The following is a 56635-nucleotide window of genomic DNA, read 5'->3' as shown; positions in this document are numbered from 1 at the left end:
CTATCGCGGCACCGACGAATCCGGCAAGCAGGCCGCCATCGAGGGCAGCGTCGAGCAGTTGTTCCATTGGAACCAGTTCGTGGTGTTCTCCAATGGCCACATCGCCAAGTACGGCAGCATCACGGCCACGCCCGAGCATCACTATCAGTGGAAGCGGCTGGACGAGGACGATCCGGAGCCGGGAAAGAGCACGATGCAGCTTCCGCTGCTGCTGCGCGGAATGATGGACAGGGCGCAGCTGCTGGACATCGTCGAGAACTTCATCCTGTTCGACACCAGCGAAGGCGGTGCCGCGAAGATCGTGGCCCGCAATCACCAGTATCTGGGCGTGAACCGCGTCATTGCGCGCCTGCAGTCGGACGATGACAAGGTGAAAGCCGAGCTGGCGAAGGGCCAGCTCGGCGTGTTCTGGCATACCCAGGGTTCGGGCAAGTCGTACTCCATCGTGTTCCTGAGCGAGAAGATCCGGCGCAGGGTGTCGGCGGGCTACACCTTTGTTGTCGTCACCGATCGCAGCGAGCTGGATGACCAGATCGCCGGCACCTACACCCATTGCGGGCGCGCAAATGCCAAGGATGACCAGGCCCAGAGCGGCGCCAGCCTGCGGGCCATGCTCCGCGACAGCAACCGCAGCCATGTGTTCACCCTGATCCAGAAGTACCGCGAGCGCGTGACGGAGCCCTATTCGGAGCGCGGCGACATCATCGTCATCAGCGACGAGGCGCATCGCAGCCAGTACGGACGCCTGGCCCTGAACATGCGCAAGGGATTGCCCAATGCCAAGTTCATCGGCTTCACCGGCACGCCGCTGATCGAAGCGGCGGAGAAGCAGCTGACCCGCGAAGTGTTTGGCGACTACGTCTCTGTCTACGACTTCCAGCGTGCGGTCGCTGATGGCGCGACCCTGCCGCTGAAGTATGAGAACCACGGTGAGAAGCTGAAGATCGTTGATGATGATCTGAACGAAAAGATCACCCGCTACATCGAGGAAGCCAGGCTCGACTCCACGGCGGAAGACCCGTGGACGGACGAGAAGGAAGACAAGCTCTACAGGAAGCTGGCCAGGGAATACACCATCTTCACCTCGCCCACGCGCCTGGACGCGGTGGCGGAGGATTTCGTCAAGCACTACTCGCAGCGCCGCAATGCCGTTTCCGGTGGCAACAGCAAGGCGCTGATGGTCTGCATCGACAAGATCACCTGCGTGAAGATGTACGACCTGATCGCCGACAAGTGGAAGGCGCTGGGCGACATGCTGAAAGTGGAGCTGCTCGCCGACGAGGCGATCTTCAATGCCAAGTATCCCCAGCGCCCCTTGCCCAGGATCATGCAGCAAAAGCGCGAACGCCTGGAGTGGATGCGCGAAACCGAATTCTGCGTGGTGGTGTCCAGCGAGCAGGGCGAGGTGGAGGAGTTCACGAAGTGGACCAATCACCGTGGTGAGCCGCTCGACATCGCGCCGCATCGGGCCAAGATGACCTCGCGCAACCTGGAGCAGGAGTTCAAGAAGGCCGAGAACCCGTTCCGAGTCGCCATCGTCTGCGCGATGTGGCTGACCGGCTTCGACGTGAAGTCACTGGCCACCCTGTACCTGGACAAGCCAATGCGGGGCCACACCCTGATGCAGGCCATTGCCCGGGTGAACCGCGTTGGGGGAGGTAAGGCCAACGGCCTGATCATTGACTACAACGGCATGATCAAGAGCCTGCGCAAGGCGTTGGCGACGTTCGCCCAGGGCGACCGGGACGGCAAGCTGGAAGTTGGCGAAGGCGAGGACCCCGGCTATCTGGAAGACGACGCCGAAGGGATTGCCGAGTATGCCGCGAGCATCGAGCATGCGGCCGAGTTCCTGGCGGACCTTGGCTTCGAGCTGCAGGACGTGATCGACGCCCAGGGCATGGACAAGGGCGAGAAAATCCTGGAGGCCTGCGATCTGCTGGCGGCCAGCCATGAGCGGCGCAAGACCTTCATGGTGATCGTGGAGGACGTTGCGGCCAAGTATCGCGGCCTGTTCCCGAATCCCGGCCTGTTCGCCTATGACGAGCAGGAGAGCGCCCTCAACGCCATCTACAACAAGCTGCAGGCGGCACGCACGTCGCCGGATATCACCAGGCTGCTGCAGGGTTTCTATGACGTGGTGGACCTTGGCATTGGCCTGGAGCAGGGGGCCAGCAAGGCGCCTGCGCAGTTCGACCTGAGCACCATCGACTTCGACCGGTTGCGGGCGGAGTTCCAGAACATCAAGCAGAAGAATCTGGTCGCGCTGAACCTCATGGAGAAGATCGAGGAAGGGCTGAAGGCTATGGTGCTTGAGAACCCGACGCGGATCGACCTGTACGAGAAGTTCCAGCGCATCGTTGCCGAGTACAACACCGACAAGGACGAGGCTGAGATCCAGAAAGTGATGGGAGAGCTGTTCGCTACCCATGACGAGATGGACGAGGAAGCCAGGCGCTTCCAGCGGGAAGGCCTGGAGACCGAGCAGCAGCTCGCCGTGTTCGACCTGTTGCGGAAGAAGTCACTCAGCCGGAAGGACCGGGAGGCGGTCAAGAAGGCGGCCGTCGAGCTGCTGGCGAGGCTGGAGGAGCGCAATCTGCTGATGGGCCACCTGCGCGACATGGCAGCGAAGCAGGCGCAGTTGCGTCACGAGATCGAGAACCATCTGTGGGACAGCGGAATGGCCGACATGGGCTATTCCGAAGACGAGGTGGTGAGCAAGGGCGATGCCGTGTTCGCCTATCTGTTTGCCGGTGCTGCCAGCGGCAGTGCGCGGATGCTTCATTGACGCGTGTCGGTAGGCATCTCAGGCCTGGACCGCCGAAGGTCTGGCTGTGTTGCTCAAGCGAGCCGCTTTCGCCATCCAACTTCAGTGTCATGAAGAACCAGTAAAAGTAATTTTATACCTGCGTAACACTACCCTATGAGCAAGGGTGGGTTCGATGATTGGTAGTTCGCAGTAATCAGTGCTGGCTTGTCCCATATTGATAGGGGGGGCAAAGCCTTCGCGCACTTACCGTTTCCCCACGAATCACTTCAATTGCTCAAAGACCGGCCAAGGCAACCTGGCCGGTCTTTTCATTTCTACAACCAAGAAAAGGGTAGTGCGCTGATGGCAACGTTTCATGTTCAAATCAAGAGTGGAGGCAAAGGAACCGCAGGTGACCATGCGGATTACATCGCCAGAAATGGCTTTCACCGCAAACGCGACGATCTGGTTCATGCGAGCCATGGAAACCTGCCGCGGTGGGCGGACAACAATCCGAAGGTCATGTGGAGGGCCGCGGACAAGTACGAACGCAAGAACGGTGCCGCATACCGGGAGGCGATCATTGCGCTGCCTGCTGAGCTGACAGCAGAGCAGAACGCGGCTTTGGTGGACGATATCGTTGCGAAGCTGACGCCTGGAAAGCCATACCAGTTTGCAATCCATGCGCCATCATCCTCGCTGGAGGGTGAGGCCAATCCACATCTCCACCTGATGACGTGTGATCGCATGGATGATGGAGTCGAGCGATCTTCAGATCGCTTCTTCACTCGGTACAACAGTAAGCGACCGGAGGATGGCGGTCGCAGGAAAGCCAGTGGAGGACGCAATCGCATGCAGCTCAGGGACGAGGTCATCGCGATGCGAAAGTCGGTGGCGGACACCATCAATCAGCATCTTGAGATCAACGGGCATGCTGCGAGGGTCGATCACCGGACGCTCAAGGAGCAGGGCGCTGATAGAAGGGCTGAACGCCATCTCGGACCGGCGAGGATTCGAGGAATGTCACCGCAGGAGAAGGCTCAATACGTTTCGGTACGTCGAAATGGCGAGAGCGATTCGGCCTGACCTGCCGTGGGGGCTACGATGGGTTGGTGGGTCAGTGCCATGACCCTAGCGGCGTGCCGGTAGGCCTGCGCTGGGGGCGATTTGCGGCACTTGTAGCAGAATCGCACGTCGTGCAATCGGTTGTTCCCTCAAATCGGCCTTTCGGCAGGGGGATAAGGAGCGAGGCCGCCCCGTTAACGGGGCGGCCTCGGTCGCTGTAGTTGGCAGGGTCTCCTACTGGGTCGTGATCTGGCTGAAGACTGCCCCGTTCAAGTGGATCCAGAGCCTGCCTTTCCCTCGGGCGGCGTCTTGATGCATCACGCGGACAGAGTCCTCCATCTGCAGTTGATGGAGTGCCGCTTCGAAGCGTCCCTGGTTCCGGATCGGGCCGCTCTTTCGTACTTCGTTGCGCACAGCCGCCCCATATCCAGCACACCAGTAGCGCCTCCACAGGTACATGGCCAGAGTGCGGACATCCTTGGCCTGCTCAGGCTCGTGATTCCTGTCTCCAAATACATCGAGGAACTCTTGGAAGTGCCAGCCCACGACTTCCAGCGCTCGGCCCAGAGTTTCCTTAGTGATCAGGTTGCCCTCCTGTGCGCTGAAATGGTGCAGGATTGCGGCAACCCGTCCCGTGATCTCCATCGATTTTGATGCGAAGTCCCGAACACTGGACAGATCGCCATCCTGGCGCAGGCGCGGTTCGATCGCGTTCTGAGTGTTCACCCAAAGCTCTTTCGCCTCTTGCGTGAACGTGAGCGTCTTACGGGTGTTATCACCGGCGATACGACGTGCCTGTGCGGCCGTGAGAAGTTCGCTCACACGCTGATGGAATCGGGGCAGCTGCTCCCAGACAGGTTCCTCAAGCGACATGAAGCGGAAGCCCTGCGTGGACGCGGGCCACGCGACGAGGTATCGCGCGAGGTGACCGGACCCGCGAGCCACCTCACCCCGCTTGTTCATGAACTCCCTGAACACCCTTTCCTGCACCATCATGCTGATGGTCAGGCGAGGATTGTTGACCACGATGCTGTCGTCTGCGCGATCCAGCGTCAGTGTTTTGGCGCCGTCCCAAGCCTTGTTGAGCGTGCCAAACTTGTTCATGGCACCTCCCTTGAGCACGATTTCGCCTTCATCACTCAGGATTGCGATCGACTTGCCATCGCCCTGCATGCTTTCCATCAGGGGGCGTTCGGTGATGTTCTGGTGCACGATGCGACTGAGGACAGGCTTGGCGGGCTCGCACGCGCCATGGCTGATGAGTTCTTCGCGCAGTTGTTCGATGTCGTCGTCTGTGCCGCTGTCCAGTGCCTTGGCTACCCTGCGTTGCAGGGACGCCTCCTTGGCATCCCAAAGGCGCCGGTCTGCCTTGTAGGCGAGCAGGGCCAGGGCGTGATCTCTTGCCACCTTCTCGTCGTGCTCGTAGATGGGCGCGCCAACAATACTGTCGGTGGCCGACTTGCGTTCGCCGGAATCGGCAATGACCAAGACATCCAACGAAACCGGGCGGAGCTGGCCAGTGGGGAGTTCGACATCCACATCTCCCTGCGACGCGATGGACATCGCCGTGAGGAACGAACCGGCGATCAGCGCGTCGGGCGCTTTCAGGTTGTGCTGGACTTCCAGGATCGCGTCCCGGATGGCGCTGTACATAGCGTGGATGGGGTAGGCGCGAGGCAGATAGGGAGTGTTCATTCCTTACCCTCCTCTTCAACGCGGGAGCCCGAAATGCTGGGGATCTTCTGGGCCTCCATCGCCATCATCTCCTTGAAGCGGGCAGGATGGAGCTTCAGCCCCTTTTCCGCGAGGGTGGCCAGGATCGCTTTTTGTGTGACGTTCTTTTCCAGCATCTCGACGATCGCCGGATAGAGCAGCGAGAAGAGCTGGCCCTTCCGGTGCTGAGGGTTGGATTGCAATTCCCGAAGCGCTCCCATGATGTCGTCGGCTTCGAACTGAAGGTCATCGTTGATGTTGTGCTGCATTTTGTTTACCCAGAGTCTTGTGAGGTGGTCCGCCACGTTGTGTGGCGGGGTGTGGCAGGTAGCGTTTAAAACAACTCCCCGCAGGACAGTCGCGAACCAGTCGCGCATCTACTGTCAGTCCACACCCCCTCTGGCCTGCATCAGGCCAAGGATGTAGTCGTCAATTTCGTGCTCGATGAAGCCGACGCTTGAGCCGTAGCGCACGGGCTTCGGCAGGTCAGGGTCGAAGTAGGGTGATTTCCGATCGAGACGCGTGTAGAGCGTGGAGCGCGCAAGGTTCAGGCGCTTCGTAGTCTCGAGCAGGGAAATGATTTGGAGTGGCTGCGAATTCATGAGTGTGTCGGCAAGCTGATGCTTGGGACACACGCTAAAAATTCGGAGAGAAAGTGCCGATCCCTACTGGATGCAATCCGCTTTTATAGCGGCTATCGGGTTGAATAATAGCGGCAATTCAACGTCGTTGTGATGCACTCGGACGAGCGTGCCGCACGCTCGCCAGGAGTCCGCGATGTATCAGGAGCGCATTGGCCGGTACTGCAGATGCAATCAGCGGGTTCGCCTGCTCGTCGGAGGCAAGATTCTCTTGATGTCCTGGCGCTTGAGCAACGCGCGCCACTGATAGTCAGTTGCATTGAATCCGGAGACCTCGTCGGCCAGTTCGAAAAACTGCCGATGGACCTCTGGGCGGCTCTTCCATCCGTTCTTGGGTGTCGCGGCAATGAGTTTGCGGGCGACAGCGTCTTGAAGCTGCTTGGCGTTCTCGCCCTTCTTCAATCCGCCTTTGCGGCCATATTGCTCTAGCTTCGCATTGATGGCCTGTTCTGGCGTAGTCAGGGACTCGGCTTCATTGATGCCAATGAGGTACCCCAAGTGTTCCGATGCTTGGACGAGATAGGACCAGGCAGCAGGTTCTTGGTTCTCTTGGATGGCGCCGGCGGCTGCCTTCAGCAGATCGACTACCGATTCGCGCTTCAGCCCGTTGAAAAAGATGACGTCGCTGCGGCTGGACTTTTCGGGTGTACTGTCGAACATGGCTGCGAGTGCTGCCAAGGTTTCTTGAACGCTCTTCTGTTTCACCTGTACGACCATCCGCAACGATTCGTGTACTTGAGAAGCTTAACTCGACGGTCTGTGCGCTGGTTCGCTCGATGGAACACAGACACTTTGAGCAGCTCAAACAGTCGCATGGGTTCATGCTCTCGGATGGCCAGCTTGGCACCGCGCAGCGTGATGGGCGAGGTGAGCCGGGTTGGGGTGGTGAACCGATGCTGCAGGCAGGACCAGTGCCTTGTTCTGCAGGACAGCGTAGTCGGTGATCAGCAGCGATGGTGCCAAAGCCACCGTATGCTCGGGAGTGATCCAGAGCAGGTGGCAATCGAAGAGCGTGTGGAGGTCGGCGCGCAGCAACAGGCCGTTGTCCACCCGGTTCGTATGCGCGCCCTTGTAAGGCAGCACGTGCGCGGCTTCCAGCACCTCCAGCGCGGAGCACCCGGTGACAGCGCAGCGGCCGCCGTAGGCGTCCAGCAGCTTGGCGCGGAACAAAGGCTGGCCGCGGCGCTGGGCCACAGCGCGCATCGCCGAGACGCGGGCGTCGTGGTCGCTATCCACTTGAGCGGCGAACGCCCCTGCCTGCGCTTCGGCCTCCACCCGCGCTTGGTCGACCATGACCAGAGGCATGACCTTCCACTTTCCGTCGCCGCCCTTTAGCAGGTCCACGTGTCCGTGGTCCGCTGGGTTGAACAACACGTAGCGGGTGCGCCGCGGCGGGCCGGGATCGACCAGCTTGAACAGGCGGTCATGCGGGTGATCCTGGTCACTTCGCCAGTTGGTGCGCGAGTAGTTGTAATGGATTCGGCTGGGCGAGTTGACAGTGAACAGCTCCAGGTCGGCGCGGGCGTTGCCCAGCGGGTCGTGAGGGTGGTGCGACAGGTCCCACTCCTTGACCTCGGCCAGCGACGCGCTGCCCAACGCCTCAATGGCGTCGACGGCTCGCCAATACTTGACGCCATCGCGTCCCGGCTTCTGTGTGGCGGCCATCGGCTACGTCCCCTGCCCAATTGTCCCCACGGCCCATGGAGGTCGCCCCAAGCGCGGCGCCATGAAGAAGACTGGATAGTACTTTCCTGTACAGCGTGGGACTATTGCTCTACTGCTCACAGCGATCGTCAGGCTTCGAATCCCGTCCCCTTTTGGGGAATGTGAGTAACGGTGCGAGTAACCGCAGCTGGCCTTCTGAAGAAAAGGTCTTCCCTCACAATCTCTTGGGGGATGAATGTGATTGCTGGTGGGCCACCAACCCAGCATGCATGAACAGCTGCTGTGTTCCCGCAGGCATAAGTTGGCCGTTTTGGACAACTTATGATGGTAAAACGACCATAAGACGCCCCTTTCGCGGGATGATCGCGGAGTTCGGACTCACTGAGCCGGGATGAGGTTGTGATAAGACTCAGGCCAAATGCTGGTTGGGCATGGCCGAGACAGCCCGAGAAGCCGGTGATCGGCCCAACGCAGCAAGATCAAGATGGGGCGTTTAAGGCCCCGCCGTCCCTATGAGGTCGCGGATGTCGACATTGACGCCAGCTCGGCGCGGACGCGAGCCAATACGGCATCGCGCAACTCCCCAACGCGCCGTCCATCAACGGCCGCTGCATAAAGATCGTCATCCCGGCATGAAATAGGCAGGCCTTCCAGGCGGAGCGAAGCTGTGGCCTCAATCAGTGCCTGTTGGCGCTGAGCCTTGCTGATCATGGGTACCTCCTGCCGACGTCCAATTGTACCGCAGACCATCTGATAGCCTTGCGCTGTGGTCGTTGTAGGGTGTTTTCGACAGCGCCCTAAGCGGGGGCGTGACTTTAGCTGAACGGCCGAGGTATAGAGACGAGATGAGTAAAGCTGAGGCGTTCGTTCAACGATTGAGCGAAGAAGAGGAACCCGGGCGGCAGGATTATGAGGAGGCTCTTGGATGTTTAGATGAGGCCGTGTGCGAGGCGGTAGCTGTCGGACAGGCCCAAGCCGGGAGGATGGCGGGACCCTGCATGGGATACGCGACCTATGTCTTCGCCCGCATGTGTGCCCACGGTACGGCCGCTGTACGTGCCGCGCCGCTGTCCCGGTGGGTTGAAAGTGACCATGCTCAATGGGGATTTCATACGATTGCATGCCATGCTCGTGCGATCTTGGAAGGAAACCTCTTCTTCCACTACCTCATATCTCCGACCAATGAGGATCTTGAAGAAGGCCGTGCGCGGATCACGCTGCTACAACTCAACGACTGCTGCAGTCGCGTCAAGATGTTCGCGGACGATCCGGAGCAACTACAAGCGTTTGAGCGGCAGAGGGATGAACTAATCGCGCGCTTGAAAACCATTCCCTTCTTTCAACATCTGGCCCAACAAGTTCAGTCACAGTGTCTGTCTGGTAAGAAGGCTTGGTTCTTGGACCGGGCCCAGCTGGTGGAAATGGTTGGAATGAAGAAGGCGCAGTTCGACGTAATCTGGGATCTGTGGTCACAGCACTCCCACATCCACCCTATGTCGTTCTACCGAATGGAGGCCAACGGTCGTGGCTCAGGCTTAGACAATGCCGCGGATCGCAGCTACTTGATTACCGCGATGCTCATCTGCGCTGAAATACTAAAGGTGGCCACTGACAGGATGGTGGAAGCCTTTCCCGATGTAGCAAACGTGCGCCAGGGCTTAGATTCCAAGTTCAGCCCTGGTCCTAAGAGCAATAGGCCGAAGTAGGCCAGTGCGGAGCGCGAGGCCTCCAGCCATGAAGCGACCGAGATAGTGTGCGCGGGTGAACTGAACGTGGGAGATGTCAATGGGGCTGAGGGACCTATGGCCGCGTTCGCGCGTTTGATGTTCTTGCTCTGGTTGATGAGTTGAACTAAAAGCTGATCTTTGAAGCCAACTAAGAGGCGATAGGAACAACTGCAGATATGGCCGGTAGACGGAGCAAGACACAGCGAATTAGGCATGGTTACTGCAAGCTGACCGGAAAGCTTGGGCGTTTCGTCAAGTCGCACATCATTCCACAGGCGTTGACGAAGATCAGCGCACGAGGGGTCCCTTTCTTTCAGTACGGGGAGGGCACGAGGCCTACTCAGCGCTGCAGTAGCTGGTATGACCAAGGTCTTGTCATACGCGAGGGAGAGGACATCTTGTCCGAAATTGACACCCGGGCGATTGAGGCATTGAGGGAGCATCGCCTTGTATGGAGTGGTTGGGGCGAGGCAACGACGCTCGGCAGCTTACATGACGTGATCCAGGGTCCCTTTGGGTTCAGGCAGGTCTACACGGATACGAAGATGTTGCGTATCTTCTTCTTGAGTCTGCTCTGGCGAGCTGCGGAGAGCCAGCTCAGCGAGTTCAAAGAGATTGAACTTCCCGCTGCAGATTCTGAGGTGATCCGTAAAGCCCTGGTGGACGGACTGGAGCCACCAATGAGTTTCTATCCAATACAGCTGACTCAGTTATCTACGCTGGGGCCGATGCACAATCATGCTCCAAGACGGGATGTCAAATACCTGCCTTGTGCTGATGGTGTTGAGCGTCCGATAGACATGTACCGATTCTACTTCGACGGGCTAATCGCTCATATCATGCTTCCTACACTTAATAGCGTCGAGATTGGGGATCTAGGCGCACTTGTTCTGGGAGGAGAATCTTCTGTAGTTCTCTCCACCGTAACGTTTGAGAAATCAGCACAACGGAGAGATATGGCCGCCATCCTCAGAGAGTACGATCTTCACGAGGGCTTCTTACGACAGTGAGACTTCTCGCTCCTGCCCTGCTGAGGGGCCTAGCCAGTAGGCCCGATCATTCTTGCCGGGTGCTTATCTGCATTGAGCGGTGTTGAGTGCAGCATCACGAGGCAGATGAAACGGCCTAGTTGACGCGAGCGGCCACGTCATCGCTTTTCCGCTGATAGTACCTTTCGCACGACGTGCAACGGCGCACCTGATAGTTCGGCAGCCACGCGGGTGAGAGCCCTGATAGACGGCTGTTCTGTGCCTGATAGCAGGGATCTAATTGCCATTGCTGCCGCCAATGCCTGTCGCTCCTTCTCGGCGTTCTTCCACTCACGATGCAGGGCACTGAGCTGTCTGGTAAGCCATGGGAAGCTATTGCTGGCGGCAGTGACGCTGTAGTCCCGGCTGCGGCAGAACTGAGCTGTAGAAGGGTAGGGCGGATCGGATGCGATAACAGCCTCCAGTTCCTTCCGAAACCATGCGGTACGATCTGCTCGCAAGTGGGAACTCGGTCTGCGTACCTTCCGCGGTGACGCCTTGCCAATTTCCAATCCAGATTGGGCTGCTGCCGAAGCTGGCGAGGTCATCAGTTGCACGATGTCCACACCAAAGTGAGTAGCTACTGCAATCAGGGACGTCAGCTGCGGAAGAATCGGGCAGTGCCTCGTGTGGAAGATGTCGCCAAGATGCTTTCCCCAATCCTTGGCAGGACTGCTGACGTTGTTAAGAAATACCTGCAGCGAACCCGAGGCCGCTCCACGAACCTCTCCCAATCGGAGGATCAGTTGCTCTGTCTGCTCCTCACCGAATAGCGGTCGGGGCGAATAGTCTCCGATTGACGTCGGGTTGGATAGGCTTTGACCGCAGGTACCGCATTGGTCTAGCTCGACCTTGCTGCTGTCTTTGGTTTGCCCTGAATTACAGTGAGGGCATTTGCGTCGAAGCCGCAGATTATGAAGACTGCAGCGTTCGACGCCTTGTACTCGCCACAGCAAGCGATCATAGGGTGGCCTGCCGGCTTCACGATCACCCTTAAGACAGGCAGGGCACCAGCATCTTTCATGCTTTATGGACCCGATGCTGTTTCCTGCGCAGATGCCTTGTAGGGCGATGAGGGTCGTTCCCTCCAAGTCATAGCCAAATGCATAATTGAGCGCAGATAGCGCAATAGATACATTCGGACTGTAGCCGTCCCATCTCAGCTCTTCACATCGAGGGAGATGATTACCAGTTTCGGCCCTCCAGCGAGACTGCAGGTGTGAGATGAACTGAAATCGCGAAACGCCGTGGGCGTATGAAATTCGGTGGAGCAGCGAGGAAAGACACTCAACCTCCACTGTGCCAAGGGCGATAGGTGGGACATGAAAGTATGCGTTCATCGCTGACGCTCAGCATTACCAACTGGATCCCGCTTTGGAAGCCGCTTGCCTGGTCTGCGAACTACCTTCCTTCCTGAGACGTCCGTAATGGGGGCGATCTCCAAAGCGCCTATGTGATCCTTCTCAATAGGTCGGAGAGCGGACTCGCCAAACGAGATGTCCTCTGCGATCTCCGCCAGCTGCTGCTTATACCTGGCTGACTTGAAGTGCTCCATGCGAAGCCGCTGCGATCGCAGCGAGGTCATCCGCGCTAGCGCAAGAAGAATCCAGTTGCCAACGAGTCCACACGACCCCAGTGAACCTTCGTATAGGAGATCTCTCATCTCGAGGAGTGAGTGCCCCTTTGCCCAAGGGAGTAGAACATCATAGGATGCGAGAATCCTATCGAAGCATCCTGCATCAGAGGTGCTAGTTCCGTAGCGCGGAAAGTGAAGGATAGACAGCCTCCCGTTCATGTGAGCAGAGCAGAAACATTCCCTGAGAAGTTCGTACCCGCCGATGAGGAATATCAAGGCACCCGTTTCATTCCCAAGGCACTTCAGTGATTCCAATGCGGCTTCGCGTCCGGACCGGTCCTTAACGCGTAGAAGATGATGGGCCTCGTCGATGATCAGTAGCTTGGTGCGCCTGTACTCAATCGCGCGACGAAGCTGTAGGCGCGCATTGGTCTCCGTAAGCTTCAGCCTTAGGGAGTGCTCGAGATCGCCATAGAACGGATGGCCGAGTTGGGCTAGGAGGTCTAGGGTTAGGTAGCGCATGGACATGTAGCCGGCGTCGGTTCGACTGCAATCCACAACTACGTAAGGAATGGAATCCGGGTTGGAGTGCGGGTACACCTCTCTCGCGGCGGCCCTTCCGGCAGTGCTTTTTCCCGCTCTGGGTGGGCCCACCATCGCAACCACAGATCCTTCGCCGCTGAATGTGATCAATGCTGCCGCAGACCTCACCGCCTCAACGTAGCGAGGATGCGGAAATCGAGCGCCGTTCACCGCCTCTCGGAGATGCTCGTTCATGACGCGTCACCGTGACCATAAGGCAGTACCAGGGCACGTCGCGCGGGTAGCTTCTTGCGAGGCATTGCTGGCTTCTGCGCCTTGGATGCGCTAATCGCCCTTTGCCTGGCCTTGGCAGCCTCAGCGAATCGCCTTGTCAGCTTAGCTGTCTCAATCGACGCGGCCTTAGCGAGAAGCGCACGGCCTCTGGTGCTACCGAGGAACCGGATCGAGTCCAGAGCGGGCGTAAAGTCCGTAGTAAGGTCAATCGCATGCTGAGAACCATGCCTGCAGGCGATACGTTGCCCGTCTATCAGCACATAGAGTGTGTTGGCGTCCCAAGGCTCGACATAGGCTTCGAGAAGCCCGCGACCGCCGCTTGACTCGAACAACTTGGGATGCCTGTACCATCTCGCGCAATGACGAACTCCCCGAGCTCGATCAAGCTTTAGTGGTCTCCGAAGCGGAATTGCTGTTCTGGCAAGCAGCTCACGGGTGAAGGGCGTCCGTACTCCACTTTCGGGGAATGCGGCTAGAAGTGACTCCGAGGCATTTGATCGACTGCGAAGGCAGCCATCAGCGATGCTGTTGTTGTAGATGCCGAAGATGAACTCATCCATGGTTTGATAAGCCGTTGCAAGTGTCCAGCTTGTTTGGCTTCGCCCCTTGAATTTTGCTGTAGCTGATCGTCCCCTAGCGTCGTTTGTCGTGTTCCCTGACTGCTGGCTGAGGTACGACTTCAGCGAACGGAACCACCCTTCGATCTGTCCGCCAGAGCGCGGCTCACCCGGAGGCCTGCTCTGCTTTGAAACGCCTAAGCTGGCCAGGGTGGTTTCAAAGTATGTGGAGTTGAACTCGGCGCCGTTGTCCACGACGATTGATTCTGGGAGCCGTCCCCACCGCCGCGCACAGTCGCGAAGAACTCCCAGCACGCTGTAATTGCTTGGACTGCTGAAGCTTAAGGACGTGGCTAAAACTTGACCGGTGGCATGGTCACGCAGCGCAGTTATCCAAGGCTTGCTGGTGATTGGCGGCTTGGCCTCAATCACGACCACGTGCAGATCGCACTGGTAGTGGTCAGTATGCGCGCGCTCAAATGCCCGTGCCGGAGATAGGTGTGTCAGCGCGGGGTCTACCGGGGGTGCGGAAGCTGCAGCAGCTCTTGCCCCGCTCCGGGCCCCTTCGGCGATTTCCTTTGGCAGTCGTTTGCACCGAAGGCGGAAGGTCTCCTTAGATACGGCGACTGAGTTCCGTAGCAGCTTGCCCTCGGCAATAGAAATCTGATGATCAAGTAGGTACTGTGAGTATGCCGCCTGAACGCTTAGGGCATCTGCGTTGAGGAAGTGAGTGCTGATCGAGCGATCCACCACTGCGAGTTCTTCAGGTGTCTGCCTGGGCGTTCTATTGCCCTTGGATCGATGTCTTGGTCGGAGGGCCGAAGGGTCTCCCTCTGCTTGTAGAAGCCGCGCGCGCCAGCGCCTCGTTGTTCGATCAGACTTCACTGGAGGCATCAGCCCACGTATGACGAGCAGTCGGCCGTGGACCTCTATTGCCTCCGCTTGTGTCAGCTGCGATGGATGGTCGGCCGCAATGCCTAGCATGTCTAGGCGATGAAGATGACTAGTCACGATGTCAGGTTCAAAGGAGGCCAGGCACTCATCAGGAACCGACAGGCGGCATCGATTGAGATCCGTGAAGAGAGCACCTAGGTCTATTAGCCGCACGACTTCATTCGCCGAGGAGGTATTCGCTGCACGCATTAACTGGCCCAGGGTGAAGACCTTTCGCTGTCTGAGCGTGGAGCAGGCTTTGGCAAGCTGGCGAGCATCGATGCTTCGCGTAAATGCTTGCCGAAGTCGTAGCAGAAGCAAGCAGTTCTCAGCGAAGATCTTTCGTGAGCATCCATCAGAAATCACGCGATGCACCAAGCCGATTTCCTGGAAGTGCGCGTCAGCTGCGAGGTCAGTTGCCTTGGTCCCGTCCCACGTCCATCTGTTGGGGTTGGAACTGGCCAAGCGTTCGCATTCGGAGGCAGTCTTTACCTGAACCACCTCGACGCTGGATTCCTTCAATGTGAGGAAGTCAGCAACGTAATTCGCTTTTCTCCTCTTTCCCTGGGCATCCAACACTTCCAGACTTACAGAGGGGGGCTGGTCCCAGTACTCGATGACGGTTGCGTCGTACTCGAGCTGAGCGGCGCATGTGTGCTCCTCCGTGCTCTCAAGTGCCACTGAAAACCCCATCTTCGCGCTTGGGTAGCGCCAGACCGTGTTGTGGCATCCAACAGACCTGACGGATCGCGCCGGCTCACTACAGCGGGCGTCGGCTATGTAGCTGATTGCAGCGGCCGAAAGAGACAATCGCTCTACGTACGACTGGAACTCTGGGGCAGATAAAGGCATGAGACCTCCTATTCCGCGCTGGTTCCAGCGCAGACGGGCAAAGGGCGGCCGCGCGGCGCTATGCCACGGGGCTTGACTTGCATGGAGGGCGAAGCTCAATATCGGGCAACGGATAGAGAAGCCGTTTGCCGTATCAAAGGCCGCACACCGCAAATGTGCGGCCTTTTCTATTGAGGGCCCGTGCTTTCGCTAGCTCATCGGGCCTCCTCCTCGCTGTTCAGGGATTGGTGTAGCCAGGCGCACACCTCCTCGCGACGAGCGAACCAGCCTCTGCGCCCAGGAATTTGGAACATCTTGATAGACAGCCGTCCGCTTCGGCGCGCTTTTGCGAGGGCCTCCCTTGTGGGGAAGCCCAGCAGCCTGGCTGTGTCCGCCGCTGAGAAGATGGGGCTGTCGGGGACGGTTACGCCAAGCAGCGGTGCTGCCCAGAAGGAGTTGGAAGGGGGCGGTGCGGGAGGGATCTGAGAGCCTGGCATGCTTAGTCGCGCTCTGTCCGGTCTGATTGAACCTGTATAGACCTATTGTTGGTTTGACGCAAGTTGTTGAAAAGTAAGATATAAATATATCTCACTCGGTTTCGGGGTTGGCTGCTGCCTCAGCAACTTGGGCTAATCCGCGTTCGCAGCTTCTGTCCCGCTATCGAGCACCTATGTCACGCCACTGTCTCTTTGCCCCAGAGTTCCTTGCCACTGGTGGCCCGGATAGCGTGCGACACCCCTCGGGTGGGATATGGCTGTTCGCGGCCCTGAACCAGGAACAGCACTATCGTATGAAAATGGGAGAGGACAACACCGAGTCCGAGGTTCAACATGCTTGACTCGCATGGGCTGACGACCTAGGCCTGACTGCAACCGTGGAGCAATGCCAGCCGTGAGAAATCACAACCTCAACCCGCCACGGAAGAAGCTTCCCGCCTTGTTCAAGGTCAAGCTGGCGGCGGTAGCACTGGCGGCCGTGCTTGCCGACCGCATGACCGACCAGGAGGCTGGCCGGTTCCTTCGTGAAGCTACCGGAACCCAATGGTCGCTGCTGACCTGCATGCAGTACTTGTCGGGCAAGGAGGCGCGGGCGGCCATCGCCGCACTACCTGAAGACTGGGCAGAGGATGGCATGACCAAGCAGGCCTTGGAGCAGGCGTCTAAGGTTGCGGCGTTTGCTGTGGCGAACGCTCATCCTAAGGGTGTGCCCTTGTGCGCCAGCGACTTGGCCAAGCAGTACAAAGGCCAGGAAACGATCTAGCGAGGGACGGGTATCCGAAACCGTAAAAAGTGATTCCTATTCAGATACCGACAGGCAGTGCGAAGCTCTCTAACGTGCTGGCCAACCCACCTGAGAGCTGCACCGCATGAGCAAGACCGCACGCGACTTCTGCGAAACCATCCTCCGGGAAGGTATCCGCTACAACCTGGAACGCGAAATCCTACCCAGCGAAAACGTCGTGGCCCGGCGCCTTCTGGATCGAAGTGAAGAGCTGACTGAGGCATACCAGGAGGTTTACGACAAGCTGCATCACCGGGCTCATGCTGTGAAGCAGTTCATGGGCATGTTGCTGTCGGTCCAGGCGTTCTGGAGCCCGGAGAAGATTGCCCAGGCCCGAGCCGACCGAGATGCGCTGGTGGACATCAATCAGAGGATCCAAGGTCACGCGAGGGCACTGGCCGATCTGTTGGAAGAACGCACCCGCCTGCACAACACGTCCGGGTTCTCCTCCCGGACGCTGTACCACATCCGCGACGTGATCGACACCGCCTACGAAGACAACTGGCACTACCGCACTTTCCTACGTGAACCCTTGGAACACTTGGCCGGGCAGTTCGACCTGAAATACTGGCCAGAGTTGAGCAAGATCATGTTGGCGATTGCCAATGACGCCGAGCACGCCGAGCTGGAAGCCACCGACCCGTTGACCGAAGCGGCCACGCTGAGCAAGCGGCCGTCCACGTCCGATCAGGTGTTGGCTTTTCTTGCGTACATTGAGGAATGCCGCGGCAACCACGACGGGGCGCTGCCCTACAGTTTCCAGTTGAGCGATAGAAGCATGGCGTCCTTGCTGAACGTCGTGTTCGACTTGCCCGTGGACAGGCTGCTTACGGCCGAATACGTCAAGGGTCGCCGGCAGCGGGCGCGCGGCTTGGCGGGTTAGGCGCCGAGTTTGCCCCCAATCATTCCTAGCCCCTCCCCGCAGCCCCCGTGGCAAGATGGCCCAAGGAGACGGGGAACGTGTGACAGGGGTAGGGGGCGATGGAGTTTCTGATACTCATTGGGCTGTTGTGGCTCATTGGGGCAATCTTCGGCAACAAGACGCCCAAGGCACCGCCCGTTGATCCCAAGCTTGAGGCCGAGGCTCGTGCCAATGCTGCGCTCTGGCAAGCGGCCTTCGATGAGGAGTACAAGCGCTGGATCGAGCAAGCCCTGGCCTTCACCGGCCAGGGGCGTTGGATCACCAAGGGGACGGCTAAGAGGTTCCTGGCGTCCCATCCGGCGCCCAAGCATCAGGGGAAGAGCAGGAGGCAGGCTGCGGGCGACACCTCCACCGAAGAGACGTTGCGGAAAAAGTTCGACAACCTGCACACCCGACACCTGGCGCGCCAGAAGATCGCGCGCAAGGACTTCTTCGCCACCGTGGAGGAGAATCCGCTCTTGGGCTGTTCTCGCTTCCGGGAAGGCTGTCGGGCAACAGGCAATAGTCGTTAGGGGAAGTCGCCTTCAGCGGCTGCGGCACCTGCACCCGTCGCGAGCTCGGCTAGGTCGTCCGGAATGTACTTCGAGTGTGCACGTCTCAGATAAGCAAGCTCACTATCGGAGTCAGCCTGATAGTCCAGTTGCTGGCTGAAAAAGTTCAGCCGCGCCCGCGCGTCGTTCAAGATCTCGGACCATGTCTTAGCCCAGACCGTTATGCTCGAATCGTCGCTTTGAAAGACGACACCCTCGGGCCTATCCTTTTGTCGGCTCTTGAGCTTGGCGTACTCATCCATCTCATTGGAGACCACCATAAACGTCCATTTGGTCCGCTTCTGGTCGAAACGTGAGTCCTTGGCTACAGCGAATGCGTAGCTCTCAATCTGGGCAAGCACTTCTGAGTTAATCTTCTGCTTCGGGCGCTTCAACTCAACTACAAGATACTCGTGGCAGCCTTGGGTTGGCTGGATAGAACGTGCCAGCATCAAGTCGATTCGCCCACCCTTGTCATCCTCACGCAGGACGGGGTCGTCCGATTCGTCAGCGTCGTCCTCGCGCTTGCACAGCTTGCCGATATGGATGGCAAGAGCGTCTTCCAGCGTCTTCTCGGATCCTGCAAGGTTGAAGTCCTCCTTGAAGATCCATGACTCCACTTCCAGCGCTTTGTGGAGCTGGTCGCGTTCCAAGAGCCGTTTCTTGCTTTCTCTGTTGAAAAGCAGATCGCTAAGTGCTTCCACGAAGTTCAAGCGGTCCGCCACGATCCTGGCCGACGTGATGATCTTGGACAGGGTCGTCTTTTGAAGAAGGGTCGCCAAGTCATCCTGTTCCTCCTTTTTGAGGTTGAGTACCTCGTCCATGATCGTGCGAACCGAATCCGGGTTCTCCCGAATGGCCTGTGCCAGCAGCCGGAACGTGAATTTCTTGGATTTGGAGGGGGCCTCATCGAAAGAGGGAAGGTGGTCCTCCACATTCACCGCGAGGATATCGAAGACCTGACGCTCGATCTGCTCGGAGGCGTTGACTTGGGCCTTGTCCTCGTAAGGGTAAATCTTCTCGTCTTTCCAGCGCTGGATCGCTTCACTGCGGTGTTGCAGGATGCGATGCCGGAAATGCTCGCGCACCTTGACTTTGACGGCGCCAAGGATGTCGGCCACATCCTGGTTGAGATCGGACAGGACAAGGGCTCCTTCCTTGTCCAAGTCGCGGAAGTGGTCCGACTTCACGTACACCGTGAAGTTGTATCCAGGCGCCTTGATCTGGGGGCCGATCGTGACCTCATGGAGGGAAACGCCCGCCTTGTCGCAAAGCTCGAACACTCGATCTGTCTGGACCGACCATTCGACGATCGTGATAGACACTGGAACCCGCTTTCCGCTTTGGAGTTCGACTTCGCCTAGGTGGAAGTCTTCCCTGTAGTTCTGGACGGAGGCCGGATCGATCTTTTCGCTGTTGTAGTACAGCGTCAGGCCCGGGCATTCCATCAAATAGGCGGCGAACTGCTTAGTGATCTCCAGTGTTGCCTTGTCGCTCGTCAGGGACGGGAAGCTGGATTCAAGGTTCTCGATGACGACCTCGGTACCGAGGACCGTGGTGTCGGTGTCCGTTGGTTGCGAGGCGCTGAAGCCTGTAAGTTGGCTTGCGCGGCCCGTAATCGTGTAGGTCTTAAATGCCATTCCATCGAGGTAGGTGGTCCGCCACTCGACACTCTCACCTAGGGAAAAAGCACGGAAGCGACCCTTGCCGTTCTTGCCGTGGAGCGTCCTGCCCTTGTAGCGGTGAGATTTGGCCTTCCATGAGTCGCCTAAACCGCCGAACAACGCATCGACCTTGCTTCGGTCTATGCCGTCGCCGTCGTCTGCTACACGGATGGCATGGAGCCCATTGAGTTCATTCGGTTCCAGAATTACCTTGACGTGCTGAGCGCCTGCGTCAAATCCGTTCCAGATTAGCTCCGAGACTGCTGTGATCGGGCTGACGTTGGACGCCAGCGACTTCAAGAAGTCTGGCTTGGCCTCGATCTTGATATCCATGGATTGGTTGTCGGCCATACCGTAGAACGCTCCCTAAGTGTTAGTTCGCCGTCCTGGCCCGGACAAGCCGGCTGCGGGTATTGGGGAGGTGGCCATGGGACGGTGAGTGCCTAGAGGATAGCGGAGCAGGATTGTTCGGGCTACGCCCGCTCTGCGGACTCTGGGCCGGGGCCATCTCATGGCTTGCGACCCCGGTTCGGCCTCATCGTCGACGGCGACTTCGGGGCATAATCCAGTTGTCAGGGAGATCGGAGCGGGGAATGAAGTCGGAGACTTGGACGATCCAGCAGGTGTTCCAGGATCGGAAGCAGTACAAGGTGCCGTTCTACCAGCGGGCCTACGTCTGGACCTTGGATAAGCAATGGCAGTTACTCTGGGAAGACATCAAGGACAAGGCAGAGGAGCGGCTGGCCAACACCCAGCCTGCGCCGCACTTCCTGGGCGCCATCGTGGTCGAGCCGCAGGAGAAGGTGGGCCTGCGGGGCGTAGATACCCTCCACATCATCGATGGCCAGCAACGCCTGACTACGCTGCAGTATGTCCTGGCCGGCATCCGGCTGGCCACCCGCGAATTGAAGATCACGGACTACGACTCCTACTTGGCGACCGTGCTGGACAACCCCAACCCTACCACCATGGCCAATGCCGATGTGGAGGTGTTCAAGGTTTGGCCAACGTTCTCTGACCAGGAGGCGTTTGTGTCGGCCATGACCGCCGACAAGCTGGCCACTCTGCAGGCGCGGTATCCCGCCCACTTCACCCAAGCCGGAACGTTCCGGCGTATCGGAATTTTCCACCCGCCCGCGCTCAATGCGATCTGGAACTTCGCTGAATGGGCCAAGGCTTGGATCGAGGCCAATGGCGGCGCGGACGCCGCCGAAGCCTTGGTCATGGCGGTTCTAACCGATCTGAAAGTGGTTCTGATCCAGTTGGAGAAGGGCGACGACGCTCAAGTCATCTTCGAGACGTTGAACGGGCGAGGTGCAGAACTCCATGCCACGGACCTGATCCGCAACCACCTGTTCATGACGGTGGACAGTAGCAAAGAAGATCCGGCGGCGTTGTATGAAGCGAAGTGGAAGCAGTTCGAGCAAGACACCTGGAAGGTCGCCGAACGAAGGGGGCGTATCATCAAGCCGCGCCTGGAATGGCTGATCTTCTCGGCCATCCGCGCCCAGACCGGGCAGGAGGGCGACCTGGCACGCCTGTATATCGATTTCAAGAACTTCGCCCAAGGGCTTTCCACCACCCAGCAGTTGGCCATGCTGGATACCTACGGCAAGCACTACCTGCAGCTGATCCAAGGCAAGGGCGACTTGCCGGTGGCCCGATTCGGGCGGCGGCTCCAGCCGTTCGACACCACAACCACCCACCCGTTGGCCCTGCGCATATCGACAGCCGACGTGCCCGACAGCGAAAAGACCGCGATGTTCAACGACATCGTGTCGTACATCGTTCGTCGTGCCGTCTGTGGCCTGACCCCCAAGAACTACAACAACTGGTTCATGTCGGTACTGCGGCAGTGGATCAAGGGCGAGCCCACGCGGGAAGCTTTGAAAGGCCTGCTGGCCTCATCACCGAATAGTCCGGCGGCGCGCTGGCCTGAGGATGACGAGTTTGTCCACGCCTTCCAGTCGGCACCCACGTACTACGGCAATCTGGACGCGAGCCGGTGCCGAATGCTGCTCACGGAGCTGGAGGGCTGGCTGCGCCTAACCAAGCGAACGGAAGAGCCCTCCATCCCCGATTTGTCCAATCTGGACATTGACCACATCCTGCCCAAGTCGTGGTACGAGCATTGGACGTTGCCGGACGGCAGCAAGGCCAGGTTTGCCGAGAGCCAGGCCGCCGAGCAGCAGGAACTGGTAGGAGCCGTCCTGTCGGACCACTACCAGGCTATCCGCCGCCGCGCCAAAGCCATTCCCACGTTGGGCAACCTGACGTTGCTCAACTTGTCGGTCAACCGCGAGGCGCAAAACAAGGACTTCGCCACCAAGAAGCAACTGCTGATCGCCAACACCGTATTGAGCCTCAATGGCGATTTGATGGCCTGCAAAACTTGGAATGAGGAGGCCATCTCCGCGCGCGCGAAACGATTGGCTGAGGCCGCAACGCAGTTGTATCCAGGCTAAAAATGCTCTTCAAATTCGATAAGCGCTTTGCTTTTTTCGATCCAGGGATTGCCTTCATAGAGCTAAGCGAAGCCCACCATGCCGTAAATTCCCATTCGTTGGTCTGTAGTTAAGATTGAAAGAAATTTCAAATCTATACCACTCTATGAAGCCGGGTGGTTCTGGCTTCGCGCATGACGCAGCGCCGGTCGCGTCTTTGCAGGAGACAATAAGGATGAAGAACAAGGTCGAGCTGATCTACTGCGTGATGGTCGTGGCCACTGCTTTGTTGACCGGTGTCATGAAGTGCACGGCAAGCGCGGCCTGCAGCAGATGTGCTGGCATGGTCGATCCCTACAGCTGATTCCAAACAATCTTTGGCATCTCGCGCAAGGCCCGGCATTGTTCGGGCCTTGCGCGTTTGTGCCGCCAACTAAAGAGGACACAACAATGCATTTGGTCGAAACGATGGCTTATGCCGGTGAGAAGCCTTGGCACGGCCTGGGCAACCGACTGGCGCCACGGCAATCCATCGAGGTCTGGAAGCGCCAGGCCGGCATGGAGTGGAAGGTTCTGTCCGGACAGGTTATGGTTGAAGTTGGCGGACAAGTTATGGTTTCAGGAACACTGCTGGTCTGCCTTCAAGGCAACATGATCCACACGCAAGGATCGAACATGCCCGACACCCGCGCCCCGGTGGAAGACTTCACCACTGAAATCGAAGACAGCCGGCATCTGTTCGCCTGGTGCCTGGTGCGCTACGGCCAGATTCCCGAAGCGCTGGCAATCGAACAGGCACGCGAACGCTATCCGGACCAGGCCGCCGGCCACGAATACGAGCACGAACTGCTCTTCCACGACGAGCCCTGGCATTGGGCGATGCTGCATGTGCTGGGCGAAGGGTACTGGTACCAGAACCCGGAACTGTTGCAGCCGTCGCTGGAGTACGACACCGAATCGGACGCGCTGTGCCTGGCGCGCGGCGAGCCGATTCCCTTGCTGGATGAGGATGAGTATCTCGGTGCGCTTGCGCACGCGCGCCATATGCATGCGTGGACGTTGATCCATCAGGCAGGGATTGACGAAGAGCAGGCACAGCGGCAGGCGCTTGAGTACTACGCGTACTTTCCGCCGCATCATCGCTGGCGCATGTGCGTCCACGATGCGCGCGCTGCATGGGTCGACGTGATGAGCGTACTGCACATCAATGACTACTGGAGCCGGCCCGAACTGCAGAGGCCGCCTGAGGCGTACTGGCGCGCGTCACGTGCATTCGCCCTGGCACAGGGGCTCCAGCTGCCGGAAATTCCGCCTCCCTCATGAGAGGGCGCTGCAAGGGTGGCATGATGCGGCTTCCGCCGATCCGTACGACAAGGAGCCCGCATGAAGCGCAGTGCCCGTGTGTTCGTCGCCCTGACTGCCCTTGCGGCACTGCCTGCCGCTGCCGAGCCGTCCGACTCACCCAAGCGCCCGTCGGTTGACACCCTGCAACGCCTGATCGTCGACAAGGCACCGCAGACGCGCGTAGCAACACCGGACCACGAGCGCATCACCGCACGGCGCATCGATATCGTCGATGACACGGGGGTGATCCGCATGACGCTGTCCGGAAAGACACCGGCACCGATCATCGATGGCCTGCAGTACAAGCGCGCCTTCAATGTGGCCGGCATGGTGCTGTACGACGACAAGGGCAGCGAACGCGGTGGCTTCGGCACCGCCGATGTCGACGGCGGCATGGCGGTGCTTGCGCTGGACCATCCGGCGATGGATGCGATCGGCTGGCGGGTATCGCCGGACGGCGCGGTGAGTTTTTCGATCAACCAGGCGCCGAAGCTGATCCGCGAGCCTGCGCTGGGCAACAAGCTGATTCCTGGGGTGCAAGCACCGACCCGCATCGGTCTGGTGGTCGGGCCTGACGGCACGCCGGCCATCGCCTTGAACGACAAGGCAGACCGCACGCGACTGCGCCTGACTGTCACTGCGGAAGGCTACGGTGCGATCGAGTTCCTCGATGCGCAGGGCAAGGTGATCCACACATTGGCGCCGGAGGCTGAGCTTCGGCGCTAGCGCGTGGGGGGGCGCCGATCGGCGCTTACCCGCGCCGCCCTCTGCCATCAATGCTGTACCGCCCGGCCCCGGTGCAGGCCAGCAGCAGGAAGCCACCGGCCAGCCCCAGGTTCTTCAGGAACATGATCTGTTGGGTCTGGTCGGCGAAGTTGTGATGGAAGATGAAAGCGGTGACCAGGCTGAAACCCACCAGCACGATCGACACCAGCCGGGTCTGGAAGCCGAACAGGATGCACAGTCCGCTGCCGATCTCGAAGGCGATGGTGGGCCAGAGCAGGATGCCGGGCACGCCCATCGCTTCCATGTAGCCCTGGGTGACGCTGAGATCACCGAGCTTGCCCAGGCCGGAGATGAGGAACAGCGCCATCAGCAGGATGCGTGCAAGCAGGTAAGCGAGCGAATGGGATGAGTGGCTCACGTCGGTGTCCTCGGAGATGGCCGGCGAAGGCGATCGGAGCCCACCGGCAGTGAAGCCCGTGTCTACGCCAAGGGCAAGGCGCCTTGACAGCTGGCCGTCCGCAGGAGACCTTTCTCCCATGACGATTGATATTGAATCGCTCAGCCTTCGGGAGCTGGGCGCCTTGGTGGTTGCCGCTGAACAGCGGAAACAGCTGATATCCAGCCGCCGTCCGGCCAGTGCGGTACGGCGGATGTTGAAGGCCGCAGCAGCAGAAGCGGGGTATACCCTCGAAGAGCTGTTCGGCGGAGAGGTGAACGAAGAGGCCGCTCCCCGCCGGAAACCGGCACGGCGCAGAACCGGGAAAGTGGCTGCCAAGTACCGTGACCCGGAGTACAAGCGCCTGACCTGGTCCGGCCGCGGGCGCATGCCGCGCTGGCTGGCGTCCAAGGTGCAGAAGGGCCACAAGGTGACCGACTTCCTGATTCCCGGCCTGGCCCGGCCGACGGCGCGCAAGAGCAGCCCGATCGGCAAGCGCACGGTTTTCAAGAAGGATTGAACCTGCCGCGCTGCTACCCTGCCGGGGTCTTTGAACGAAGGAGCGCGCGATGGCACACGATGGCAGCCTGACGATCTCACCCAGAGTCCTCTACATCGCGGCAGGCGCGGCGGTGCTGGTCAGCCTGCTGGCCTGGGCAGTGGAATGGAGCGGGATGGCCTATGTCTGCCCGTACTGCCGCGTGCAGCGCACGGTCATCGGCGTGCTGGGCGTGCTGATGCTGTTCGCACGACCGGGCGGCCTCATCGTGCCCTGGTTGTCGTACACCGCAGGCGGCTTCGCGTTCGTGGTCGCGGCGATGCAGCACTTCAACGGCTGGAAGCGCATTTCCGCCGGAGATTTCAGCTTCAACGCGCAGTGGTACATCGACCCGTGGCTGCTGTCAGGTTGCGCGATGCTGATCCTGGTGGCGCAGCTGATGCTGGTGCAGGCCGCATGCCGGCGCAGTCTGCACTGAGGCTTGCCCACGGGCGTAGCGTCAGGCGTTCTGGAATACCGCCAGCTGCGCAGCAAACGCACGCTGGTAGGCGGGGCGCTGCGTTGCACGGCCCACATAGGCCACCACCTGCGGGTACTCATCGAGGAGGCCGCTGCTCTTCAGGCGCAGCAGCACCGAAACCATCATCAGGTCGCCGGCGCTGAACTCGCCCTCCAGCCACAACGCCGATCCCAACCAGGCGGACAGCTGCGCCAGCCGCATACGCACACGCTCATCGAGCATCGGCAGGCGCTGCGCATACCAGGGCTGCTCGTGCTCCAGCACCCAGGCCATCGAGCGCTCGACGATGGGCGGCTCCACCGTATTCAATGCAGCGAACACCCACATGATCGCGCGCATGCGTGCATCTGGATCAGCAGGAAGCAGGCCGGCATGCTGCTCGGCCAGGTGCAGCACGATCGCGCCGGATTCGAACAGGATCTGGCCGCCGTCCTGCCAGGTGGGGATCTGCCCGAAGGGGTTGCGGGCCAGGTGCGCGGGCTGCTTCAGCTCGGCAAAGCCGAGCAGCTGCACGTTGTAGGGCACGCCCAGCTCCTCCAGCGCCCAGCGCACGCGCATGTCACGGGCCAGGCCCTGGCCGCGGTCCGGGGAAGTGGCGAAGGCGGTGAGGATCGGGCACATCGTGGCACTCCTGCAGGTCGAAGGGCCTGCCTTTCCTGTTCCGACGAACGACGGGGCGGGAAATCGACACCCTTCCCGGGACGGCGGGCGATACACTGCCCCCCACCCACCACTCCTGTGCCTCCTCATGTGGCAGCGCCGCACTTCCCTGGCCGAACTGCAGCAGCAACGCGATGTGCTGCAGGCTGAGATGGATGCGGACGCCCAGCGATGGGTCTCACAGCTTCCGCCGGATGATCTCGTGGCAGCGCTGATGCCGCAGTCGCGCCGGCTTCAGGAGCTCAATCAGCTGATCCTGCGGGCTACACCACCGCGTGAGCTGATGAAGCGCCTGAAGGCGCTTGAGCGACAGCTGCTCGAACCCGGTACACAGAACGCAGGCGTGCGGAGGGGGCTGGAAGATGAACTGCGCGATCTGCACCTCTATTTCAGCAATCCCCGCCGTCGCCCATTGACGGCAAAGGTCATTCTCATCCTGTTCGCCTGCGTTCTGGCCGCCTTGTTCCTGCCGAGGCTGCTTGCGGACCTGCTGATCGCTCTCTAGACCGCCCTCACCCCGCCCGATGCAGCTTCCGGTACTGATCCGGCGTGCACTGCGCGTGCCGCTTGAACATCTCAGCGAAGGCGCTGACGCCGGAATAGCCCAGCTCCTCGGCGATCCGGCTGATCGGCCGGCGGGTGCACAGCGCCTCGGTGGCGCGCACGAACTTCACCCGTCCACGCCAGTCGCCGAGCGACATGCCCAGCTCGCTGCGTGCCATGCGCTCCAGCTTGCGCACGCTCATGTGGTGGCGCTGCGCGATTTCGGCAACCGATTCGGCCATCGACAGGTGTTTCTCCATGTACGCCATCACCTGCTTCAGCGCATCGCTGCTGGCGATTGGCAGGAAGCTGGGCACTACGGCCGCATTGACGATCTGGTCGATCACCACGGCGGCCATGCGCCGCTGGGCCGGGGTCTGCGGATCGGTCACGCCCTGCCGTGCCAGTTCGTGCAGCAGCTCGCGCAGCAGCGGGCTGACTTCCAGTGCACGGCAGCGATCAGGCAAGCGGCGTGACAAGGCCGGCGACAGATAGGCCGAGCGGTAGGCCAGCTGCGAGCGGTTGCGCGAATAGTGGGCCATTCCCGGTGGAATCCAGATCGCGTAGTGCGGCGGGGACACCATCCATTCGCCGTCGATCTTCATCTCCATCACACCCTGCGCGACGAAGTTGAACTGGCCCCACGGATGGCTGTGCGTGCCCCAGTCCGTGGGCTCCATCGCACCCTGCCGGAAGTAGATCGGACCGGGCAGCTGGCGGAAGGTGGGGATTGGCTCCATCGGTTGCCGCAAGCCGGGGTCGGTGTGGCGCATTTTCGGGATGTCCTCGATATGCGCCAAGCGTACGCTGGCCATTCCCCTACGTACACCCGCGTTCCGTGAACTATCTTTTCCCGATCCTCGCCTGCCTGCTGTGGGGCGCGAACACCATCGTTACCAAGCTTGCTTCGGGCTCGGTCGGTCCCATCGACATCGGCTTCTTCCGCTGGCTGGTCGCGGCGCTGGTCCTGCTGCCGTTGGCGCTGCCACGTCTGCGCGAAAACCTGCCGACCGTGCGCGCCAATCTCGGGCGCTTCCTGGTGCTGGGCTGCCTGGGTGGGGTGATGTACCAGTGCCTGGCCTACTATGCGGCGCACTTCACCTCGGCCACCAACATGGGGGTGATCCAGGCGCTGATTCCGTTGATCGCGCTGGCGCTGTCGCGCGTGTTCATGGGCCATCCGGTGCGAGGCACTTCCATTCTTGGCGCGGTGATCTCCACCGTCGGCGTGGTGGCGGTGGTCTCGCAGGGCGACCTGGCACGGCTGGCGGCGCAGGGCCTGAACCGAGGAGACGCGATCATGCTGATCGGCGCATTGGCCTTCGCCGCCTACAACGTGCTGATGCAGCGCTGGAAGATTCCGCTGTCGGTGCTGGAGTCGCTGTTCCTGCAGGCCACCGCTGCATCGCTGATCCTGTTGCCGGTACAGCTGCTGGTCGGCACCGGGGTGAACAACCTCACGGCGGTCGGCTGCATCGGCTTCGCCGCCGTGTGCGCTTCGATCCTGGCGCCGCTGACCTGGATGACCGGACTGTCACGCCTGGGCGCTGCGCGCGTCTCTGGCTTCTTCAACCTGGTGCCGATCGTGACCGCCGCGCTGGCTGTACTGCTGCTGGGAGAATCGCTCAGTGGCTGGGTACTGGGCGGTGGCCTGCTGGCGGTGTCCGGCGTGGTGTTCGCTGAGTACAGCGCCAGGCGCGCCGCCGCAGTGCCGAGCGAGCAGCCCGCATAGGGCTTCGCTCATGCGGGATACGTGTCTCCGCTCAGCGCCTGTTCCACCCGCTGTTGCAGCGCGTCTGCATCATGGCCGCGTTTGCCCTGCAGGCTGAGATACAGCGAAAGCGGGTCCACCACATCGCCAATACTGGTGAATGCCGGCGGATAGGCCCAGATCTGCAGCCGTGCGCTCTGAAGGCAGTCCGGGCCGGGCATGGGAAGTGCGCCCAGCAACCGCCACGCATCGATGTGCAGTGCGCGGGTGCCACCGATCGGGGGCGGTGACGTTTCAGCAAGCGCATCGAGGCCGGCCGTCGGCGCCGGATGCCCCGCATCGCGGAGTGCCTCGGCGGTCGGGCCCCAGCAGACATCCACTTCCTTCAGGATGGGGGAACGCAGGAACGGCTGTGCCCTGGCCCAGACCTCGTCGCGGTTGCCGGCCAGCTTCAGGAAGCGCTCGCGGCCCCCGGTGGAGCGCTCGACCAGGCCGCGACCGACCAGTTCGGCAGACAGGCGCGACGCCGTCATCGAGGTGTAGCCGGCGACGGCACTGATCTCGCGCGGCGACCACCAGCGCGACTGGCCGCTCAGCAGCACGTGGATCAGTACGGCCTGCGCCGAAGGCAGCAGCGAGATGGCTTTCTTCTCATGATCGGGGTCGTCGCGGAACTCAATGGCCAGGCTCGGCGCGAACAACTGGGTGTGCGGGACCACGAAGTCGATGTGGTTCTCGACCAGGAAGCGGCGCTGGGTCGGCGTGAGATAGGGCGAGACGTACAGCACCAGTGCATTCGCTGCAGAGCGCAGGCAGCGCACATCCTGGATCACACGGGTGCTGGATTCGCCCGGCTCGCGGGCCACGGCGAGCATGGCGGGGGTTTCCCCGTACAGCATCAGCCCGGCGAGGTGGTAGCGCGATGCCATCGCGTGGGGAATGGCATGCAATGAAGCAAGTGGATGCACTGCCGAGGCGAGCCCGGGGAGAATCCTGCGCAGGTACCGCTGCGCGTCAGCGACCAGGTCGGTCAGGCCGGTGCGAACTGCCGTCGTCATCTCGTACTTCCCTTGCGGCGGCATGTCCGGAAGATCGGAACCCGGCCACACCGTCACATTCAGTGGTGAACCTGGAGACGGGTGTGCAGTGTCGGGGCGCGTGGCGATCCATGCGGTCCTGCTCCTTAGCCGTCATGACATCAAGTGTTGCCGGGAACCTTGGAGATTCCGTCGAAAAACGATGGAGATTGGGTGGAGGCGGTGTGCATCGTGGCCGGCGGACTCCCCTTCCGCCGGCCACGAGCACGGACCTGCCCGTCAGAAGCGCTGCGAGTACTTCACGTACACGGTGCGGCCGATATCGAAGCCGCCGTAATAGGGGAAGGAGCTGGACGGCTTGGAGAACATGATCGGGCCCTGGTGGTTGAACACGTTGTTCGAACCCAGCGCCACGGTGCCGTCCCACGGCAGCTTGTAGCTGACCTGGATATCGTGGAAGGCATTGGAACCGACCTTGCGCAGGGCATCCGGCTCACCGTAGGCGTAGCGGTCGGGCAGGGTGCACGGACGGTTCGGTACGCAGTTTTCAACCATGCCGGAGTAGTAGCGCACGGTGTACTGCGTACTGAAGTTGCCGAGCTGCCAGTTCACACCCAGGTTCGAGCGCAGGCGGGAAATTCCCGGCTGGCCGATCCGGCCCATCATGATCGTATCGCCGGCGGAGTTCTGGTTCTCCTCGTCGTACTTGGAGACATAGCTGTTCTGCAGGTCGATGGTGAAGCGGCCGAACGAGAACTCGGGCAGGCGGTAGCGGATACCCAGGTCCCAGCCTTCGGTTTCCATCGAGCCCAGATTGGCCAGACCGTAGAACATGCTGGTGATGTGGCCATCGCCAGCGCGCTTGACGCTGCCACAACGCGAAGCGTTGCCGAGCACGTAGCAGTCACGCAGGATGCGGTCGACGCTGTCCTGGATGATCATGTTGGTGATCTTGTAGCTGTACCAGTCGAGGTTGATGTCCAGCCCGTCCACCCAGCGCGGGCTCCAGACCACGCCCACGGTCTTGCTCTTGGACTCTTCCGGGCGCAGCTTCGGATCGGAGCCGGTGGTGAACTCGTCAGGCGTGGCGCACGGATAGCTGGCGCAGGGCTTCAGGCTCTGGTTCAGCTGCTGGTAGCCCAGCGGGACGCCGGCGGCGTTGCAGGCGGCATTGCCGTTGACGCTGTTGGTGGCGCCGATGCCGCACGGGTCGACATAGGTTTCGAAGCTGGTGCCCAGGCCGCCATACAGATCGGAGATGCTTGGTGCGCGGAAGCCTTCGGCGAAGGTGCCACGGATCATGAGCTCTTCGATCGGACGCCAGGCGAAGCTCGCCTTGGAGTTGGTGGTGCTGCCGAAGTTGCTGTAGTCGGAGTAGCGCGTAGCCAGGTTCACGGTCAGTTCCTTGGCGAACGGCAGGTCGCGCAGGATCGGCACGTTCACTTCGGCGAAGAACTCGTTGAGGCTGTAGTCACCGGCGGTGGTGGATGCGCCCAGTGCAGTGCTCTGGCGCGACTGGGCGAAGGCATCGGGCACGAAGCGGCCTTCTTCCTTGCGGTACTGATACCCCAGGGCGACGGACAGGTCACCGGCAGGCAGTTCGATCACCGGGCCGGAGATGTTGGCGAAGTAACTGCGGGTCTTGGTGATGCCGGTATCGTTGAACGTCGGGAACAAGAAGCGCTGCAGTTCGGGATCGGAGAGAGAGCCAGCCCCCGCGACCCCGAACGGCAGCAAAGGATTCCAGGCCAGGCAACCCGAGACCGGCGATGCCGCCGTGCCACACCGGGCCACACCGTTGGCATCGAGGTAGGAGGGCCCCAATGCCTGCCGGGAAGCGATCAGGCTCATGTCGCCACGGCCTGTTTTTGTAACTTCATTGCGGTTGAACAACGCGCCGACTTCCCAGTCGTACGTCTTGGTCCCCAGCTCGAAGTAGCCGGACAGACTGGGTGCAACCCGCAGCGACTTCAGCTTGCTTTCGGTCGTGCGCGGCACTTCCCACAGGCGGCGATTGAACGCGATGCCGTGGTCGAGCGGGTTGAATACGCTGGCCGCGTCCAGCGGCGTGCCGAACTTGGTCGATTGGTACGGGTAGCCCGCGATCTGCTGGTCGGTGGTGCGCTCGTTGTAGCCGATGTCGGCAGTGAACTTGATCTGGTCGGTCAGCGCGTAGTCCGTGCTCAGGAACAGCGAGCGGCGCTCGATGCCGGTCTGCAGGTGCATCTGGTCGTTGCCGTTGGCGAACTCGGCCGGTGTGATCGGGTGGTAGTCGTTCGGGTTCTTCGGATCGCCGCCACGATTGAGGGTCTTGAATACGGCATCACCGGTATTGCACTTGTAGAGCGCCGGGTCGCACCAGGAACCGTTCTGGCTGATGTTGCTCCAGTCCGCGCCCGGGTAGTTGGGGCCGGCGCCACCGTACCGGGAGAACTCGCGGTCGCGGGCAAACACCGGGTCTGACTTCTGATATTCCAGTGCGAGCGTGTACCCGCCACGCTCCCCACGGGCGCCGGTGACCAGCGAGAACGTGCTGTCCTTGCCATCGCCCTGGCTGAACTGCCCGTGCTGCATGGACACTTCCAGGCCTTCGTAGTTCTTGCGGGTGATGATGTTGACCACGCCAGCGATTGCATCCGAGCCGTACAGCGAGGAGGCGCCGTCCTTCAGCACGTCGATGCGTTCCACCGCGCTCATCGGAATCTGGCTGAGATCCTGCAGGCCGCTGGTGGTGGCGCCGAGCCGCTTGCCGTTGACCAGAACCAGGGTGCGCGTGGCACCCAGATTGCGGATGTTGACGTAGTAGCCACCAACGTTCTCGCCGGACGCCAACGCGCGCGCACGCGAAATGGTCGGCGCGCCGGTGGATGTCAGGTTCTGCAGCAGGTCGGCGATGGTGGTGAAGCCCTGCTGCTCGATCATCGCGCGGGTGATGGCGATGATCGGCTGCTGCGTTTCGATATCCACGCTGCGGATGGCCGAACCGGTAACCTGGATGCGATCGAGGTTCTTCGGTGTTTTATCGCTGTCATCCTGCGCATGCGCGGCCGGTGACCAGGCAGCGGCCAAGGCCGTGCCCACTGCCAGGGAAAGCAGGGTGTACTTGTAGTGCATTTGGCTCTCTCCAAATCCAGTTGAATGGGTTTCCGCATCGCTGCGTGGAAACCGATCTGAAATCCCGCTGTGCGGAATCGGAAGGAACCTAACACTCCGCTTACAACTCGATTACGTTATGGACGCGTTATCGTCGCGCGCCGGATACAGCGTTCATGCACAGGCCATGCACGAAACCGCGACGCGCACCAAGGGTGCTCTGCTTCAGTCTGGCTGCGGGCTGATGACAGACTCCAGGAGACATCCGATGAATACCCCCGGCAAACCAAGACCCACGTGGAAGCAGTGGCATGTGCTGTTGCTGGTGCTTGCCATCGCACTGTTGGTGACGCTGATCATCGTCATCGCGCCATGGTGAATCGTCGGCGTTCTGCTCAGGTACCGTGAACGCGGAAATGCGACGGGATGAAGGAGTCAGGGCGCGTTGAGGGTGGTGATGCATGCATCAATTCGTACTCACCCAATCGGCACATTCAAACCTCCACAGTGGTCCCGAAGGCAACGCACTCGCGCTGTCATTCTCCATAGACCATCGAGCACACAGGAGCGATTCCATGAGCACCCAGTCCACCATCGAACACCGCCTCAACGACCTGATCGAGATTGCCCGTGATGGCAAGTCGTTCTACGAGGAAGCTGCGACCAAGGTGAAGGATGCCGAACTGTCGGCCCTGTTCACTCGTATTGCCGGCGTCAAGGGCCGCATCGTCGCCGCACTGAGTGGCTCCGTTGCTGCCAGCGGTGGCAAGCCGGCCGAGCACGGCACCGTGGTCGGTTCGATGCAGCAGTTCTATGGCAAGGTCCGCGCTGCATTCGGCGACACCAACTATGGTTACGTGGCCGAGCTGGAAGAGTCCGAAGACCGGCTGCTTGGCGCGTTCAAGGACGTGCTGAAGGATAACGAACTGCCGCCGGCCGTGCGCCAGGAAGTCACCCAGCTTCTGCCTGAAGTGCAGGAGTGCCATAACGTGATGCGCGCTCGCAAGCACGCCATGAAGGCGGCCTGACGATCATCGGCGGCCTTCTCCCCGGGGCCGCCACGGTCGGGGCAGCGTGGCTGCCCCGGCCATCTTTGCAACCAGCGCTCCAACATCATCGCCGCGTGGTGCTACGGCCCAGCAGCAACACCGCAAGGCTGGCCAGCAGCGCGGCGATGGCCGACGTCCACAGTGCACTGGCAAATCCATGGCTGTAGATCGCCTGTGCGAAGGCGGCGGTGCGCGCATCGGCGAAGGTGCCGGTAGCGATCGCATCGGCCATGGGCAGTACGTTGCGCGCGGGAACCGCCGCGGACAGTGCGCTGCGGATGCCCAGGCTCAAGGCACTGGACAGTACGGTGAATCCGAGCAGGATGCCGACAAAGCGCGTGGTCGCGCTGATGCCGGAGGCCATGCCGGCGCGCTCGCGCGGTGCCGCGCCGATGATGGCTTTGGATGTCTCGCCATTGAGGATGCCGCCGCCGGCACCGATCACCACCATTGCGACGAGTGCCAGCCACGGCAGGTGCTGCCACGCGGCCAGTCCGGCCACGGCATTGCCCGCGGCGGTGACCGACAACCCGATCGCCAGCACCGCCGGACTGGTCAGATGACGACCGAGCCGCCGGCCCACGCTGGGAAACAGCAGCATCGCCGCAGCGAACGGAAGCATGCCAGCACCGGCAGCCAGTACGCTCAGGTCGATGCCGTTCTGCAGGTACTGCGGCAGCATCGATGCCATCACCTGTGCGCTGACCGAATAGCCGACCATGGCAATGAGTGCGCCGACGAAACGCGGACTGGCCAGCAGCCCGAGATCGACCATGGGATGTGACCGTGCCCGTTCAACGATGACGAAGGCAACAGCCATGATGACGGCCAGGCCCAGCCCAATCAGCGCCGGGGCCGATGTCCATCCTTCTGCCAGTCCTTCCACCAGGAAGAACACGATGCCGAAGATGGCAGCGCTGAACGTGATGATGCCGGGTGGATCGAGCGGGCGGACCACGCTGTCTGACGACTCGGGTATCCAGCGCAGCGTGCCGTAGCCGAGCAGGCCCAGGAACGGCAGGATCGCGACGAACACCGCGCGCCAGCCCCAGAGTGCGGACAGCACGCCGCCGATCAGCGGTGAGAGCACCATCATCACGCCCATGGCTGTGCCCCAGAACGCCCATGCGGTGTCCTTGGCGGCCCCCTCGTGGTACGTGTGGCCGATGATCGACAGCGAGGGTGCCAGCAGAAAGGCTGCACCAATGCCCTGCAGAGCCCGCGCCAGGTAGAGCAGGGCAGCACCGGGCGCCAGTGCGCAGAGCAGAGAGGTGAGGGCGAACAGGCTGATGCCGATCAGCAGCACCCGGCGGCGGCCGTAGCGGTCGGCGACCGCACCGGCGGGCAGCAGAAGTGAGGTGAAGGACAGGATGTAGGCACTGATCACCCACTCGATATCCGCGAATCCGGCGTGCAGGTCACGTGCGATGCTGGGCAATGCGACCGCGACGGCATTGGTCTCCAGCACGGTCATCGTGCAGCCCAGCGAGGCCACCAGCAGGACCGAGTCAGGCAGCGTGTGCCGTGCAGGCGAAGGGGGAGGAGAGGGCGGCACCGGTCACTCGCAGGAAGGGGAGGACGGCCATTCCATCAATGATCGGTGTTTGTTTCATTCTCGGTGTTTTCTGGTTACGTTAGCTTGAACCTAACGAAATGCCGCCCATGGAACGCCGTCACCTGGAGTACTTCGTCACCCTGGCCGAGGAGCTGCACTTCGGTCGTGCGGCCCTGCGCCTGGGAATTGCCACTCCCACGCTGAGCGTGCAGATCCAGGACATCGAGCGTCGGCTTGGCACGCGCCTGTTCGACCGCGGCCGGCGCGAGGTGCTGCTGACCTCGGCAGGCGAGGTGTTCCTGGCGGAAGCCCGCGATGTGCTGCGCCGGTTCGAACAGGCTGAAACCCTGGGCCGGCGCGCGGGGCGGGGTGAGATCGGCAAGATCGAGATCGGTTACGTCGGCTCGGCGCTGTATGCCGGAGCATTGCAGGATCAGCTCAGCCGGTTCCGCAGCCGCTACCCGGGCGTGGAACTGCAGGTGAGCGAATGGCCGATGGGCGAGCTCCCGCAGCTGCTGCAGGAAGGACGGGTGGATGTGGTGTTCTGCCGGCCTCCGATGGATGTGCCCGACAGTTTCGGCGAACACACCCTGGTCGAAGACCAGTTCTGCGTGGCCCTGCCGGAAACCCATCCGCTGGCGCAGGCCCGGTCGCCGGTGCAGCCGGCGTCATTGGCCCGGGAGGGTTTCGTCATGCCGGAGCAGCCGGTGGGCGCAATGGAAGTCGGGCGCCGCGGCGGGTTCATTCCACGTATCCGTTCCCAGCCCGGGCATCTGGCGGCGGTGTTGGCCGAGGTGTCGGTCGGCGTTGGTTCGGTGGCGATCGTGCCATCGGTACTGCAACGCACGCTGGTGCTGCCCGGAATGATCTATCTGCCACTGGCGGGCCCCACCATCGTCTCGACCATCGCTGTGCAGTACCGGCGGGCAGAGACTTCGCCAGTGGTGCGGCGGCTGATCGAGCAGGTGAAGGAGACACCGTGCAGGCGCATCGACATGTTGCCCCTGGCCTGAGCGCCGCGCGGCAGGTGGACGATTGCTACACTGGTGCCACCTGCATTCGCATTCGATGGACACCATGAACAACGGGAACGGTCCGCAGACAGTTCGCTGAGCCGCAACAACGATGCAGACGTTGTTGCGGTGATCATCCCTGCGATGCACGCGAATTGGATGGATCACCGCCGGATTCACTCTGGGCGGAGACTCCCCATGTTCAATCGACAGGCCCCGCGTTGGGCCCACCCGCTGCCATCGGCCATTGTGCTGATGGCGCCGTTCGACCTCCTGGCCTCGCTGGCCATGGACATCTATCTTCCTGTGGTGCCGATGATGCCGCAGGCATTGCAGACATCACCGACGCTGGTGCAGCTCACCTTGAGCATCTACCTGCTGGTACTTGGCCTCGGCCAGTTGCTGTTCGGCCCGTTGTCCGACCGCATCGGGCGGCGGCCGGTCCTGTTGCTGGGGGCGTTGCTGTTCGCGCTTTCGTCGTTCGCGCTGGCCATGTCCAGCAGCGGCGCAGCATTCCTGGCCTGGCGAGGCGTGCAGGCGGTGGGAGCGTCGGCGGCACTGGTGGCGACCTTTGCCACGGTGCGTGATGTGTATGCTGATACAGCCGAAGGCGCGTCGCTGTACGGGCTGTTTGCCTCGATGCTGGCCTTCGTGCCGGCGCTGGGACCGATCCTCGGCGCGCTGCTGGCAGGCGCCTTCGGCTGGCGCGCGATCTTCGTTCTGCTCGGCGTACTGGGCATGATCGCCGGCATGCGCGCGGTACGGCATTGGCAGGAAACCCGCCCGCAGTGCCGGGACGCGTCGCGACCCGCGCTACGACGCATCCTCGGCAGCGGCGCGTTCTGGGTCTACACGCTGGGCTTCAGTGCGGGCATGGGCACGTTCTTCGTGTTCTTCTCGGTCGCGCCCCGGCTGCTGGTCGGGCGCATGCAGTACTCGCCGCTGTCGTTCAGCCTGGCCTTCGCCACGGTGGCGCTGGTGATGATCGTCACGGCGCGGATGGCGAACGTGTGCATTGCCCGCTGGAACGCGCGCGGTACCTTCCTGCGTGGCCTGTGGGTGATGGTGGCCGGCGTACTGCTGATGGCGTTGGCCGCAGCGTGGCCTCCCTCGTTCGTCGGAGTGGTGCTGCCCATGTGGGGCATCGCGGTGGGGCTGGTGATGGTGGTTTCGGTGGCTGCAAGCGGCGCGCTGCGTGATTTCGCCGATGCGTCAGGTACGGCGGTGGCCCTGTACTACGCCGTGCAGAGCCTGATCGTGGCAGGCATCGGCACGCTGGTTACCCTCGTGCTGCCCGGCGATACCGTGTGGCCGCTGGTGGCCTATGGGTTGCTGTTGCCACTTGCCAGCCTGGCAGGTGCCGCCGCGCTGCGGCATCGCGCATAACGCTGGGTGGCGGGCAAAAAAGGGGGCGGCCGCAAGGCCGCCCCAACCCGTCAAGAGAGCACGTGTTTAGAAGCGCACAGACCAGCGTGCGGTGGCGCCATGGTCGCGGCTTTCACTGCCGAACTGGCCGCTGTAGCCCAGCTCCAGCTGCTGCCGCGGGGTCAGCCATGCCGACAGGCCCAGCTCGGCCACCATGGCGTTGTCGGCAATTGGTGCGCCCTCGACCGCGAAGGTGCTGCTGCTGTTGGCGAAAGCCAGGTTGGCCACCTGGCTGCGGTCGCCAGAGGCGCGGCGATAGCCCACGCCACCGCGCAGGTGCAGCCAGCTGTCCTGCTGGAACGAGGCCTTCAGGCCCTTGTCGAAGCGCAGGCCAGCGGTGGCGATGGTGGTGCCGGTGTCGTCCACCTTGCCGTGCAGTGCGGCCGCGCCGCCACGCTCGTTGATCTGCTTCAGGTCCACTTCCACGCGGGCGACCTGCAGGTACGGCTCCAGTCCGCCTTCCGCATTGCCGAAGCGGTAGCCCGCTTCGATGAAGGCCTGGCGCGTACGTGCGTTGTAGCGCGCGCTGAGGCTGTCGCTGAAGCCGGCGAAGGCAACATCACGCGTGCTCTTCACTTCGTTGCGGCTCCATGCCGCGCCACCACGCAGGCCGAAGCCGCCCCAGGTGTGGCTGGCATAGGCGCCGAAGTGCGTGTTGTCGATCTTCGACTTGGCACGACGCTCCTGCTGCTTCACGTCGGTGCGGCCTGTACCGGCCAGCACGCCGATCTGCCAGCCACCGAACTCGCGGTCGATGCCGACCAGCAGGCCGTTGCTGTTGGCGTCGGTGCGCGCGGTGTTGCTGTTGCCATCCAGCTTGCTGTTGCCGCCCAGTGCCTGCACCCAGGCGCCGGTGGCATCACCCGCATCGGCACCGGGTGCGGTGGCACCGGCACGACGTGACAGTGCGGCATCGCGCACATAGCGGCTGCCCTCGAGCAGGGCCAGCGCCGTGGCCGGATGCAGCTCGCCGCTGAGGCCATCGAGCACGCCACCCACCTGTTGCGGGAACAGTTGGGTCAGCGGCTTGGGCAGGCCCTGGTTGATCGCCAGTCCATCGGCCACCGCCGCGGCCGCACGCTGGTTCGGCGTGGTGGCGGCGCTGGCGAGCGAGGCACCCCGGGTCACGTCGATGCGGGTGCCATTGGCGCCGTAGGCCAGGCTGAACTGCAGGAACGGCGAGAACGCGCTGAAGTCGGTTTTCGCGAACTGGCCGCTGACACCGCCGTCGGCGCGGATGAAATTGAACTGCTCGCCGAGGTAGTAGGTACCCGGCTCCGGCAGTGCGACCAGGGTGCCGCCGAGAGTGGCGGTGCCGGTTACGTGCAACTGGTCACTGCGGCCGCCCGGGGCAAGTTCGGCGGCATAGACGCCGGTTGCGCCCTGCACGTAGTTGCCGTTGATGGTCAGCGTGCCGATCGAATTGCCGGGCGCGATGATGCCGTCCACACGGGTGTTGCCCAGCGTGCCGATGCCCTTCAGCAGGCCGTTGGCACCGACCGTGGTGGTGCCGCCGGTCTGCGTGCCGTTGAAGGACACCACGCCACCGTTGACCGTCAGGTTGCTGTCCTTCAGCAGGCCGCTGCTGCTGACCGTGCTCACGCCTCCGGTGGTGTTCAGGGCGGTGGAGACCAGCGAACCGTTGAGCAGGAACTGGCCACCCTGGACTTCGACCGCTGACGTGAGTGTGTTGGTGCCGTTCAATTCCAGCGTGCCGTCCTGCAGTACTGCGCCGTTGAAGGTGTTGCCACCACTCAGGCGCAGCCAGCCGATGCCGGACTTGGTCAGCTTGCCGGGGCCGCCGATGTCGTTGGTCCAGTCATCCCAGGCATCGCCTTCCCACACCTTCAGGCCACCGGCCTTCTGGTTCATTACCACGTTGGTGTCCACGCGCAGCGAGCCGTAGCCTTCGATGGCCTTGCGCAGGTCGACCATGCCCCAGCCGTAGATCGGATCGATGCCTGCTGCACCCAGGTCGCGTGCGGTGGTCAGCAACACGTCGCGGACCTGGGCGTTGTCCAGATAGGGGAAGCGCTCCATCAGCAGGCCGAGCGCGCCGGTGATGTGTGGCGCCGCCATCGACGTGCCCGTCTTGGTGCCATAGACGTACTGGGTGCTCTCGCTGTCGATGATCAGGCGGACATAGGCGGAAGTGTTCTCGACGCGACCCTGGATATCACCGGACACAATGGTGCTCAGGATGTCGGTGCCCGGTGCCGAGATGCACCAGTTGGCGGCAACGCCGCAGATGCTGGAACTGCCATCGATCACGTAGTCGGTTTCGCCCGCAGCAGCGTTGGGCCGGCGGACGTTGGCCACGGCCAGCCAGTACGGTTCAAGTTCCGGCTTCCAGCGCGGCATGGCGGCCGTGATTCCGGCGACGGCGCCACTGCCGTTACCAGCCGACCACACCTGGATGAGGGTGGAGGAGGGGGCATCGCCATCGTTGGCGTAGATGCTGCCATACACGCCGTAGCCGTCACCGATCGCTGCATACTGTGCATCCAGCGCGGCAGCAGTCATGTTGCGGGTAGAGATACCCCAGCTGTGGTTGATGGCGCGCACGCCCTGCGCCTGGATCTGCGCATACATATCCAAGGTAGCGGTGTCATCGGGATCGGTGCGATATAGCGCGCGCGGACGATAGAAGTTGTCCGGATCCAGGCGCCACTCATAGTAGGTATCACCAAACACACGGGCTGCGGTCAGGTTCGAACCGAATGCTACGCCATGCATGCCTTTGCCATCGCGGTTGGCACCGATGGTACCCAGCACGTGGGTGCCGTGGTCGGCGTAGCTGAAGCCATAGGGCTGGCCTGCCGCGATCAGGCGTGCGGCCAGTGCGGCGGGAACGCCGGGGCCAAGGCCGTAGTAGTTGTAGCCTGGCTGCTCGCCACGGGTTTGTTCGCAGGCACCGGTACCGGCCACCACGCCTGGCGTGGCGCAGTCCGCGCCGATGGTGATGCTGGACGTATTGCGCCCCGCAAATTCCTGATGGGCCAGTGCCGAGCCCGAATCGAACAGGGCAAGACGTACGCCCTGGCCGGTCAGTCCACGTGCATAGGCGTAATCGGCCCCCATCGCACCCAGCCCCCAGTCAGCGTTGAATTCATCGCTGCGCCAACTGGCTGCATCGCCGGGGTTGCCGAGAACGGACGTGTTGGCCGCCGCTGGCGTGGTGGCCGTCGGTGCTGCGGACGCGCCGACGCCTGGTTGCGCCCAGGCCGCCTGCAACTGGCGCTGTTGTTGCCAGACCTCGAATGAGTCGTTGGCCATGGCGGGCAACGTGCTGGCAAGCAGCAATGTGCTGGTGACCGCCAGCGCGAGGCGGCTGTGCAGGGGAGAACGGGAGTGGGACGAACGGCCGTGCAGCGGGTGATTCATCGGACAACTTCCTTGATTGACGGACAACAAGGCCGTTAACCCCGCAGCGCGCCGATCCCCCCCAGTGGTGTGAAGGAAATTTAATGAACAGGTTAATGTTCCGTGACACGGGCGTTCACTCCATCTCCCGGAGGCCTCGCTACCGTGGCCCGGCCTGGGCTCACCAGGCTTATCAAGGAGTGATGTCGATGCGTACTTTCAGGAAAATGATCGCGGGTGCGGTGTTCGCCTTGGCCTGCAGCGGTTCGGTTGCTGTGGCTGGGCCGATTCCGCCATGCGATCTTCCCTGTTGGAAGGCTTACCAGGCGTGTCTGTCCGGTGGCGGTGATGCGATGGAATGCCAGTACGAATACGATCGTTGCATCATGGATCGCTGCGGCGCTGTGTAAGCAGTGGCAATGCAGGATTGATGACGAGCCCCGTCCCTGACGGGGCTCTTCTGTTTCAGCGCCGCCCGCTTGCAGGCCATGCACGCAGCGGCGAGGATGGGGAATCGCATCGGAGCCGCCGCACATGGCCGTCAAACGTGTCGTCGCCAACATCGCCACGCCTGACCCTGCGCGTGCTGCAGCGTTCTATGGCGAGCTGCTGGGCATGCCGGTGGTGATGGACCACGGCTGGATCGTCACCCATGGCGGCGAGGGCAGCGCGCTGGCGCAGGTCAGCTTTGCCACTGAAGGGGGATCCGGCACGGCGGTGCCGGATCTGTCGATAGAAGTCGACAATCTGCAACAGGTACTGGAGCGCATGCGCGCGGCCGGCATCCCGCTGGAATATGGCCCGGCCGATGAGCCCTGGGGCGTGCGCCGCTTCTTCGTCCGTGACCCGTTCGGGCGGTTGTTGAACATCCTTGCCCACACCTGAGCGGCAGAAAGTCTGTCAGCGCCGTTTGGCACTGGTCGGTGGCACGCCGACCATGCGCAGGCAATCATCCACCACGGCGGCGATGAAGGCATCGGCATTCTGTGCGGGTGTGGCGATCAGGTCGTCGGTGGCGCCGTGCACGCCGGCATAGATCAACGAGGCGGTGACTTTGGGCGCTGGAAGCTGCCACAGAGCTGCGGCATTGCCTGCTTCGAGGATGCCCAGCAGTTGCTGCTGGATCGCATTGCGTTCGGCATTGCCACGCTGGTGGTGATGATGGTTGGCGTACACCACGTCGTGCAGTGCATGGGTGCGCACATAAAGTTCGATGTTGGCGCGGATCCAGGCGCGCAGGCGTGCTACGCCATCGCTGGCCGGGTAGCGCTGCACGGCGTGGTCGACGCCTTCCATGAAACGCTGGGTATAGCGCTGCGCCAGCGCCTGCAGAATCTCGGTGCGCGAGGCGAAGTAGGTATAGAAGGTGCCCTTGGCAACGTCCGCTGCGGCGACGATGTCGCTGATGGTTGTGGCATCCACTCCCTTTGACAGGAACAGCGCCTGCGCGGCGTCCATCAGTTCTTCCTGGCGGGTTTCCGCAGGTTTGGTGCGAGGCCTGGCGACAGCTGGGGTCTGCATGTGGGAGGGATCCGGGTGCGACGGGAGCCATTCTAGCTGGCCTGTGGCACCGACTGACCGTCAGTCATTGACCGACGGTCAGTCAGTGGCTACGATGCGTACACATCCTTCCCCCGGGAACCGTACATGCGACGTTTCCAGCGGCCGGCCCTGGTGCTGGCGGCCTACCTCGGCACATTCCTCGCCTCGCTGGACATCAGCATCGTCAACGTCGCCCTGCCGACCCTGCAGCAGGCGTTGAATACCGACATGGCCGGCCTGCAGTGGGTGATCAATGCGTATGCAATCGCGCTGTCGGCGTTGATGCTGTCGGCGGGGCCGCTTGGGGACCGTTACGGTCATCGGCGGATGTGGCTGCTCAGCGTCGCCACCTTCACGCTGGGGTCGCTGCTGTGCGCCTGTGCCGGCAATCTTGCGACCCTGGTAGCCGGGCGTGCAGTGCAGGGCATCGCCGGCGCCTTGTTGATTCCCGCCGCAATGCCGATCCTCAGCCACGCGTTTCCCGATGCGCGCCAACGTGCGCGTGCGATCGGTGGCTGGTCGGCGTTCAGTGCGCTGGCCCTGGTGCTTGGCCCGCTGCTGGGCGGCGTGCTGGTACAGCGCGTCGGATGGCCCAGCATCTTCCTGATCAACCTGCCGTTGGGCCTGCTCGCACTGGCGCTGGGCGCCTGGGGAATTCCGGAGCGGCGGCATCCGCAGCACGCTGCGCTGGACCCTGCCGGGCAGCTGCTCAGCATCGTCGCGCTGGGTGCGCTGAGCTATGGCCTGATCGCGATCGGCGCGCATGGCCTGCTTGCCCCGGTGACGCTGCTGGCGCTGGGCGTGGCAGCTGCCGGGTTGATCCTGTTCGGCATCGTCGAACGCCGGGTGGCACGCCCATTGCTGCCGCTGGACCTGTTTGCCGACCGCCGCTTCGGCATGTTCAACCTGGCCTCGTTCGTCCTGGGCTTCACTGCCTATGCCAGCCTGTTCTTCCTGTCGCTGTTCTTCCAGCAGGCGCAGGGGCACAACGCTGCGCTGGCAGGCTCCCAGTTGGCCCCGCAGTTCCTGTTGATGGGTGCCGTCTCGCTGTTGTTCGGGCGTCTGGTCGCCCACCTCGGGCTGCACGCCGCGCTGGTGCTGGGCTACGCCCTGGCTGGGGTGGCGCTGTGCGCGATGGCCACGTTCGAACCGGCTACTTCGCACGCTTGTTCCAGTGCTGTGCTGGTGCTGCTTGGCATTGGAATGGGGCTGGCAGTGCCGGCGACCGGCATGGCGGTCATGGCCAGCGCGCCGGTCGAGCGCGCGGGTATCGCCTCAGCCACGATGAACGCGTTACGTCAGGCAGGCATGAGCCTGGGCATCGCGCTGCTGGGCAGCCTGATGGGCCAGCGCGCCGTGCAGCAGTTCGCCGCGTCCGCGCAGGCGGCCGGGCAGCGGGAGCTGGCGGCACAGGCGCGCGAACTGATCCTGCAACCGGGCTCGATGCACGCCACGCCGCAGATGCTGACGTGGTATCGCAGTGCGATGGCCAGTGGTTTCGGATGGGCGATGGCTGTGGCCGGTGCGCTGGCCCTGCTTGCGGCGCTCGGGCTGTATCGGCAGCGCGCTCCGGCCTGACGCGCTGCATTCAGCCCTGCTGGCGTTGCGGACCCGCTGCCGTGCGTTCGATCTCCTGAGGCTGTTGTTGCTGCTGGCGCGCATTGGCGTGGCGAGCGTGTCCACCTTCACGACCGATCTCGGCCATGTGCTGGCGGTTGCGGCTGATCGCCTCGCCGCCCTTGCGGCCTGCGACACGTGCCTCGGCCGGACTGAATTCATGCGCGTTGCCGGAGGCATGTGCGGCGCGCCCGCCCTTGGCCGCGATCGCGCGCTGCTTTTCCTGGTCCATTGATGCGAAACCCCGGTTGGAGCTGCGCGGGTTCTGCTCAGTCATGTGAAATCTCCTGCGGTATGGGGGTCGCCTTCGTAGACGACGGCATCCATGCTTGGCCATCGCACGCTAAGTCCAGGTCGCCATCTTGGCCCTGGTTTTCACGCGCCCTGCGCACGGGGCTGATCAGGCAGCCATTCAGGCGGGCGCTGCCTTCGCTGCCGCCAGTGCCATGCCACTGACCACCGACCCGATCGTCTCTACGTCTGCCAAGGGAGCTCCCTGGTTCAGTCGCGCCTGCAGAGCTCCGTGGGAGACGGCGAAGACGATCGCTTGGCCGAGCAGTGCGTGGGTACGCAGCACCGTCTCGGCGCTGGATGGTTCGCTGCCGCGCAGGCACGCTACGCACGCGGCCAACGTGGTGTGCAGGGGTTCGAACAGCGTACGGTGGGCACTGGCGAACGCCGCCGTCGGTTGGATCTGTTCGCGCGCCAACAGCAGCGTGCGTGGACCCGCATCCGGCGCCGACAGCAAGGCATGGACGAATGCCCGCATCAACTGCTGCAGCTGCTGCGCGGCCTGCCGCGCGCCGCTGGGTGGCGTTGCCGGCAGCGGCAATCGCTCGGCAATGGCTTGAGCGCAGCGCTGCAGTACGGCGGCATACAGTTCCTGCTTGCCACCGAAGTGATAGGGAATGGCTGACTGGCTGCAGCCGGCCATGTCCACCAGCTGGCGGGTACGCACACCCTCCACGCCGAACGCGCTGAACAGCTGCAGCCCCGCGTGCAGCAGTCGGGCTCGGGTCTGCCCGCTGCGCGTCTCGGCCGCGCGCCGCCGTGCCGGTGTCTGCAGATGGGCGATGAACTCAGGCATCGGCCTGCATCAGCCATGTCGAGTTTTCATTGAGCGCGGTACCCGCTTCCGCGCCGACGATGACCGTACCGCCGATGTTGGCCATGTGCCGGCCGAATGCACAGTTCGGTTCGAAGGCGAAGCACATGCCGGCCTGCAGGGGCAGTTCGCGCCCGACAGTCGGCAGCGGCGCGATGTGCGCATAGCGCGCGGCCTCCGGCAGCGCTTCGATGCCCGGTGCACGGCCGAAGCCAATCGGTCCATAGGGGTTGAGGCTGTGGACCAACGGATGCACGTGCCAGCCGCCCGCCTCCAGCAGGGGCGCTTCCATCGCGTCGACGACATCGCCGAAGGTATTGCCCACGCGCAGTGCGGACAGGCCTGCTTCGTAGCTGCTGCGGGCGACGGCAGCGGCGCGATGGATGTCGTCGTGCACCTCGCCAATGGCAACCGCGGCCTGATGCTGGGTTTCCATCAGCCCGTACAGTGCGAAGATCTCCGACAGCACCAGGTCACCATCGCGCAGAATGCGCGGCGGCTGCGCACGATACTGCCAGGCGGGTGGTCCCCAGCCCACATACTCGGGACCCGAGCCGAGCAACACCTCGGCGGTATAGCCCCCCAGCGAGAAACAGGCGGCGGTCACTGCGGCAACCAGTTCGGCTTCCGAAACACCGGGGCGAGCAGTGGCACGCAGCGCCTCGCTCATGGATTCACCGATCCAGGCGGCATGCGCAATCAGCGCCAGTTCCTCCTGGCTCTTTACCGAGGCGCGCTGGAAGAACGCACGATATACCGGTACGAATTCCGCGTTCGGCACCGCCGCCTGCATGCCCTGCAGGGTGCGCGCGGGCATCGCGCCGTCGAAGTAGAACGGTGGATAGGGCTCCAGCCCCAGCACGCCGATACGTGCCGTGTGCAGGCCACATTGCTGCAGCCAGCGGCCAACCTCCAGACCGGATTTTCCAACCCACAGCTGTTCGGGTGCGATCCACTGCAGGTCGCCGCGCAGGCAGGCCTGCAGGTGGTCGGCAATCATCAGCGAGGCAAAGGTGAACACCCGTGGCGGCTGGTCGCCGACGAACACCACGATCGAGCCGGGCCGGTCATTGGTGAAGTAGCAGTCCGGCGAGAACCCGGCCGGTGCGGCGGCTTCCCGGTCGCCATGCACAACCAGGGCATCGAGGCGTTCACTGGCCATGAGGTCGCGGGCCAGGGCCCAGCGGCGGTCGCGTTCCATCAGGCTGAGCGGTGCGGGCGGCGTGCGCATGAGGAGTATTCCAGGGGAAGGAGCGCGCAGGCTCGATCACGCAGTTGAATGAATCAACCGCTTGAATCGGCATTGCACGTGCGCTGCTGCGGGGGCAGCTGAAGTCGGCGATTGCGCAGCGTTGTCGATGATCGTGATGGGGCCACCGTTGCTGTTGATAGGATGCGCAACAACGCCACTCGCCTGGCCACGACAGGGACGTAGAACATGAACAGGATTGGACTGATCGCAGTGCTGGCCTGTACCGCTCCCGTCCACGCAGCCAGCCCTCTGTTGTCCGGCAGCTTCGTCCACGTTGGCTACTCGGGCAGCGACGAACAACTGCCGGCCGCGCAGTTGCCGCTGTTCCTGGATGAACTGCAGGACCTGGGCAACGACACGATCATCCTCGGTCAGGTGCGTGCCATCCGTGCCGGCGTGGGCTGCGCCAGCGGCGTGCAGGATTTCGAATGGATTGCCGGCTTTCCCGGCAAGCTCGGCACCGTGCTCGATGCGGCGGCCGCGCGCGGCATGAAGGTCGTGGTCGGCACCACCTACAGCTCGGGGCAGTGCGCCACCTTCTGGCAGGGGCAGAACGCAACGGCCGTGGCACAGGATGCGGCGCAGTCGCTGGCCCAGCTGGGCCAACAGTACGGATCGCATCCGGCGTTCGCGGGCTGGTACATCACCGACGAGCCAGCACAGGTGCCGGCTGATCGCGCGCCGTTCTACCGTGCGATCGTGACGGCGCTCAAAGGCAGTACACCCGCGCGGCCGGTGATGGTGGCCCCCTACCTGGCGTCATCCAGCGTGGGTCCGGCCAGTGTGGGCCGGGCTGCTGCACAGTTCCGTACGGCCACCGGCGTGGATGTGCAGATCTGGCAGGACGGCATCGGCGCCGCCTCGCATGCACGCCTGTTCCAGTGGGATCGCCCAGGTCATTCCACCGAGGCGTATTACGAGGCGCTGTCGGCGGCGCTGGGGGCCAGCGGCCTGTGGGCCGACATCGAACTGTTCAACCATGGCAGTCCCTTGTTCCTGGGAACCGGCAACGGATTGTCCGGTGCCTATCGCTCCGCGTCAGTGCAGCGCATCAACCAGCAGTTGTGGAGCGCGCGTTCGGCCGGCAAGCGCGTTGCCTGGCTCAACCAGTACCACATGTCCGAGGTGGTCGGCCCCGGCCAGGGCTATGCCGAATCTCCGCGGTTGATGAACACCTATCGCGGGCTGTATGGGCTCGGTGCGTCCTACAGTGTCGATCCGGTGCAGACCACCTACAGCTACAGCGTGGCGCCGGATGCAAACTATCCCGACAGCACCGGGCATGAACTGTTCGATCGCCGGGTGGGGGATCCGCGCAACCCGATGGATGCCGGCTGGGTAGGCGTGCATGGCAACGCCAGCATCACCATCGACCTGGGCCAGCGCCGGCGGGTGGACTGGATCGGCCTGCATACGATGACCCGCCCGGCGTGGGGCATCGTCACGCCGACAGCTGTGGAGGTGATGTGTGCCGAGCCGGGCGCCGCTGCGGTGAAGATCGGTGTGCTGTCGGCGCCATTCCCCCAGGCCGGACTGAGCGGTTCGACCGAAGAGGAATACGTGCTGGGCAACGCCGCGCCGCTGGCCGCGCAGTGCCGTACGCTGGAGCTGCGGTTGGCCAATGGCAGCTGGACGTTCCTCAGTGAAATCGAGATGGCGGCCGAGCAGTAAGCGCCTCAGCGTTGGGGCGTGCCACGCAGTCGCTGCGCGAACGGCCGCTGTTCAAGCGCCTGCAGTGCCTCGCGCAGCACCTGCTCCAATGACTGTCCAAGATCGGCATCGAGGCTGCGCGCCGCGCGTGCCGTGGCCTGCCACTGCGCCTGCAGCGCCGGCAACGCCTGCAACGCGCGCGGGCTCAGCTGCAGGATGCGCTCGCGGCTGTCTTCACCGACCGCAGCGTGCAGCCAGCCGTCGCGCACCATTGCTGAAACCGTCTGGCTGAGCGCCGAATGGCTGAGCCCGCAGGCCAGTGCGAGATCCTTGATGCGGCAGGGTCCCTGCGCCATCAGCGTGCGCAGCACCGGGGTGTAGCGCGGCCGGTAGTCCAGCTTCAGGTCGCGGTAGGCCTGCTCGACCGCCGGGTCCAGCTGGTCGAGCAGGGCCCGCAGCAGTGTTCCCAGGGTGGCATGTTGGAGATCCATGGTGGCGATGATATATAAGAGCTTACATATCATCAACGTGGGGTGCGGTCATGGCAGTTTCGTGGATGCTGGGCGCGCTGCTGGCGGCGTCCTGCCCGGCCCAGGACGCGGTGCTGCAGGCGGCGGCCACGGCGATACAGGCGCAGTACCTGGACGTGGCCGAAGGCGCGCACATTGCTGAGGCCGTTCGCGGCTGGTCCACCCAGCAGCGCTATGTGGACAGCTGCGCGGACCCCAAGGCGTTCAGCGCACGCTTGAACCAGGATCTGGACGTGTTCGATGGCCACTTCCATGTCGAGCGGGTGGATGCCCGCGCCGGCCAGGACGACTGGCTGATGGCCTGGCGCGCGGATGCGCGCAGCAATGGTGCGGGCGTGCGCGAGGTGCGGGTGCTGGAAGGCAACATCGGTTACCTGCGCCTGAGCACCTTCTATCCGCTCGATCTGGCCCGGCCGAAGCTGGCTGCTGCCTTCACCCTGCTGGCCGACACCGATGGCCTGGTGCTGGACCTGCGCCAGAACGGTGGTGGCGATGACGGCAGTGCGGACCTGCTGGTGCGGACCCTGCTGGCGGCGGAGATCACCCAGGTGCAGTCACTGCAACGCCGTGGCCAGCGCAGTCCGGTACCGTTGCCACCGGCGAGCCTGGGGCTGTACCTGAAGCCGCTGGTGGTTCTGATCGACCGCCGCACCGGGTCGGCCGCCGAATTCGTCGCGTACTCGCTGCAGGCGCAGGGGCGGGCACGTGTCGTTGGTAGTCGAAGTGGCGGTGCGGCACATATGTTCGATGATCCTGTGCTGCTGCCGGATGGCTATCAGATCAGCATTCCCGACCGGCAGCCGATCAACCTCCGTACCGGAACCAACTGGGAACGCACCGGCGTCACGCCTGATGCAGCAGGCGGTGACGATCCGCTGTTCGTCGCCCGCCAGCTGCTGGCCCGATCGGCATCGCCAGAATGAACGCACAATTGCAACCGCGCCCTATCGCAGACGACATGCAGCGTGCCTAGAATCGATGCATCCCGGTAGTTCCCGGGCGCTTCGAGTGAATGGACTCAATGAAGATTCTGTTGACCGGCAGTTCCGGGCGGATCGGGCGTGCGATCTTCGGCGCGCTGGCGGCGGCCCACGAAGTGGTGGGGCTGGATCGCAGCCCATTCGCCACCACCCGCATCATTGCCGATGTCACCGATCGTCAGGCCGTGAAGCGGGCAGTGCAGGGCGTCGACGCGGTGATCCATACCGCCGCCCTGCACGCACCCCATGTCGGCCTGGTGCCGGATGCGGTATTCCAGCAGATCAATGTGGAGGCGACCGCACACCTGTTGCAGGCTGCCCGCGAGGCCGGTGCACGCCGCTTCGTGCTGACCAGCACCACGGCGCTGTATGGCCATGCGGTGGTGGCGGGCGGTTGCCGCTGGATCGATGAAGATACCGAGCCGCTGCCACGCACCATCTACCATCGCAGCAAGCTGCAGGCCGAGGCGTTGGCTGAAGCCGCTGCGGCGCCGGGCTTCAGCGTGCGCGTGCTGCGCATGGCCCGCTGTTTCCCCGAGCCACCGGAGCGGATGGCGATGTTCCGCCTGCACCGCGGCATCGACGCGCGCGACGTGGCCAGCGCACATGCCGCGCTGCTGCACGATGAGGGCGCTGCCTTCGCACGCTACATTGCCTGCGCACCGACGCCGTTCCTGCGCGAGGATTGCCTGGAACTGGCGACCCAGCCGTGCAGGGTGCTGGCCCGCCGCGCCCCGCAGTTGCTGGCCGAGTTCGAGCGCCGTGGCTGGCCGCTGCCGCTGAGCATTGACCGCGTCTACGACAGTGCACTGATGCGCCGCACATTGGGCTGGCAGCCGCGCTTCGGCCCGGACGACGTGCTGCAGCAGTACGCGGTTGGCAGCATCGAGGTGCTGCCGCGGGCGGAATGGATCAAGGACCGCGTGGCCGAATAGGGCGGCAGCCGGGCGGGTTCCTGACCCGACCCTGAGCAGGTTCAGGAATGTGCAGATGGACCGCCTCAACCTCGTTCGCAGGCGGCCGCTAACCCGGTGCGCTTCCAGCGCCGGGCGTGTCCCGGCGGCCGGTGGCCTGCGCGACGGATCGCGCACCTGCGCGGTGCCCTCGCGGTGCCGGTCGTCCTGAACTGCCTTGCGGATCCTTCCATGCCTTCTCCCCGTTCCGCCGCTGCCCGCCGCCCGGGCAGCATCGCCCACAAGCTGATGCTGGGCACCGCTGCGATCGCGCTGCTGTGCTTCGGCCTGACTGCGTTCCTGATCTACCGCCAGGCCAGCGCCAGCCTGATCGACGCCTCGCGCCAGACCATGGCCAGCGAAGCCACCGCCGAAGCCCGCCAGGTCGCGGCCGATCTGGGCACCGCCTTTGCCAGCAACGACGCCATGGTCGAGGCCGTGCTCGCCCAGCGCGCGCGCGGCGATGTTCCGGACCGTGCCAGCCTGGCTGCCGTGCTGGGCGAGCAGCTGCGCACCCACCCCGAGTGGCTGGGCAAGAGCACCATGTGGGAGGCCGACGCCTTCGATGGCAAGGATGCCGAGTTCGTCAACACTGAAGCGCACGATGCCACCGGTCGTTACATGAGCTACTGGGCCTGGCACGATGGCAAGCCGCAGCAGTCGACGATGACCGACTACACCGAGACGGCCAGTGGCTCCGGTGACTGGTACATGGTGCCCAGCCGCGACAAGCTGGCGAAGGTAAGCGAGCCCTACGCCTACGACATCGGTGGCCAGCAGGTGCTGATGAGCACGCTGAGCACGCCGATCATCGAAAACGGCCGGTTCCTCGGTGTATTTACTGTGGACTTCTCGCTGGCGGCGCTGCAGAAGCACCTGGCCACGCTCAAGCCGATGGGCGCCGGGCGCGTCGAACTGCTCTCGCCGAATGGCGTGGTGCTGGCCTCGGCCAATGCCGCCGAAATCGGCAAGCCACGAGGCGACGCATTGACCCGCAGCATGCTGGCAGACATCGCCGCCGACCGCCGGTTCGAAGCCTTCACTCCGGATGCCGCCGGCAACGTGCGCGTATACGTGCCGCTGCGTGTGGGCGATGCGCCGCAGCGCTTTGCACTGGGTGTGGTGATGCCGCACGCGGTGATCGTGGCCGAGGCGCGCCAGCTGCTGTGGCTGACCCTGCTGGTTGGTGTGGTGGCCGCGCTGACGCTGAGTGCCGGTGTCTATGTGCTGCTGCGCCGGTTGGCGATCCGCCCACTGGCCGAAGCCGTGCGCGTGGCCGGCGATGTCGCCGCGGGCAAGCTGGACAGCACCCTGCCGGCACGCAGCAACGACGAAGTGGGCCGCCTGCTGGACGCGATGCAGGGCATGCGGGGGCAGCTGCAGTCGGTGATGGCGGCGCAGGCGGAAATGGCGCGTCGCCATGACGCCGGTGAAATCAGCTACCGCATGGACGCCTCGGCGTTCCCGGGTGAGTACGGCCGGATGGTGGCTGACAGCAACCAGCTGGTGGCCTCCAGCAACGCCGTCACCCAGCGCCTGGTCGACGTGATGCAGCGCTATGCGGTGGGTGACCTGAGCGTGGACATGGAAGCGCTGCCGGGCGAGAAGGCGGTGTTCACCGCTGCAATGGCCACTACCAAGAGCAACCTGGCGGCGATCAACGATCAGATCCAGCAGCTGGCCGCTGCCGCCGCCGCCGGCGATTTTGCGGTGCGCGGCGACACGCTGCGTTTCGACCACGACTTCCGCCGCATGGTGGAAACCCTCAACACCATGATGCAGGTCAGCGACCACAACCTGGCCGAGCTGTCGACGCTGCTGCGCGCGATTGCCGCAGGCGACCTCAGCGCGCGCATGCAGGGCGACTTCCACGGCGTGTTCGCGGTGATGCGCGACGATGCCAACAGCACCGTGCAGCAGCTGACCCAGATCGTTGGCCAGATCCAGCAGTCGGCGGCCAGCATCCGCCTGGCGGCGGGTGAGATTGCCGCCGGCAACAGTGACCTGTCGCGCCGCACCGAGCAGCAGGCGGCGAACCTGGAAGAGACCGCGGCCTCGATGGAAGAGCTGACCTCCACGGTGCGCCAGAATGCCGACCACGCGCTGCAGGCCAACACCCTGGCCGGCTCCGCAGCGGGCGTGGCCAGCGAAGGCGGGCAGGTGGTCAGCCAGGTGGTGCAGACCATGGAACAGATCGAGGCCTCCTCGCAGCGCATTGCCGAGATCATTTCGGTAATCGATGGCATCGCGTTCCAGACCAACATCCTGGCGTTGAACGCGGCGGTGGAAGCGGCGCGTGCCGGCGAACAGGGCCGCGGATTCGCCGTGGTCGCCAGCGAAGTGCGTGCGCTGGCCCAGCGCTCGGCAGGCGCGGCCAAGGAGATCAAGGAGCTGATCGACGCCTCGGTGGCGCAGGTCGGTGCCGGTGCGCAGCTGGTGCACGGCGCGGGCCGCACCATGCAGGAAATCGTCGGCCAGGTCGGCCGAGTGAACGAGATCATGGCCGAGATCTCGGCAGCCTCGCGCGAGCAGTCGGCGGGCATCGAGCAGGTCAACCAGACCGTGGTGCAGATGGACGAGACCACCCAGCAGAACGCCGCGCTGGTGGAAGAGGCCAGTGCCGCTGCGCGCGCAATGGAAGAACAGGCCGAGCAGCTGGCGGTGGCGGTCTCGCGCTTCCGCCTGCAGGCCGAGCCGGTGGCTACGGTCCGCCGCGCGGCCTGATCCTGTTGCGCGCACATGAAGACGCCCGGCCAAGGCCGGGCGTCTTCATTTCTGCTTGATGCTATGCCAGGCCGGAGTGCGGCGGCAGCATCGCGTCAGAACATGCCTTCGAAGGGATTCCAGCTGGCTTTGCCCTTCACCTGCTCCAGGTAGTAGCTGTAGTTGGTGCTGGCGGCAACCAGGAAGTTCATGGCGATGAACAGCGGGCGCGCGATGATGTCCGGCAGGAACAGGGACACGATGCCCAGCACGAGGCCGATGCCGATCACCACCAGCGCCTTGCGCCACATGCCCAGAATGAACAGGTAGATGAAGCCGAAGAAGAAGGCGAAGAAGTTGATGTTGATCTTGAGGCGGTCGCCGAAGGACAGCGCCTTCCAGGCTTCCTTGAAGCGCGGCTCCTTCGGAGCGCCGTGCTGCTGGAAGAAATTGAAGCGGAACTGCCACTTCGGGCTGAAGCGGGAGAGGTCGACGGTGTTCATTGACGATTACGTCCTTGTAGGAAAACGGTTACATGATACGGGGCCGACGGTTCAGGAAACTACCCTCAACCGTCAAAAATGTGACGCGCCCGGCATGTGCAGGCCTGCGGCGGGGCGCCGCACCGTCACCCATCCGCCTTGTTTTTAGGATAGGGTGCGCAGTTCCGCTGCCGCCCCAGCTGAACCCGGGCGGCGGCGGGATGTCCATGGAGGTTGCATGACCACACCTGCTATACCGGAAAACGCACCGGGACCGGTGCTCCTGCCGACACCTGAAGTGGTGCAGGCACAACAACTGCTCGCACGCCAGCAACTGGCGGTAGCGATGGACCGTGCACGCACGGCCGCTACGCAGAACGCGGCCGCGGCCGCGCTGGAAAGCGAGTAATCCGCAACACCGCCGATCGCGCTGGCGTGCTGCCAGCGCGATCGCGGCGCGCGCCGCCGGTCAGAACCGCGCGGTCATGCTCATGAAGTAGCTGCGCCCGGCCACGAAGTAGTCGGTGGAGCCCTCCGCATACAGCTTCTTGTCGGCCAGGTTGCTGACGCCGCCGCGCAGGGTCAGTACCTCGTTGACGTTCCAGGCTGCGGTCAGGTCATACAGGGTGTAGGCCTTGAGGAAGGTCGTGGCGGTACCGGTCTGCTTGCCGGTGTACTGCGCCGACAGGCTGCTGGAAAACACCGTATTGGGCGTCCAGTCCAGCGACGAATAGCCGGAAAACTCCGGCGTATCGATCAGATTCCTGCCGGTGGTCAGGTTCTTGGCTTCCTTCATCCAGGTGGCCGAGGTGCGCCAGCGCCACTGCTCGCCGAAGCGGACATTGAAGTTGCCTTCCATGCCACTGGTGCGCGCGCGCTGCACGTTGCTCATGCGCGTCCACCAGATGCCGTTGAACTTGCCCAGGGGCGCGTACTCGATCTTGTTCTTGAAGTCGGTATGGAAGTAGGTCAGGCCGGCATCGAACAGGTCATTGTCGAAGCTGATGCCGATCTCTCGGTTGGTGCTGGTTTCCGGGTCCAGGTCCGGGTTGCCGGCCATGTAGCAGCCACCGCGGGTATAGCCCAGCGGGATCAGCGAGGTGCAGCCGCGGCCGCCGGACTGGGTGGCCGCGCTGGGCGAATTCTCGGTCAGGCTGGGCGCGCGGAAGCCCTTGGAGACGCCACCGCGGATCGTCCACTGTTCGGCCGGGTGCCAGACCAGGTACGCACGCGGGCTGACGTGGCTGCCGAACTTCTCATGGTGATCCAGGCGTGCGCCCACGGTCAGCGCCAGCGTGCGGTGCAGCTTCAGTTCGTCCTCGACAAACAATGCCCAGGTAACCACTTCCAGGTTGGAGCCGCTGACGGCATTGCCGGCATAGTCGATCGGCGCGCGGCCGATGGTATCGGTATTGGTCAGTTCCTGGCGCTTCCACTGGCCACCGACGGCGAACTGGTGTTCAACGCCCAGGGTGAACGGCGTGGTCAGGCTGCCTTCGATGATGGTATCGGTGGCCTCGGAGCGGCCGGTGGCACCGATGTCGTTCTTGTACTCGGTCCAGTACGCGCTGAGCTTCGAGTTGCCGAAGCTCCACTTGCCATCGTGGTTGAGTGCCAGCGAGCTGCGCTTGAGTTCGCTGGCACCCCAGGCGCCTTCGTCCTGCTTTTCCAGCGAGGCGTCGATGAAGGCCTGCTGCACGCCGTGGCCGGCTTCCAGCGACAGTTCCTGCGCATCGCTGAGCTTCCACTGCAGCAGCGCGTCGACATTGCGGTCCTTCTCGCCGGCGTAGGCATTGCCATAGACACCACCGTTGGAGCGGTCCGAGTCGCGGCGCATGCTGTTGGCACCGATGCGCAGGCCGAAGCGCTCGCCGAGCGGGCCGGAGAACGTCGCACCGATCTGCTGGGTATCACCGCGCTTGCCATCACCCGGGCGGGTATAGCTGTGGGTGGCGCTGCCGTTCCAGTCATCACCGATGCGCTTGGTGATGATGTTGATCACGCCGCCCATGGCGTCGGAGCCGTACAGTGACGACATTGGTCCGCGCACCACCTCGATCCGTTCGATCTGGTCGGGCGAGATCCAGTTCAGATCCTGGCGGCCGAGGTCGGGACGGTAGTTGGTCGAGGCCGAGCTGCCCATGCGCTTGCCGTCCACCAGCACCAGCGTGTAATTGGACGGCATGCCACGCAGCTTGATCTTGGACTGCTCGCCGACCGCGCTGAGGCCACCGGTCACGCCCGGCACGCGGCTGAGCAGGGTGGCCAGGTCGTGCACCGGCTGGCGCTCGATGTCCTCACGGCTGATCACGCTGATGCTGGCCGGTGCATCCTTGATCCATTGCTGGTTGCCCGAGGCGGTGACCACCACGGTATCCAGATCCTTGGTGGAGGCATCGGCGCTGGCCTCTGCGGCGGCCAGGCCGGGCAGGGCCAGCAGGCAGGCGGTGGCCAGAGCGCAGGCCAGGCGGGTGCGCGGCAGGCGCGCGGAAGGGGTACGGAACGACAGGGACATGACGGCTTCCATCGGAGGAGGGGGACCCGGTGGAAGCAGCAGGCGCACGCAGACAGCAGGCAGCCCCCTTCCATGGGTCGTTGGGCGCTGGGTGGGAACCGGCGCAGCTGGGTGGGTCTCGGCCGTGCGGAAGACGGTGACCTGCCTGGTTAATGAAATGATAACCGTTCGCGTTTGTTACGATCCAGTACCT

Annotated in this window: 50 protein-coding genes (1 of these 50 cut by a window edge); 26 read left to right on the top strand and 24 right to left on the bottom strand. The window is 63.0% G+C overall.

Annotated elements, in window-relative coordinates:
• Together ACX9OT_RS01950 and ACX9OT_RS01945 are read left to right on the top strand one after the other, a co-directional pair.
• Positions 1–2785, top strand: the 3' portion of a protein-coding gene (locus tag ACX9OT_RS01950) for a type I restriction endonuclease subunit R (RefSeq protein ID WP_153854601.1). Its footprint begins 545 nt before the window's first position; the window shows 2785 of its 3330 coding nt (coding positions 546–3330); its start codon lies off the left edge, out of view; it ends in the stop codon at positions 2783–2785.
• Between the two features lie 186 nt (positions 2786–2971).
• Complete coding sequence (locus ACX9OT_RS01945; protein ID WP_228756291.1) at positions 2972–3832, top strand: MobA/MobL family protein; 861 nt, start codon at positions 2972–2974, stop codon at positions 3830–3832.
• Between the two features lie 213 nt (positions 3833–4045).
• Here ACX9OT_RS01945 and ACX9OT_RS01940 read toward each other — a convergent pair whose 3' ends face one another.
• The 6 genes from ACX9OT_RS01940 to ACX9OT_RS01915 all read right to left on the bottom strand — a co-directional run bounded on the left by ACX9OT_RS01940 (position 4046) and on the right by ACX9OT_RS01915 (position 8541).
• Entirely contained in the window at positions 4046–5506 is a 1461-nt protein-coding gene (locus tag ACX9OT_RS01940) for a YfjI family protein (protein ID WP_153854600.1), read from the bottom strand.
• Entirely contained in the window at positions 5503–5901 is a 399-nt protein-coding gene (locus ACX9OT_RS01935; RefSeq protein ID WP_101101264.1) for a hypothetical protein, read from the bottom strand. Before ACX9OT_RS01935 ends, ACX9OT_RS01940 begins: the two co-directional genes overlap by 4 nt.
• Positions 5902–5907: 6 nt before the next feature.
• The gene (locus ACX9OT_RS01930; RefSeq protein WP_099476181.1) at positions 5908–6126 is read right to left on the bottom strand and encodes a helix-turn-helix transcriptional regulator; all 219 of its coding nucleotides are present in this window, start codon (positions 6124–6126) and stop codon (positions 5908–5910) included.
• A 213-nt stretch (positions 6127–6339) separates the two neighbouring features.
• Positions 6340–6870, bottom strand: a complete 531-nt coding sequence (locus ACX9OT_RS01925) for a hypothetical protein (RefSeq protein WP_143570088.1) — start codon at positions 6868–6870, stop codon at positions 6340–6342.
• Between the two features lie 114 nt (positions 6871–6984).
• On the bottom strand, positions 6985–7830 hold the full coding sequence (locus ACX9OT_RS01920) for an HNH endonuclease (RefSeq protein ID WP_228756290.1): 846 nt from the start codon (positions 7828–7830) through the stop codon (positions 6985–6987).
• A gap of 510 nt (positions 7831–8340) precedes the next feature.
• The gene (locus ACX9OT_RS01915; RefSeq protein WP_049461976.1) at positions 8341–8541 is read right to left on the bottom strand and encodes a hypothetical protein; all 201 of its coding nucleotides are present in this window, start codon (positions 8539–8541) and stop codon (positions 8341–8343) included.
• Between the two features lie 134 nt (positions 8542–8675).
• On the opposite strand from ACX9OT_RS01915, the gene ACX9OT_RS01910 reads away from it, so the two are divergent.
• Positions 8676–9536, top strand: coding sequence for a hypothetical protein (locus ACX9OT_RS01910; protein WP_049461977.1), 861 nt, complete (start codon positions 8676–8678; stop codon positions 9534–9536).
• A gap of 419 nt (positions 9537–9955) precedes the next feature.
• Complete coding sequence (locus tag ACX9OT_RS01905; RefSeq protein WP_152911138.1) at positions 9956–10567, top strand: hypothetical protein; 612 nt, start codon at positions 9956–9958, stop codon at positions 10565–10567.
• Between the two features lie 137 nt (positions 10568–10704).
• Here the strand turns inward: ACX9OT_RS01905 and ACX9OT_RS01900 are convergent, their stop codons facing one another.
• Genes ACX9OT_RS01900 through ACX9OT_RS01890 form a run of 3 tightly spaced genes read right to left on the bottom strand, consistent with a single transcriptional unit; the run spans position 10705 to position 15148 of the window.
• The gene (locus tag ACX9OT_RS01900; RefSeq protein ID WP_080356514.1) at positions 10705–11925 is read right to left on the bottom strand and encodes a TniQ family protein; all 1221 of its coding nucleotides are present in this window, start codon (positions 11923–11925) and stop codon (positions 10705–10707) included.
• Entirely contained in the window at positions 11922–12938 is a 1017-nt protein-coding gene (locus tag ACX9OT_RS01895) for an ATP-binding protein (protein WP_080356515.1), read from the bottom strand. The genes ACX9OT_RS01900 and ACX9OT_RS01895 overlap by 4 nt, the downstream gene beginning before the upstream one ends.
• The gene (locus tag ACX9OT_RS01890; protein WP_161802496.1) at positions 12935–15148 is read right to left on the bottom strand and encodes a DDE-type integrase/transposase/recombinase; all 2214 of its coding nucleotides are present in this window, start codon (positions 15146–15148) and stop codon (positions 12935–12937) included. Before ACX9OT_RS01890 ends, ACX9OT_RS01895 begins: the two co-directional genes overlap by 4 nt.
• Before the next feature lie 1086 nt (positions 15149–16234).
• On the opposite strand from ACX9OT_RS01890, the gene ACX9OT_RS01885 reads away from it, so the two are divergent.
• The 3 genes from ACX9OT_RS01885 to ACX9OT_RS01875 all read left to right on the top strand — a co-directional run bounded on the left by ACX9OT_RS01885 (position 16235) and on the right by ACX9OT_RS01875 (position 18013).
• Positions 16235–16558, top strand: a complete 324-nt coding sequence (locus ACX9OT_RS01885; RefSeq protein ID WP_049461980.1) for a hypothetical protein — start codon at positions 16235–16237, stop codon at positions 16556–16558.
• Between the two features lie 106 nt (positions 16559–16664).
• Positions 16665–17462 (top strand): hypothetical protein, encoded by a 798-nt coding sequence (locus ACX9OT_RS01880; RefSeq protein WP_049461981.1) that lies wholly within the window; start codon positions 16665–16667, stop codon positions 17460–17462.
• Positions 17463–17560: 98 nt separating this feature from the next.
• Positions 17561–18013 carry a hypothetical protein gene (locus tag ACX9OT_RS01875; RefSeq protein WP_049461982.1) on the top strand — a complete coding sequence of 151 codons (453 nt, stop codon included), beginning with the start codon at positions 17561–17563 and terminating at the stop codon, positions 18011–18013.
• Here the strand turns inward: ACX9OT_RS01875 and ACX9OT_RS01870 are convergent.
• On the bottom strand, positions 18010–20028 hold the full coding sequence (locus tag ACX9OT_RS01870; protein ID WP_157805911.1) for an ATP-binding protein: 2019 nt from the start codon (positions 20026–20028) through the stop codon (positions 18010–18012). The two genes, ACX9OT_RS01875 and ACX9OT_RS01870, sit on opposite strands and share 4 nt — an antisense overlap.
• 260 nt (positions 20029–20288) lie before the next feature.
• On the opposite strand from ACX9OT_RS01870, the gene ACX9OT_RS01865 reads away from it, so the two are divergent.
• The 4 genes from ACX9OT_RS01865 to ACX9OT_RS01850 all read left to right on the top strand — a co-directional run bounded on the left by ACX9OT_RS01865 (position 20289) and on the right by ACX9OT_RS01850 (position 24209).
• Positions 20289–22160: a DUF262 domain-containing protein gene (locus tag ACX9OT_RS01865; protein WP_049461984.1), complete on the top strand. Its 1872-nt coding sequence runs from the start codon at positions 20289–20291 to the stop codon at positions 22158–22160.
• 214 nt (positions 22161–22374) lie between these two features.
• On the top strand, positions 22375–22503 hold the full coding sequence (locus tag ACX9OT_RS01860) for a hypothetical protein (RefSeq protein ID WP_258013820.1): 129 nt from the start codon (positions 22375–22377) through the stop codon (positions 22501–22503).
• Positions 22504–22589: 86 nt separating this feature from the next.
• Complete coding sequence (locus ACX9OT_RS01855) at positions 22590–23462, top strand: hypothetical protein (RefSeq protein ID WP_238380433.1); 873 nt, start codon at positions 22590–22592, stop codon at positions 23460–23462.
• Between the two features lie 60 nt (positions 23463–23522).
• Complete coding sequence (locus tag ACX9OT_RS01850; protein WP_049461987.1) at positions 23523–24209, top strand: hypothetical protein; 687 nt, start codon at positions 23523–23525, stop codon at positions 24207–24209.
• 25 nt (positions 24210–24234) lie between these two features.
• Here the strand turns inward: ACX9OT_RS01850 and ACX9OT_RS01845 are convergent, their stop codons facing one another.
• Positions 24235–24627, bottom strand: coding sequence for a DoxX family protein (locus ACX9OT_RS01845; protein WP_049461988.1), 393 nt, complete (start codon positions 24625–24627; stop codon positions 24235–24237).
• A 118-nt stretch (positions 24628–24745) separates the two neighbouring features.
• Between ACX9OT_RS01845 and ACX9OT_RS01840 the strand changes: the two genes are divergently transcribed.
• Both ACX9OT_RS01840 and ACX9OT_RS01835 read left to right on the top strand, forming a co-directional pair.
• Positions 24746–25165: an H-NS histone family protein gene (locus tag ACX9OT_RS01840; RefSeq protein ID WP_049423730.1), complete on the top strand. Its 420-nt coding sequence runs from the start codon at positions 24746–24748 to the stop codon at positions 25163–25165.
• Positions 25166–25214: 49 nt separating this feature from the next.
• Positions 25215–25622, top strand: coding sequence for a hypothetical protein (locus ACX9OT_RS01835; RefSeq protein ID WP_049461989.1), 408 nt, complete (start codon positions 25215–25217; stop codon positions 25620–25622).
• A 21-nt stretch (positions 25623–25643) separates the two neighbouring features.
• Here the strand turns inward: ACX9OT_RS01835 and ACX9OT_RS01830 are convergent, their stop codons facing one another.
• The gene (locus ACX9OT_RS01830) at positions 25644–26285 is read right to left on the bottom strand and encodes a glutathione S-transferase family protein (protein ID WP_049461990.1); all 642 of its coding nucleotides are present in this window, start codon (positions 26283–26285) and stop codon (positions 25644–25646) included.
• 127 nt (positions 26286–26412) lie between these two features.
• Between ACX9OT_RS01830 and ACX9OT_RS01825 the strand changes: the two genes are divergently transcribed.
• Positions 26413–26829 (top strand): hypothetical protein, encoded by a 417-nt coding sequence (locus tag ACX9OT_RS01825; protein ID WP_049461991.1) that lies wholly within the window; start codon positions 26413–26415, stop codon positions 26827–26829.
• 7 nt (positions 26830–26836) lie between these two features.
• Here the strand turns inward: ACX9OT_RS01825 and ACX9OT_RS01820 are convergent, their stop codons facing one another.
• A complete protein-coding gene (locus ACX9OT_RS01820) occupies positions 26837–27640 on the bottom strand; it encodes an AraC family transcriptional regulator (protein ID WP_049462005.1) in 804 nt (267 codons plus the stop codon).
• A gap of 65 nt (positions 27641–27705) precedes the next feature.
• Here ACX9OT_RS01820 and ACX9OT_RS01815 point away from each other — a divergent pair, with 65 nt between their 5' ends.
• The gene (locus ACX9OT_RS01815) at positions 27706–28599 is read left to right on the top strand and encodes a DMT family transporter (RefSeq protein ID WP_049401061.1); all 894 of its coding nucleotides are present in this window, start codon (positions 27706–27708) and stop codon (positions 28597–28599) included.
• Between the two features lie 8 nt (positions 28600–28607).
• Here the strand turns inward: ACX9OT_RS01815 and ACX9OT_RS01810 are convergent, their stop codons facing one another.
• Entirely contained in the window at positions 28608–29636 is a 1029-nt protein-coding gene (locus ACX9OT_RS01810; RefSeq protein ID WP_049462006.1) for an IclR family transcriptional regulator, read from the bottom strand.
• Positions 29637–29894: 258 nt separating this feature from the next.
• Positions 29895–32729 (bottom strand): TonB-dependent receptor, encoded by a 2835-nt coding sequence (locus ACX9OT_RS01805; RefSeq protein ID WP_032128574.1) that lies wholly within the window; start codon positions 32727–32729, stop codon positions 29895–29897.
• Positions 32730–33283: 554 nt separating this feature from the next.
• Between ACX9OT_RS01805 and ACX9OT_RS01800 the strand changes: the two genes are divergently transcribed.
• The gene (locus ACX9OT_RS01800) at positions 33284–33736 is read left to right on the top strand and encodes a PA2169 family four-helix-bundle protein (RefSeq protein WP_005419568.1); all 453 of its coding nucleotides are present in this window, start codon (positions 33284–33286) and stop codon (positions 33734–33736) included.
• Between the two features lie 85 nt (positions 33737–33821).
• Here ACX9OT_RS01800 and ACX9OT_RS01795 read toward each other — a convergent pair whose 3' ends face one another.
• Complete coding sequence (locus ACX9OT_RS01795) at positions 33822–35312, bottom strand: MFS transporter (RefSeq protein ID WP_049461992.1); 1491 nt, start codon at positions 35310–35312, stop codon at positions 33822–33824.
• A gap of 107 nt (positions 35313–35419) precedes the next feature.
• Here ACX9OT_RS01795 and ACX9OT_RS01790 point away from each other — a divergent pair, with 107 nt between their 5' ends.
• Positions 35420–36325, top strand: coding sequence for a LysR family transcriptional regulator (locus ACX9OT_RS01790; protein WP_032128595.1), 906 nt, complete (start codon positions 35420–35422; stop codon positions 36323–36325).
• Between the two features lie 198 nt (positions 36326–36523).
• On the top strand, positions 36524–37711 hold the full coding sequence (gene cml / locus ACX9OT_RS01785; protein ID WP_049461993.1) for a CmlA/FloR family chloramphenicol efflux MFS transporter: 1188 nt from the start codon (positions 36524–36526) through the stop codon (positions 37709–37711).
• A 66-nt stretch (positions 37712–37777) separates the two neighbouring features.
• Here the strand turns inward: cml and ACX9OT_RS01780 are convergent, their stop codons facing one another.
• Positions 37778–41134: an autotransporter domain-containing protein gene (locus ACX9OT_RS01780; RefSeq protein ID WP_459000649.1), complete on the bottom strand. Its 3357-nt coding sequence runs from the start codon at positions 41132–41134 to the stop codon at positions 37778–37780.
• Between the two features lie 188 nt (positions 41135–41322).
• On the opposite strand from ACX9OT_RS01780, the gene ACX9OT_RS01775 reads away from it, so the two are divergent.
• Entirely contained in the window at positions 41323–41523 is a 201-nt protein-coding gene (locus tag ACX9OT_RS01775; protein WP_049462007.1) for a hypothetical protein, read from the top strand.
• A 124-nt stretch (positions 41524–41647) separates the two neighbouring features.
• Complete coding sequence (locus ACX9OT_RS01770) at positions 41648–41998, top strand: VOC family protein (protein ID WP_032128579.1); 351 nt, start codon at positions 41648–41650, stop codon at positions 41996–41998.
• A gap of 15 nt (positions 41999–42013) precedes the next feature.
• On the opposite strand, the gene ACX9OT_RS01765 is transcribed toward ACX9OT_RS01770, so the two are convergent.
• Positions 42014–42634 (bottom strand): TetR/AcrR family transcriptional regulator, encoded by a 621-nt coding sequence (locus ACX9OT_RS01765; RefSeq protein ID WP_049461995.1) that lies wholly within the window; start codon positions 42632–42634, stop codon positions 42014–42016.
• A gap of 126 nt (positions 42635–42760) precedes the next feature.
• On the opposite strand from ACX9OT_RS01765, the gene ACX9OT_RS01760 reads away from it, so the two are divergent.
• Positions 42761–44233: an MFS transporter gene (locus ACX9OT_RS01760; RefSeq protein ID WP_049461996.1), complete on the top strand. Its 1473-nt coding sequence runs from the start codon at positions 42761–42763 to the stop codon at positions 44231–44233.
• A gap of 10 nt (positions 44234–44243) precedes the next feature.
• On the opposite strand, the gene ACX9OT_RS01755 is transcribed toward ACX9OT_RS01760, so the two are convergent.
• The 3 genes from ACX9OT_RS01755 to ACX9OT_RS01745 all read right to left on the bottom strand — a co-directional run bounded on the left by ACX9OT_RS01755 (position 44244) and on the right by ACX9OT_RS01745 (position 46608).
• Entirely contained in the window at positions 44244–44549 is a 306-nt protein-coding gene (locus tag ACX9OT_RS01755) for a KGG domain-containing protein (protein ID WP_032128582.1), read from the bottom strand.
• Positions 44550–44684: 135 nt separating this feature from the next.
• A complete protein-coding gene (locus tag ACX9OT_RS01750; RefSeq protein WP_049461997.1) occupies positions 44685–45359 on the bottom strand; it encodes a CerR family C-terminal domain-containing protein in 675 nt (224 codons plus the stop codon).
• Positions 45352–46608: a M24 family metallopeptidase gene (locus ACX9OT_RS01745; RefSeq protein WP_049461998.1), complete on the bottom strand. Its 1257-nt coding sequence runs from the start codon at positions 46606–46608 to the stop codon at positions 45352–45354. Before ACX9OT_RS01745 ends, ACX9OT_RS01750 begins: the two co-directional genes overlap by 8 nt.
• Before the next feature lie 207 nt (positions 46609–46815).
• Between ACX9OT_RS01745 and ACX9OT_RS01740 the strand changes: the two genes are divergently transcribed.
• A complete protein-coding gene (locus ACX9OT_RS01740) occupies positions 46816–48300 on the top strand; it encodes a DUF4434 domain-containing protein (protein ID WP_049461999.1) in 1485 nt (494 codons plus the stop codon).
• Positions 48301–48305: 5 nt separating this feature from the next.
• On the opposite strand, the gene ACX9OT_RS01735 is transcribed toward ACX9OT_RS01740, so the two are convergent.
• Positions 48306–48770 carry a MarR family winged helix-turn-helix transcriptional regulator gene (locus ACX9OT_RS01735; RefSeq protein ID WP_049423760.1) on the bottom strand — a complete coding sequence of 155 codons (465 nt, stop codon included), beginning with the start codon at positions 48768–48770 and terminating at the stop codon, positions 48306–48308.
• Between the two features lie 50 nt (positions 48771–48820).
• Here ACX9OT_RS01735 and ACX9OT_RS01730 point away from each other — a divergent pair, with 50 nt between their 5' ends.
• From ACX9OT_RS01730 to ACX9OT_RS01720, 3 genes are all read left to right on the top strand, one after another.
• Positions 48821–49732, top strand: a complete 912-nt coding sequence (locus tag ACX9OT_RS01730) for a S41 family peptidase (protein ID WP_049462000.1) — start codon at positions 48821–48823, stop codon at positions 49730–49732.
• A gap of 98 nt (positions 49733–49830) precedes the next feature.
• Complete coding sequence (locus tag ACX9OT_RS01725) at positions 49831–50724, top strand: NAD-dependent epimerase/dehydratase family protein (protein ID WP_049462001.1); 894 nt, start codon at positions 49831–49833, stop codon at positions 50722–50724.
• Between the two features lie 210 nt (positions 50725–50934).
• Positions 50935–53466: a methyl-accepting chemotaxis protein gene (locus ACX9OT_RS01720; protein ID WP_032128587.1), complete on the top strand. Its 2532-nt coding sequence runs from the start codon at positions 50935–50937 to the stop codon at positions 53464–53466.
• Between the two features lie 95 nt (positions 53467–53561).
• On the opposite strand, the gene ACX9OT_RS01715 is transcribed toward ACX9OT_RS01720, so the two are convergent.
• The gene (locus ACX9OT_RS01715; RefSeq protein WP_049423770.1) at positions 53562–53948 is read right to left on the bottom strand and encodes a DUF2628 domain-containing protein; all 387 of its coding nucleotides are present in this window, start codon (positions 53946–53948) and stop codon (positions 53562–53564) included.
• Positions 53949–54165: 217 nt separating this feature from the next.
• On the opposite strand from ACX9OT_RS01715, the gene ACX9OT_RS01710 reads away from it, so the two are divergent.
• The gene (locus ACX9OT_RS01710) at positions 54166–54336 is read left to right on the top strand and encodes a hypothetical protein (protein ID WP_165929944.1); all 171 of its coding nucleotides are present in this window, start codon (positions 54166–54168) and stop codon (positions 54334–54336) included.
• Between the two features lie 60 nt (positions 54337–54396).
• On the opposite strand, the gene ACX9OT_RS01705 is transcribed toward ACX9OT_RS01710, so the two are convergent.
• Entirely contained in the window at positions 54397–56442 is a 2046-nt protein-coding gene (locus ACX9OT_RS01705) for a TonB-dependent receptor domain-containing protein (RefSeq protein WP_049463474.1), read from the bottom strand.
• Between the last annotated feature and the right edge of the window lie 193 nt (positions 56443–56635).

Source organism: Stenotrophomonas genospecies 3 (assembly GCF_054473855.1).
Note: the sequence above shows the minus strand (reverse complement) of the source record. Positions and strands in the feature narration are given on the sequence as shown.

Coding starts and splice junctions, on each gene's coding strand:
- ACX9OT_RS01940 (WP_153854600.1), bottom strand. CDS start 5,506: ATGAACACTCCCTATCTGCCTCGCGCCTACCCCATCCACGCTATGTAC.
- ACX9OT_RS01935 (WP_101101264.1), bottom strand. CDS start 5,901: ATGCGCGACTGGTTCGCGACTGTCCTGCGGGGAGTTGTTTTAAACGCT.
- ACX9OT_RS01930 (WP_099476181.1), bottom strand. CDS start 6,126: ATGAATTCGCAGCCACTCCAAATCATTTCCCTGCTCGAGACTACGAAG.
- ACX9OT_RS01920 (WP_228756290.1), bottom strand. CDS start 7,830: ATGGCCGCCACACAGAAGCCGGGACGCGATGGCGTCAAGTATTGGCGA.
- ACX9OT_RS01915 (WP_049461976.1), bottom strand. CDS start 8,541: ATGATCAGCAAGGCTCAGCGCCAACAGGCACTGATTGAGGCCACAGCT.
- ACX9OT_RS01910 (WP_049461977.1), top strand. CDS start 8,676: ATGAGTAAAGCTGAGGCGTTCGTTCAACGATTGAGCGAAGAAGAGGAA.
- ACX9OT_RS01900 (WP_080356514.1), bottom strand. CDS start 11,925: ATGAACGCATACTTTCATGTCCCACCTATCGCCCTTGGCACAGTGGAG.
- ACX9OT_RS01895 (WP_080356515.1), bottom strand. CDS start 12,938: ATGAACGAGCATCTCCGAGAGGCGGTGAACGGCGCTCGATTTCCGCAT.
- ACX9OT_RS01880 (WP_049461981.1), top strand. CDS start 16,665: ATGAGCAAGACCGCACGCGACTTCTGCGAAACCATCCTCCGGGAAGGT.
- ACX9OT_RS01875 (WP_049461982.1), top strand. CDS start 17,561: ATGGAGTTTCTGATACTCATTGGGCTGTTGTGGCTCATTGGGGCAATC.
- ACX9OT_RS01870 (WP_157805911.1), bottom strand. CDS start 20,028: ATGGATATCAAGATCGAGGCCAAGCCAGACTTCTTGAAGTCGCTGGCG.
- ACX9OT_RS01865 (WP_049461984.1), top strand. CDS start 20,289: ATGAAGTCGGAGACTTGGACGATCCAGCAGGTGTTCCAGGATCGGAAG.
- ACX9OT_RS01860 (WP_258013820.1), top strand. CDS start 22,375: ATGAAGAACAAGGTCGAGCTGATCTACTGCGTGATGGTCGTGGCCACT.
- ACX9OT_RS01855 (WP_238380433.1), top strand. CDS start 22,590: ATGCATTTGGTCGAAACGATGGCTTATGCCGGTGAGAAGCCTTGGCAC.
- ACX9OT_RS01850 (WP_049461987.1), top strand. CDS start 23,523: ATGAAGCGCAGTGCCCGTGTGTTCGTCGCCCTGACTGCCCTTGCGGCA.
- ACX9OT_RS01840 (WP_049423730.1), top strand. CDS start 24,746: ATGACGATTGATATTGAATCGCTCAGCCTTCGGGAGCTGGGCGCCTTG.
- ACX9OT_RS01835 (WP_049461989.1), top strand. CDS start 25,215: ATGGCACACGATGGCAGCCTGACGATCTCACCCAGAGTCCTCTACATC.
- ACX9OT_RS01830 (WP_049461990.1), bottom strand. CDS start 26,285: ATGTGCCCGATCCTCACCGCCTTCGCCACTTCCCCGGACCGCGGCCAG.
- ACX9OT_RS01825 (WP_049461991.1), top strand. CDS start 26,413: ATGTGGCAGCGCCGCACTTCCCTGGCCGAACTGCAGCAGCAACGCGAT.
- ACX9OT_RS01820 (WP_049462005.1), bottom strand. CDS start 27,640: ATGCGCCACACCGACCCCGGCTTGCGGCAACCGATGGAGCCAATCCCC.
- ACX9OT_RS01810 (WP_049462006.1), bottom strand. CDS start 29,636: ATGACGACGGCAGTTCGCACCGGCCTGACCGACCTGGTCGCTGACGCG.
- ACX9OT_RS01805 (WP_032128574.1), bottom strand. CDS start 32,729: ATGCACTACAAGTACACCCTGCTTTCCCTGGCAGTGGGCACGGCCTTG.
- ACX9OT_RS01800 (WP_005419568.1), top strand. CDS start 33,284: ATGAGCACCCAGTCCACCATCGAACACCGCCTCAACGACCTGATCGAG.
- ACX9OT_RS01790 (WP_032128595.1), top strand. CDS start 35,420: ATGGAACGCCGTCACCTGGAGTACTTCGTCACCCTGGCCGAGGAGCTG.
- cml (WP_049461993.1), top strand. CDS start 36,524: ATGTTCAATCGACAGGCCCCGCGTTGGGCCCACCCGCTGCCATCGGCC.
- ACX9OT_RS01780 (WP_459000649.1), bottom strand. CDS start 41,134: ATGAATCACCCGCTGCACGGCCGTTCGTCCCACTCCCGTTCTCCCCTG.
- ACX9OT_RS01775 (WP_049462007.1), top strand. CDS start 41,323: ATGCGTACTTTCAGGAAAATGATCGCGGGTGCGGTGTTCGCCTTGGCC.
- ACX9OT_RS01770 (WP_032128579.1), top strand. CDS start 41,648: ATGGCCGTCAAACGTGTCGTCGCCAACATCGCCACGCCTGACCCTGCG.
- ACX9OT_RS01765 (WP_049461995.1), bottom strand. CDS start 42,634: ATGCAGACCCCAGCTGTCGCCAGGCCTCGCACCAAACCTGCGGAAACC.
- ACX9OT_RS01760 (WP_049461996.1), top strand. CDS start 42,761: ATGCGACGTTTCCAGCGGCCGGCCCTGGTGCTGGCGGCCTACCTCGGC.
- ACX9OT_RS01755 (WP_032128582.1), bottom strand. CDS start 44,549: ATGACTGAGCAGAACCCGCGCAGCTCCAACCGGGGTTTCGCATCAATG.
- ACX9OT_RS01750 (WP_049461997.1), bottom strand. CDS start 45,359: ATGCCTGAGTTCATCGCCCATCTGCAGACACCGGCACGGCGGCGCGCG.
- ACX9OT_RS01745 (WP_049461998.1), bottom strand. CDS start 46,608: ATGCGCACGCCGCCCGCACCGCTCAGCCTGATGGAACGCGACCGCCGC.
- ACX9OT_RS01740 (WP_049461999.1), top strand. CDS start 46,816: ATGAACAGGATTGGACTGATCGCAGTGCTGGCCTGTACCGCTCCCGTC.
- ACX9OT_RS01735 (WP_049423760.1), bottom strand. CDS start 48,770: ATGGATCTCCAACATGCCACCCTGGGAACACTGCTGCGGGCCCTGCTC.
- ACX9OT_RS01730 (WP_049462000.1), top strand. CDS start 48,821: ATGGCAGTTTCGTGGATGCTGGGCGCGCTGCTGGCGGCGTCCTGCCCG.
- ACX9OT_RS01725 (WP_049462001.1), top strand. CDS start 49,831: ATGAAGATTCTGTTGACCGGCAGTTCCGGGCGGATCGGGCGTGCGATC.
- ACX9OT_RS01720 (WP_032128587.1), top strand. CDS start 50,935: ATGCCTTCTCCCCGTTCCGCCGCTGCCCGCCGCCCGGGCAGCATCGCC.
- ACX9OT_RS01715 (WP_049423770.1), bottom strand. CDS start 53,948: ATGAACACCGTCGACCTCTCCCGCTTCAGCCCGAAGTGGCAGTTCCGC.
- ACX9OT_RS01710 (WP_165929944.1), top strand. CDS start 54,166: ATGACCACACCTGCTATACCGGAAAACGCACCGGGACCGGTGCTCCTG.
- ACX9OT_RS01705 (WP_049463474.1), bottom strand. CDS start 56,442: ATGTCCCTGTCGTTCCGTACCCCTTCCGCGCGCCTGCCGCGCACCCGC.